Raw genomic sequence first — 57,671 nt, 5'->3', positions numbered from 1 at the left:
CCCCGTGTCGGGCATCCTGGCCTCCATCAAGGTCGCCGAGGACGAGACCGTCGAGGTCGGCGCCGAGCTGGCCGTCATCGACGACGGCTCCGGCGCTCCGGCCGCTGCTGCGGCTCCGGCCGCCGAGCCGGCCGCCGCCGAGGCCCCCGCGGCCGCTCCGGCTCCGGTTGCCGAGGCCCCCGCGGCCCCGGCTCCCGCCGCCGAGGCTCCCGCTGCCGCTCCGGCCGCCGCTGCTCCGGCTGCCGCCGGTACCGATGTCGTGCTCCCCGCCCTGGGCGAGTCCGTCACCGAGGGCACCGTCACCCGCTGGCTGAAGCAGGTCGGCGAGTCCATCGAGGCCGACGAGCCGCTGCTCGAGGTCTCCACGGACAAGGTCGACACCGAGATCCCCGCGCCGGTCTCCGGCACCCTGCTGGAGATCCTCGTCGGCGAGGACGAGACCGCCGAGGTCGGCGCCCGTCTGGCCGTCATCGGCGTTGCCGGTGCCGCTCCGGCCGCCCCGGCTCCGGCTGCCGCCCCGGCCCCCGAGGCCGCTCCGGCTGCCGCTCCGGCTCCGGTCGCCGCTCCGGCTCCGGCTGCCCCGGCTGCTCCGGCCGCCCCGGCTGCCCCGGCCGCCCCGGCTGCCCCGGCCGCTCCGGCTCCGGCCGCTCCGGTCGCCGCCCCGGCTCCGGTCCAGGCCGCCGCCCCGGTGGCCGCTCCGGCTCCGGTCACCCCCGCCGCCCCGGCTCCGGCCGCCGCTCCGGCGTCCGCCGGTGACGAGGCCGCGTACGTGACCCCGCTGGTGCGCAAGCTCGCCTCGGAGTCCGGCGTCAACCTGTCCACGGTCTCGGGCACCGGTGTCGGTGGCCGTATCCGCAAGCAGGACGTCCTGGCCGCCGCCGAGGCCGCCAAGGCCGCTGCCGCCGCCCCGGCCGCTGCCGCTCCCGCCGCGAAGGCCCCGGCCGCCGCGGTGTCCGAGCTGCGCGGTCAGACGGTCAAGATGACCCGCATGCGCAAGGTCATCGGCGACAACATGATGAAGGCCCTGCACTCGCAGGCTCAGCTCAGCTCCGTGGTCGAGGTGGACATCACCAAGATCATGAAGCTGCGCGAGAAGGCCAAGGGCGCGTTCCTGGCCCGTGAGGGCGTCAAGCTCTCGCCGATGCCGTTCTTCGTCAAGGCCGCCGCCCAGGCGCTGAAGGCCCACGCGGTCGTCAACGCCCGGATCAACGAGGACGAGGGCACCATCACCTACTTCGACTCGGAGAACATCGGCATCGCCGTGGACTCCGAGAAGGGCCTGATGACCCCGGTCATCAAGGGTGCCGGTGACCTCAACCTGGCGGGCATCTCCAAGGCGACCGCCGACCTCGCCTCCAAGGTCCGCGGCAACAAGATCACGCCGGACGAGCTGTCGGGCGCGACCTTCACCATCAGCAACACCGGCTCGCGCGGTGCGCTGTTCGACACGGTCATCGTGCCGCCGAACCAGGTCGCCATCCTGGGCATCGGTGCCACGGTGAAGCGCCCGGTGGTCATCGAGACCGCCGAGGGCACGAACATCGGCATCCGCGACATGACGTACCTGACCCTGTCCTACGACCACCGCCTGGTGGACGGCGCGGACGCGGCCCGGTACCTCTCGGCCGTCAAGGCGATCCTCGAGGCCGGCGAGTTCGAGGTCGAACTCGGCCTGTAAGGCTCACGCCCTGCGGCAGCCACTCGATACGGCGCCCCCTCCCGGAACACCCTCCGGGAGGGGGCGCCGTCGTCATACGCTGACTGGTCCAGCAACGAGTCGGCGGGGGCACGCATGTCACGCGCACGGGTGATCGATCTTGTGGTGGTACTGCCGGGCATCATGGGCAGCAGACTGGCGAACGCCGACGGCAAACCGGTCTGGGACCTGTCGGGCGGCGCACTGGGCAGGGGCTTGCGCACCTTCGGCGGCTCGGTGAAGAACCTGCGCCTCCCGAACGACATCGGCGACGACCATCCCGGCGACGGAGTGGTTCCCGTCGGCCTCATGCCCGACGTGCACGCCCTCCCCGGCATCTGGCAGCCGATCGACGGCTACACCGACCTGCTGGGCCGGCTGGAGCGCTCCTTCAGCCTGACCCTCGGGGAGAACCTCGTCCCCTTCCCGTACGACTGGCGGCTGTCCTGCCGCTACAACGCGGAGCGCCTGCGCAAGACCGTCGCCCGCTCGCTGGGCCGCTGGCAGGACTCGGCGCCCGAGCGCCGCGACGCCCGGGTGGTCTTCGTCTGCCACTCGATGGGCGGTCTGATCGCCCGCCACTACGTGGAGCTCCTCGGCGGCCACGAAATCACCCGCCGCGTGATCACCATGGGCACCCCGCACCGCGGATCCCTGGACGCCCTGGTCCACCTGGTCAACGGCCTCCGCAAGGGCTGGGGCCCGCTCGGCGTCGACCTGAGCGCCTTCGCCCGCAGCCTGCCCTCCCTGCACCAGCTGGCTCCCGACTACGCCTGCGTGACGGGTCCCGGGGGCCTCGCGCACGCCCGTGACCTGCCGGGCCTGCCCGGCGTCGACCCCACCCTGCTGGCGGACGCAGCCGCCTTCCACGCGGACCTGCGCGGGGCCGGGGCCGAGCGGCCCACGACGGTGCCACTGCACGCCATCACCGGCATCAGCCAGCCGACGCTCACCACCGCGGAGCTCTCGGGCGACACCCTGACCCCGCTCTGGCTGATCGACGGGAACGACGAACGGGGCGACGGTACGGTCCCGCGGCTGTCGGCCCGCCCCACGAACACCGACAACACCGACTACGCGGTACCGGAGTCCCACACCCCGTGCGAGCAGCACGGCTCCCTCCAGAACAACAAGGGAGTACGGGACGCCCTGTCCGGCCTGCTGGGCCACGAGCGGCCCTTCCGCCGGGGCGAGGACGACGACGTCCCGCTGAGCGTCCTGGCCCCCTCCCTCCCCGCCCCGGGCGACCCGTACGAGGTCGCGGTGACGATCCCCGCGGAGATCCCCGACCACGACTCGCTCCACCTCACGGCGGAACTCCGACCGACCGACGGGACGGAGCCGATCCCGCGGACGCTGCGCCCCCTCGGCGAGGGCCGCTACACCACGACCTTCCCGGCACCCGATCCCGGCGCGTACCGGCTGTCCGTACGGGTGACCGCGCGGCCGGAGACGACGGTGACGGCGCTGACGGTGGTGGGAGAAGCCGGTGAGTGAGACCTCCGGGGGAATCCGGGGCACCGCCCTCGGGATCGTGGTCGAGCAGTACGAGAAGTCCGGCCTCCGGCGGCTGACCGGGGCGACCGAGCAGATGCGGGAGCTGTGCGAGCTGCTGGAGGGGCACGGCTACACGGCGAGGATGCTGACCGACCCCGGTTGGAAGGCCGTCCGTGAGCCCGTGCGGGACTGGGCGGTGGACTGGGGGCGCGGCGGGCGCCACGGACCCGCCGTCGTGGTGTGGTCCGGGCACGGGAAGCTGGACGACGGGGAACTGCGGCTCATGCTGGGCGACACCGAGAACCCGGAGTACGAGGGTGAGACGTTCTCGGCCAACGAGCTGACGGCGACGGCCCTGCTGAGCAGGGCGGACCAGGTGTTACTGCTCATCGACACCTGCCATGCGGGCGCGGGGGTCGGCGAGTCCCTGAAGAAGGCACTGACCAAACTGTCCGCGAAGAACCTCCCCCCGGGCCGGTCGGCGTGGCTGGGCGTGCTGGCCGGCTGCCGCCCCCAGGAGGAGGCCGAGGCCGACGGCGTCCTCCTGGAGTCCTTCGGCCGGCTGCTGCGTGAAGGGCCGCAGCCGGACACGTACCGCCACGAGTGGAGCCGCCGCAACGAGCTGATCAGCGGGAGCACGGTCGTCAAGACGCTCCTCGCCCAGTGGCCCGAGGACCTCGGCCAGCGTCCACTCGAGGCCATGACCGGCCTGGACCTGCCGATGTTCGCCAATCCGCTCCGCCGGGCCGCTCCGGAGCCGGAGCTGGTGGAGCACCTGGTCCAGGCGGCCCGTGGGGCCTCCCCGACGGACGAGGGCTGGTTCTTCAGCGGCCGGCGCGGCGTGCTGGGGGCCATCGTGGAGTGGCTGGCGGCCCGGGAGCCCGGGCTGTTCCTGGTGACGGGGAGCGCGGGCAGCGGCAAATCGGCGGTGCTCGGGCGGATCGCGACGCTGTCGGACCGGGAGCACCGGGCGAGCATCATGGCGTACCGGCCGCTCGAGGAGGACGACCCCGACCCGGGTGTGGGATCGGTGCACGTCTCCCTGCACCTGCGGGGCTTCACCGTGCAGCAGCTGGCGGAGGCCATAGCCCGCAGGCTGAACCTGGACCCGCCGCAGACCCCGGCCGCACTGATCGCCGAGGTGGAACAGGGCTGGCCCGGCGCGCCCCCGCACCTGGTGCTGGTCCTGGACGGCCTGGACGAGGCGGCCCCGGACCAGGCCCACCCGATCGTCGAGCAGCTCCTGGCACCGCTGAGCCGACTGGCATCCGTCCTGCTCGGCTCCCGGGACCGCCCGTTCCGCCCGGAGGGGGAACTGCGGGAGCCACTGGACCGCGCGGTGAGCCGCCTGCTGGACGTCCGGGCCCGGGCGGTGGACCTGAACCAGGAGAACAACACCCGGAACGACATCCAGGAGTACGTCCAGCAGCGGCTGGTGTCCCGGGACCTGCCTGCGGAGGACGCCGCGACGGTCGCCCGGGGCATCGCGGGACGCGCGGCTCCCCACACCGGCGGATTCCTCTTCGCCAAGATGGCGACGGACTCCGTGATCAGGCGTCTCGCCGCCTCGCAGGGCGAGGATTGGGATTGGGTGGAGGTCGTTCCGTCGTCCATCAGCACCGCCTTCAGGGAGGACCTGCGGGACGGGCCGAAACGTGAGCGGGGCGGAGAGCTCCTGCCGCGTGCGGCCGAGGACCTGCTGACCGCACTCGCCTGGAGCCAGGGGAACGGCTTGCCGGCCCAGGGAGTGTGGGAGGCGGTGGCCTCGGCCCTCAGCACGGACGGGGTCACGTACGGCCCGGAGGACGTGGACTGGCTGCTCAACGAGTACGGCCGGTATGTGGTCGAGGACACCGACGGTGTACAGGCGGTCTACCGGCTGTACCACCGGGAGTTCATCGTTCACCTGGTGCGGCGGAGCGAACCGGCCGATCCGGCCTATCGCGTGGTCCGGGCGCTGATCGATCTCCTGCGTACTCAGACCGACGACGCCGCGGTGATCGAGAACGCGAACCCTTACGTCCGATGGGGTTTGTCCGCCCATGCGCCCATGGCCGGAGAGCAGGGGATCGACCTGATTCGTGAGCTCGTCAAGGCTCGGGCCGATGTGTTCCGGCCCGATCTCGCTGCGGCACTGAGCAGGATGGCGGTTGTGCTGCGCGCCGGCAGTCTGCGGGAGGCGGCACTCAGCTCGTCGCAGGAAGCCACGGAGCTGTACCGCACCCTCGCCGCCGACAAACCCGCCGCCTACCGGCCCAGCCTCGCGACGTCCCTCAACAACCTCGCCGACCGGCAAGCCGAAGCCGGAGACCTGAACAGCGCACTCACCACCATCACCGAAGCCACCGACCTCTACCGCACCCTCGCCGCCGACAACCCCGCCGCCCACAGGTCCAACCTCGCCGGTGTACTCAACAATCTCGCCATCCGCCAGGCCGAAACCGGAGACCTGAACAGCTCACTCACCACCATCACCGAAGCCGTCACCATTCGACGCACCCTCGCCGCCGACAACCCCGCCGCCTACCGGCCCAGCCTCGCGATGTCCCTCAACAACCTCGCCATCCGCCAGGCCGAAATCGGAGACCGGAACAGCGCACTCACCACCATCGAAGAAGCCGTCACCATCCACCGCACCCTCGCCGCCGACAACCCCGCCGCCCACCGGTCCAACCTCGCCGGTGCGCTCAACAACCTCGCCACCTGCCAGGCCAAAACAGGAGACCGGAGCGGCGCACTCACCACCATCACCGAAGCCACGGAGCTGTACCGCGCCCTCGCCGCCGACAACCCCAGCGCCCACCGGTCCAACCTCGCCACCTCCCTCAACAACCTCGCCAACTGCCAGGCCGAAGCCGGAGACCTGAACGGCGCACTCACCACCATCACCGAAGCCACCGACCTCTACCGCACCCTCGCAATGGACAACCCCACCGCCCACCGGTCCAACCTCGCCACCTCCCTCAACAACCTCGCCAACTGCCAGGCCGAAGCCGGAGACCTGAACGGCGCACTCACCACCATCACCGAAGCCACCGACCTCTACCGCACCCTCGCCGCCGACAACCCCGCCGCCTACCGGCCCAGCGTCGCGATGTCCCTCAACAACCTCGGCAACCGCCAGGCCGAGACCGGAGACCTGAACGGCGCACTCACCACCATCACCGAAGCCGTCACCATCCACCGCACCCTCGCCGCCGACAACCCCGCCGCCTACCGGCCCAGCCTCGCGATGTCCCTCAACAACCTCGGCAACCGCCAGGCCGAGACCGGAGACCTGAACAGCGCACTCACCACCATCACCGAAGGCGCCGACCTCTACCGCACCCTCGCAATGGACAACCCCGCCGCCTACCGGCCCGAGCTCGCCACCTCCCTCAACAACCTCGCCATTCGCCAGGCCCAGACCGGAGACCTGAACAGCGCACTCACCACCATCACCGAAGCCGTCACCATCCGACGCACCCTCGCCGCCGACAACCCCGCCGCCTACCGACCCGACCTCGCCACCTCCCTCAACAACCTCGCCAACTGCCAGGCCGAAAAGGGGGACCTGAGCAACGCGCTCAGCAACATCACCGAAGCCACAGACCTCTACCGCACCCTCGCCACGCAGCACCCGACCGCCCACCTGCCGAGACTCGCGATGTCCCTCAACAACCTCAGCCTCCGGCAGGGCGGCGCCGGGGACCTGAGCAGCGCGCTCAGCACCATCACCGAGGCCACCGACCTCTACCGCACCCTCGCCGCCGACAATCCCGCCGCCTACCGGCCCGACCTCGCCTCCTCCCTCAACAACCTCGCCAAGTACCAGGTCAAGAGCGGGGACCCGCGCAGCGCGCTCAGCAACATCACCGAAGCCACAGACCTCTATCTCAGCCTCGCCGGGCAGCATCCCGCCGCCTACCGGTCCAACCTGACGCTGACCCTCAACAACCTGGCCAGACTTGCCCCGCCCCATGAAGCCGTTGCTGCCTATTCCGCAGCGGAGGAACTGCTCCGCGCCTATCCGCAGGCATCCCGGAGCCTCGGCGTCCAGCGCGCACAGGTCGAGCTCACAGGCATCGATACGAACCTCGGCATTCGCAGCCTCATCGCTCTGTCCCATCCACAGCAGGTTCCCGGAACCCCCGACCCGGCGGCCTTCGAGGCCAGGCTGCGACTGCGGGCGTACCACCACCGGGCCGACACGGCGCACGCATCCCAGGTGGCAGCCCTCTGGCGCGAAGAGACCGGCACCGAGCCCCCGCCCTGGCTGGCCCTCACCCAGGCCGCGCTCGACCTCGCCACCCAGTGGATCAGCTGCCCCACCTGGGCCCACTCCCAGGACTTCTGGCACGCACACGCCGACACGTTGCGATCGGACATGACGGTGTCGGCCCTGAGGGAGCTCGCCCTCGCGACAGAGAGCGCCGAGGTACATCTGCAGATCCTCCGCGTGGCCGAGGAAGCCGATGCCTGCACGGCCTTCCGCCCGTACCTGACCGGAGAGCTGCTGCATGCCTGGATGGGCCTGCCGAACTGGGCGGAGTCCCAGTCCTACCTCACCGACCACCAGGCAGAACTCCTCCAGGAGCAGGCCCGCATCCTCCTCGGCTCCCAGTCGGAATCGCCTCGATCGCTGGTCCACGTGGCCCTGGTCAGCCTCGCCCGCGCGGACGGGATCCCCACTGCCTACGCGTACGTGGCCGACCGGTCCGACCTGCGCCGCCGGATCGAGGAGCTCCTGGCCGCTCCCGAAGTCGCGCCCGAGCTCCTCCAGGCGTCCGCCCTGCTGGAACTCTGCGTCCATCACGGCGAGTTCACCGGCACCGCCTACAACGCGCTGGCCGTCGCCCTGACCGACACCCCCACCGATCCCCCCACCACCTGGCCCCCCGCCGGGCCCGGGGAGCGCGACCGGGTCATGTCCGAGATCGCCGCTCTCATCGGCCGGCACCCCCGGCACGCCGCGGCCCTGGGCGCCCTCCTCCAGAGTCTGCTGGCCGGCTGACCGCCCCCGCCCGCAGCGCTTGTAACCAGCCTCACCCGGGGTCCCCGCCCCGGAACACCTCGCTCAGGGCTGCTCGGCCGTATTGTCTACGCATCGAAGCGATACATGCCCCTACAGGAGATGAAGCCCCGATGATCACCCCACCCGTCGTGCACTCGCTGCGCGAGCAGATCCGCGAGCACATCGTGGAGGGGATCGTCAGCGGGCGCTGGAAGCCCGGCGAGCGGATCGTCGAGCGGCGGATCGCGGTGGAGCTGGAGGTCAGCCAGACGCCCGTGCGGGAGGCCCTGCGCGAGCTGGAGACGCTGCGGCTGATCGAGTCGGCGCCGAACAAGGGCGTGCGCGTACGGAACCTGTCCGCGGCCGATCTGGAGGAGATCTACCCGGTCCGGGCCGGCCTGGAGCAGATCGCGGCCGAGCTGGCCGCCCCGCGGCTGGCAACGGACTGTTCGGCGCTGGAGCCGCACGTGGCGGCGCTGTGGGAGGCCGACCGGACCGAGGACGGGACCGCGCAGGTGCGGCACACCGTCGGGTTCCACCGGGAGATGGTGCGGGCCGCCGGGAACAGCGTGCTGCTGCACACCTGGGAGAGCCTGGGGATCGAGGTCTTCACGGCCCTGTCCATCCGCTGGCTGGGGACCGTCCAGAAGTCGTACGCGGAGGAGCACGCGGCTCTCGTCGAGGCGTTCCGGAGCCAGGATCCGGACATCGGCGTGCTCGTGAAGCGGCATGTTCTGGGGTGCGCCCCGCGCGCCTGACCGCGCCCGACCGCGTCCTGACCGCACCCGACCGCGCCGGACCCCGCCATCTTGTCCCGGTTTGACCGGCACCGCGTGCCTTTTTCGCTGGCACGCGGTGCCGACTTTCGCCGGATGGACGTTTCTTCGTCACTTTCATTTGATCGATCATCGATCAGCGATTTACAGTCGTCGCGGACCTCAACCAGGTCCACCACCCCTGTCCTGCCCGTCAGGGATTTTTTCACCACCTCTCCTTTGTCCGGAAGGCGGCGCACAGCAATGTCCGACCCCGTAGGAAAGCTTCCGAGCGAGCTCGACCAGCTCCCGGACCGCGACACCGAGGAGACCGCCGAATGGGCGGCCTCTCTCGACGCCGTCGCACAGGCCGCCGGTACGCGCCGCGCCGAATACCTGCTCCGCCGCACGCTCCAGCACGCCGAGGCCGCCGGCCTCGCCCTGCCCAAGCTGCTGGAGACGGACTACGTCAACACCATCCCGACCGCCGCGGAGCCCGAGTTCCCCGGTGACGAGGAGATGGAAGCCAGGATCACCGCATGGAACCGCTGGAACGCGGCCGCCATGGTGACCCGCGGCTCCAAGTACGGCGTCGGCGGCCACATCGCCACCTTCGCCTCCGCCGCGTGGCTCTACGAGACCGGCTTCCAGCACTTCTTCCGCGGGAAGGAGGCCGACGGATCGGGCGACCAGCTCTACATCCAGGGCCACGCCTCCCCCGGCATCTACGCCCGTGCCTTCCTCGACGGCCGGATCTCCGAGCAGCAGCTCGACAACTTCCGCCAGGAGTCCGGCGGCAACGGCCTGCCGTCCTACCCGCACCCGCGGCGCCTGCCGTGGCTGTGGGAGTTCCCGACGGTGTCCATGGGCCTCGGCCCGCTCTCCGCGATCTACCAGGCGCGCTTCAACCGCTACCTGCAGAACCGGAGCATCAAGGACACCGCGAACTCGCACGTCTGGGCCTTCCTGGGCGACGGCGAGATGGACGAGCCCGAGTCGACCGCCGCCCTCGCCCTCGCCTCCCGCGAGCAGCTCGACAACCTGACCTTCGTCATCAACTGCAACCTGCAGCGCCTCGACGGTCCGGTCCGCGCCAACTTCCGCGTGGTCCAGGAGCTGGAGGCCCAGTTCCGCGGCGCCGGCTGGAACGTCATCAAGTCGCTGTGGGGCTCCGCCTGGGACGAGCTCTTCCAGCTCGACACCACGGGCGCCCTCGTACGCCGCCTGCGCGAGGTACCGGACGCACAGTTCCAGACGTACGCGACCCGCGACGTGGCCTACATCCGCCAGCACTTCTTCGGCGCCAACGCCGACCTCGTGCAGCTGGGCGGCCTGCTCTCCGACGCGAAGATCGCCGAGTGCTTCCACAGCTCCCGCGGCGGCCACGAGCCCCGCAAGGTCTACGCCGCGTACAAGGCCGCCCTGGAGCACAAGGGCGCGCCGACGGTCATCCTCGCGCAGACCGTCAAGGGCTACACGCTGGGCGCCGGGTTCGAGTCGAAGAACGCGAACCACCAGATGAAGAAGCTGACGATCGACGAGTTCAAGAGCATGCGCGACAAGCTCGACCTCCCGATCCCGGACAGCGCCTTCGCCGACGGCCAGGTCCCGTACGGCCACCCGGGCGCGAACAGCCCCGAGGTCCGGTACCTGAACGAGCGCCGCGCGGCGCTCGGCGGCCCCGCCCCGGCCCGCAAGGTCAAGCAGGTCGCCCTGCCCGCCCCCGCGGACCGTTCCTTCGCCCCGCTGCTCAAGGGTTCCGGCAAGCAGGAGATGGCCACCACCATGGCCTTCGTCCGCCTCGTCAAGGACCTGATGCGGGACAAGGAGACCGGCAAGCGCTGGGTGCCGATCGTCCCCGACGAGGCCCGCACCTTCGGTATGGAGTCCCTCTTCCCGTCGGCCGGCATCTACTCGCCGCTGGGCCAGACGTACGAGCCGGTCGACCGCGACCAGCTGATGTACTACAAGGAAGCCAAGGACGGCCAGATCCTCAACGAGGGGATCACCGAGGCCGGCGCCATGGCCGACTTCATCGCCGCCTGCACGTCGTACGCGACGCACGGCGAGCCGATGATCCCGTTCTACATCTTCTACTCGATGTTCGGCTGGCAGCGCACCGCCGACCAGATGTGGCAGCTCGCCGACCAGCTCGGCAAGGGCTTCATCGTCGGCGCCACCGCCGGCCGCACCACGCTGACCGGTGAGGGCCTCCAGCACGCGGACGGCCACTCGCACCTGATCGCGTCCACGAACCCGGCGTCGCTCAACTACGACCCGGCCTTCGCGTACGAGATCGCGGTGATCGTCAAGGACGGTCTGCGCCGGATGTACGGCGAGACGCCGGAAGACGTCTTCTACTACCTGACGGTCTACAACGAGCCGAAGGTGCAGCCCGCGATGCCCGAGGGCGTCGAGGAAGGCATCCTCAAGGGTCTGTACCGCTTCAACACGGCGGCCGACCTGGCGGAGGCGGCCCCGGCGGCCGACGCCCCCAAGGTCCAGCTGATGGCCTCGGGTACCGCGATCCACTGGATCCTGGAGGCGCAGAAGCTGCTCGCCGCCGAGTGGAACGTGGCCGCCGACGTCTGGTCCGCCACCTCCTGGGGCGAGCTGCGGCGCGAGGCGCTGGAGTGCGACGAGGCGCTGCTGCGCGGCGAGGTCCGCACCCCGTACGTCACCCGCGCGCTGGAAGGCGCCCAGGGCCCGGTGCTGGCCGTCTCCGACTGGATGCGTCAGGTCCCGGACCAGATCAGCCAGTGGGTCGAGCAGGACTACACCTCGCTCGGTACGGACGGCTTCGGTCTGTCCGACACCCGTGAGGGCGCCCGCCGCCACTTCGGTGTCGACGCCCAGTCGATCGTGGTGGCCGCGCTGGCCCAGCTCGCCCGCCGCGGCGAGGTACCGGCGTCCGCCGTCAAGGAGGCAAGGGAGCGCTACGGCCTCTGAGCCGTCCGCGTCCTGCCGGGAGGCGGTCCACCCCTACGGGGGCGGGCCGCCTCCCGGCTTTTCCGCCGCCCTTGCCGCCCCGGCCGGGCCGGCGACGGCTCGGGCCCCGGGCCGACCGAGCCGCCTGAGCACGGTTTCCAGGTGCCGGCTCAGGTCGGCCCGCTCCGCGTCGAGCTGCCATGCGGTCTCCTCCCGCAGCCGTTCGGCGTCCGCGCGCGCCTCGGCCACCAGGCCGGCGGCCCACTTGCGGGCATCGGCGATGACGAAACGGGCCTGCTCGTCCGCGTCCTCCAGGGCCCGCTCCGCCTCCAGCCAGCACCCCTGTGCGTACTCCTCCGCCTGCGCGACGCGTTCTTCGGCCTCCGCCTCCCACTGCGCGAGGTCCCGCGCCGCCCTGTCCCGGCGTTCTCGGAGCTCCTCCGCCAGAGCGGTGGCGGCCCGGGTCGCCAGCACCCGGGCCTCCTCGTGGACGAAGTCGACCTCCCGGAGCCGGGCTGCCGCCTCCTCCTGGGTCCTGCGCGCGGCCCGGTCCGTCTCCAGGGCCCAGGCACGCAGGCCGGCGGCGGCCTCGGCGTCCCTCAGGGCCTCGGCCCGGGCCCGGTCCGCCTGTGCGCGGAGCTCGCAGGCCTCGGCCCGGGCCCGGTCCGCCTGTGCGCGGAGCTCGCAGGCCTCGGCCCGGGCCCGGTCCGCCTCGGTCAGCACCCGGACCGCGTTCTCCGTGGCCTGCCGTCCCAGGGCCCCTCCCGCCCCGCCGTGCCCTGCCGTCGAGTATGGGGCCGCGGCAGCGCGGCGCGCCCGGAACCCGGAAGGACGGAACCAGCCCTTCGACGCACACGCGGTGGCGGCGGCGGGGTGAACCCGTGATGCTGGAGCGGTGATGGACGAGACGGAGTTCTGGGAGATCGTGGACCGTTCCCGCGAGGCCGCCGACGGCGACCCCGAGGAACACGCCGAGCTGCTCGTCGAGCGGCTCGCACAGCTCGATCCGGACTCCGTCCTGGACTTCGCCCGGCACTTCGAGTCCCGGTACAACCGGGCGTACACCTGGGACCTGTGGGGCGCGGCCTGGGTGCTGCTCGACGGGGCGAGCGACGACGCCTTCGACTACTTCCGCTGCTGGCTCATCGGCCAGGGGCGGGAGGTGTTCGAGGGCGGGGTGCACGATCCCGACCAGCTGGCGGAGCTCCTGGGCGACTTCGACGAGGAGATCGACGGGGACGGCGAGGAGCTTGGGTACGCGGCCGACGAGGCGTACGAGCAGCTGACCGGGGCGGTGGCGCCCGATCTGGGTATCCCGCTGCAGGCGGCGGAGCCGGAGGGCGCCCCGCTGGACTTCGAGAACGAAGCCGTGCTCGCGGAGCGCTTCCCCCGGCTGTGGGACCGGTTCCGCGCCTGATCAGTACAGCGCGTGCCGTCGTCTGATCAGTAGTGCGTGCCGCCGTCGATGCGGATCTCCGTGCCGGTGATGAACGCACCGTCCTCGGAACCCAGCATGGCGACGACGCCGGCGACGGTCTGCGGGCCTGCGAAGCCCTGGCCGAGGGCCGGGGCGAGCTTGGTGAAGAGGGACCAGTCGGTGTCCTCCGGCAGGCCGGGGCCGTTGCCGGTGGTCATCCCGCTCTCGATGGAGCCGGGTGCGACGCTGACGAACCGCAGTCCCTGCTTGCTGTACTCGGCGGCCAGCGCGTGGGTCATGGACTGGATGCCGCCCTTGCTGGCCGCGTAGGCGGACATGTAGGGGTGGGCGAAGGACGCCGAGGTGGAGCTGAAGTTCACGACGGCCGGCCGGTCGCCGGCGAGCAGCGCCGGGAGGGACTCGCGGATCATCAGGAAGGTGCCGGTCAGGTTGACCCCGATGACCTGGTTCCACAGGTCGAGCGTGGTCAGGTGGGTGTGCGCGGAGCGCAGGATCCCGGCGGCGTTGACGAGTACGTCGATCCCGCCGAGGGCGTCGACCGCGGCGGCCACACCCTCCTTGACCGCGTTCTCGTCGGATATGTCGAGGAGCGCGGTGGTGAGCCGGTCCGCGTGGCCGTCGGCGGCTGCCCGGTCGGCGGTGGCCTTCAGGCCGGCCTCGTCGACGTCCACGGTGTGGACCCGGCCGCCCTCGGCGAGGATGCGGTGGACGGTGGCCCGGCCGATGCCGGAACCACCGCCGGTGATGAGGACGCGACGTCCTTCGTAACGGTTCATGGCGCGAGCGTACCGAAGGCATGACACGTTTTGCCATGATGACAAAGAACGTAATTTCCGAGGTGGACGGAAGGTACGCTTCAACCGTGAGATCCCCTCGTCCGTACTCTCCCCAGGCCGGCCCCGGAGCCCAGTCGCTGACCGAGCGCCGCAAGGCCGCCACCCAGCTCGACATCGCCCGCGCGGCCTGCGAACTGTTCGCCGAGCACGGCCCCGACGGCACCACCGCCGAGGACATCGCCCACCGCGCGGGGGTGGCTCTGCGCACCTTCTACCGCTACTTCCGCAACAAGCAGGAAGCCGTGGCCCCGCTGCTGGCGGGCGGCGGCGACGCCTGGCGCGCACTGCTCGCCGAGGAGGATCCCGGCACACCGCTGGGCGAGGCGCTGGAGCGCGCGGTGACCCGGTCGCTGAGCGGACAGCAGGCGGTCGAGGAGGGCCTGGAGGTGACCCGCGGCCTGCTGCGCGCGGCTGCGGACGACCAGGCCCTGCGCGCGGTCTGGTACCGCGTGAACCAGGACTCCGAGGAGAACCTGGTCCCGGTGATCACCCGCCTGGTGGGCCCGGAGGCCGACGCCCTGGAGGTACGGCTGCTCGCGGCGGCGGCCACGGACGCGATCCGCGTCTCGCTGGAGCTGTGGTCGACGACGGACGCCCCGGTCTCGGGTCCCGGCTCCCCCGCGGAACTCGCGGTCCGCTGCCTGCGGGACCTCACAGGGGCGATGCCCCTGCTCCTGGACTGAGGTCCGGAGCAGAGGCATCGTCGGTCGGGCCCGAGGCCCTGGGTTTCCCGTGGGGTTCAGCGGCCACCCCAGCCGCCGCCGCCGTCGCCGCCGTCGCCGCCACCCCCGCCGCCGCCTCCGCCATTCCAGTTGCCGCCGCCACCGTCGCCGCCACCGCCGCCCCAGTTGCCGCCGCCGTCGCCGCCGTTCCCGCCGCCGCCACCCCAGTTGCCGCCGCCGTTGCCGCCGTCACCGCCGCGACCGCCGCCCCAGTCACCGTTGCCGTTGCCCCAGTCACCGTTGCCGCCACGACCGTTGCCCCAGTCGTTGTGGTTGCCCCAGTCACCGTTGCCACCGCGGCCGGAGTCGTTCCAGTTCGACCAGTTCGAGTCACGCCAGCTGGCGTCGCGCCAGTAGTTGTTGTCGCGCCAGTTGTCGTTGTATCCGCCGACACCGCCCTGGTCCCAGCACCAGCTCGGACGGTCGCGCCAGTCGCGGTCGCAGCACCAGTTCCACCGGGCGTCGGAGCGGTTCGAGGGGTACCGGTAGCAGTCGTAGCCGCCGTTCCCGCCACCGCCGCCACTACCCGTGACGACCGAGGCCGAGGCGCCGGCGACGGGCAGCAGACCTATCGCGATTCCCGCGGCGCCCGTCATGGCTGCCGCAACGATCTTACGGCGCATTCTCATGCACCTCCGCACATGTCTCGCTTATGAGGCTTTTAGGTCATTTCCACCCTCACTCGCCCATGCGGCCCTGTCAAAGCGGAAAGGCCCCCTGCCGCTCTCCGTGGAGAGTGACAGGGGGCCTCCCATCAGGCATTTCTAGAGGTCGAAGTACAGCTCGAACTCGTGCGGGTGCGGGCGCAGCGCGATCGGGGCGATCTCGTGCGTGCGCTTGTAGTCGATCCAGGTCTCGATCAGGTCGGGGGTGAAGACACCGCCGGCCAGGAGGTACTCGTGGTCCTCCTCCAGGGCCTTGAGGACGTCCTCGAGGCTGGTCGGGACCTGCGGGACGCTCGCGTGCTCGTCGGGCGAGAGCTCGTAGAGGTCCTTGTCGATCGGCTCCATCGGCTCGATCTTGTTCTTGATGCCGTCGAGGCCCGCGAGCAGCAGCGCCGAGAAGGCGAGGTACGGGTTGGACGACGGGTCCGGGGCGCGGAACTCGACGCGCTTGGCCTTCGGGTTCGAGCCCGTGATCGGGATGCGCATGGCGGCGGAGCGGTTGCGCTGCGAGTACACCATGTTGACCGGCGCCTCGAAGCCCGGGACCAGGCGGTGGTAGGAGTTCACCGTCGGGTTGGTGAACGCCAGCAGCGACGGGGCGTGCTTGAGGATGCCGCCGATGTAGTAGCGCGCGGTGTCCGACAGGCCCGCGTAGCCGGCCTCGTCGTAGAACAGCGGGTCGCCGTTCGCCCACAGCGACTGGTGCACGTGCATGCCAGAGCCGTTGTCACCGAAGATCGGCTTCGGCATGAAGGTCGCGGTCTTGCCGTTGCGCCAGGCGACGTTCTTCACGATGTACTTGAAGAGCATCAGGTCGTCGGCCGCGGCGAGCAGCGTGTTGAACTTGTAGTTGATCTCGGCCTGGCCGCCGGTGCCGACCTCGTGGTGCTGGCGCTCGACCTGGAGGCCCTGGGCGTCGAGCTCCAGGGAGATCTCGGCGCGCAGGTCGGCGAAGTGGTCGACCGGGGCTACGGGGAAGTAACCACCCTTGTAGCGGACCTTGTAACCACGGTTGTTCTCCTCGGAGCCCGTGTTCCAGGCACCGGCCTCGGAGTCGATGTGGTAGAAGCTCTCGTTCGCGGAGGTCGCGAAGCGCACGCTGTCGAACACGTAGAACTCGGCCTCGGGGCCGAAGAACGCGGTGTCGGCGATGCCGGTGGAGGCGAGGTACGCCTCGGCCTTCTTCGCGATGTTGCGCGGGTCGCGGCTGTAGGCCTCGCCCGTGATCGGGTCGTGGATGAAGAAGTTGATGTTGAGCGTCTTGTCCTTGCGGAACGGGTCCAGACGCGCGGTGCTGATGTCGGCACGCAGCGCCATGTCGGACTCGTGGATCGCCTGGAAGCCGCGGATCGAGGAGCCGTCGAAGGCCAGCTCCTCGTTCGGGTCGAACGCGCGCCCCGGGATGGTGAAGTGCTGCATCACACCAGGCAGGTCGCAGAAGCGGACGTCAACGAACTTGACGTCGTTCTCCTTGATGTACTGCGTCACTTCGTCGGCGTTCTTGAACATCCAACTCCTCCTACTCCCGGCCCCGGGGCAGGGACGGGCTTTATAGCTCGTGGTGCGTCAGTGCGGTGCCGCACGCTGACCCGACCATAAGCAGACGGGATTTCCCAAGCATGACCCATTTGTTTCGCACAAGTTAACCAGGGTCCGGGCGGAGGGCCGTGCGGCGCCACGGGTACCGTGTTCGGGTGGACAACAGACAGGCAATCGGATCCTGGCTCTCCGGCCCCCGCGCGGCCGCCGAGGACATGGGCGTCGACTTCGGCTATCCGGGCCAGCAACTCGGCCTGCCCCAGCAGGGGCCCGGCTCGGTGGCGCGGTTCGGGCGCCGGCTCGGCGCCGTCGCGATCGACTGGATCGGCTGCCAGCTGATTGCCTACGGGCTGATCACCGGCGGCAACCTGGCCGCGGCGGGCAACTGGACCCTTGGGCTCTTCGTGGCCCTCACCATCCTGACGGTCGGCACCGTGGGCTTCACCCCCGGCAAGCGGATCCTCGGCCTCCGGGTGGTCTCGGAGGCCGGTGACCGCCTCGGCATCGTCCGGGTGGTCCTGCGCACGGTACTGCTGGCCCTGGTCGTCCCGGCGCTGATCTGGGACCGGGACGGCCGCGGCCTGCACGACCGGCTGGCCCGCGCGGTCCAGGTCCGCATCTAGGACGAAGACCCGGACATACGACACAGGGGTGCCCCCCGAGCCCGCGGGCTCGGGGGGCACCCCTGTGTCGTATACGAAAATCAGGTGACCGGGTCAGCGCATCTTTCCGCCGCGCGGCATCTTCATGCCCTTCGGCATGGGGCCCTTCGGCAGCGGCATGTTGCTCATGAGGTCACCCATGGCACGCAGCTTGTCGTTGACCTCGGTGATCTGCGGTCCGGCCAGCACGCGCGGCAGCTTGAGCAGGGTGGTGCGCACCTTCTTGAGCGGCACCTCGCCCTCGCCCGTGCCCACGATGAAGTCGTGGACCGGCACGTCCGGCATGATCCGGGCCAGCTTCTTCTTCTCGTTCGCGAGCAGCGGCTTCACGCGGTTCGGGTTGCCCTCGGCGATCAGCACGACGCCGGCCTTGCCGACGGCCCGGTGGACGATGTCCTGCTGTCGGGTCATCGCGACGGCCGGGGTGGTCGTCCAGCCCCGTCCCACGTTGTCCAGTACGGCCGCGGCCGCTCCCGGCTGTCCTTCCATCTGCCCGAAGGCGGCCCGCTCGGCCCGTCGTCCGAAGACGATCGCCATCGCGAGGAACGCCACCAGGAATCCCAGGATGCCCAGGTAGAGCTCGTGCCCGATCAGGAAGCCGATCGCGAGAAAGACACCGAAGGTGACGATTCCCACGCCCGCGACGATCAGACCGACCTTCGGGTCGGCCTTGCGCGTCATCTTGTACGTCAGGGCGATCTGCTTCAGTCGCCCGGGGTTCGCAGCAGTCTCTGCGTTTGACTTCCTCGCCATACAGCGAAGTTTACGTGGCCTGCGGGGTTCGGGTAGCCGCAGCCTCAAGTACATGTTCGGTTTCGACCCGATCCTTGGCCCGCTTGCGGTCCTCCAGGACCGCCGTCCAGGCGTTGCGGCGGGCCCCGCTCATCAGCAGGGACTCGATGCCCCGGAAGGCGTCGGAGAGCGTCGGGATGGCAATGGCGCGTACGGGCGCGGCCTGCATGATGTCGATCCCTTTCACGATGCTCGCCTCGGCGTGATGCGAGCGCTGTGTGCGGTGCGTGGACCAAGCGTCACTGACTGGTGTTACCAGGGCGTGACCGGTCGGTCAAATGTGATGTACACGTTGCAAACACTGACGCGGCCCGCCGGACTCTTCTTCGAAAAAGAGCCTAGGGGCCGCGTCGATGCGGTATTACTCGTTAGTAATGTTTTGTGCGCGACTTCACACGTTCGTCGCAAGCGAGTCAGACAGTCGCGCGCTTCTCCATCGCCTGCTGGTACAGGCGGCCCGCCCGGTACGAGGACCGGACCAGCGGGCCGGACATCACGCCGGAGTAGCCGATCTCCTCGGCCTCCTTCGCCAGCTCCACGAACTCGGCCGGCTTCACCCAGCGCTCGACGGGGTGGTGCCGCGGCGAGGGCCGCAGGTACTGGGTGATGGTGATGAGCTCGCAGCCGGCCTCGTGCAGGTCCTTCAGGGCCTGCGAGACCTCCTCGCGCTCCTCGCCCATGCCGAGGATCAGGTTCGACTTGGTCACCAGGCCGTAGGCGCGGGCCTTGGTGATCACCTCGAGCGAGCGCTCGTAGCGGAAGCCGGGGCGGATCCGCTTGAAGATCCGCGGCACCGTCTCGACGTTGTGCGCGAAGACCTCGGGGCGGGAGGCGAAGACCTCCTCCAGCAGCTCCGGGACCGCGTTGAAGTCGGGGGCCAGCAGCTCGACCTTGGTGTGGCCGGTCTCGCGGCCCGCCGTCTGCTGGTGGATCTGGCGCACGGTCTCCGCGTACAGCCAGGCGCCGCCGTCGGCCAGGTCGTCGCGCGCGACGCCCGTGATGGTGGCGTAGTTCAGGTCCATCGTGACCACGGACTCGCCGACGCGCCGCGGCTCGTCACGGTCCAGCGCCTCGGGCTTGCCCGTGTCGATCTGGCAGAAGTCACAACGCCGGGTGCACTGGTCACCACCGATGAGGAAGGTGGCCTCGCGGTCCTCCCAGCATTCGTAAATGTTCGGACAACCGGCTTCCTGGCACACCGTGTGCAGTCCTTCGCCCTTCACCAGGGCCTGCATCTTGGTGTACTCGGGACCCATCTTCGCCCGGGTCTTGATCCACTCGGGCTTGCGCTCGATGGGGGTCTGGGCGTTACGGACCTCCAGGCGCAGCATCTTGCGTCCGTCGGGTGCGACTGCGGACACGACCGGCTCCCTGTGACTTCGATTGTTCGGGCGCCCACCAGGGTACGCCCGTAATTTCGTACGCTCTTACGTCGGCCAACCTGCGAGCGACCGGCCGCATTCCCGACGGCTAGGCGCCTGCGACCGGCTCGATTTCGCGGGGGCGCAGCTCGGCGTGCTCCAGTACGGCCTTCAGGTGGCGCTCGGCCACCGGCAGCACCTCGGCGATGGTGATCTCGCGACCCAGCTCGTAGGAGAGCGAGGTCACACCGGCGTCCCGGATCCCGCACGGGATGATCCGGTCGAACCAGGTGCTGTCCGGGTTCACGTTGATCGCGAAGCCGTGCATCGTGACGCCCTTGGCGACCCGGATGCCGATGGCGGCGAGCTTGCGGTCCTCGCGGCGCTGGCCGGCGTTGGACGGGGCGTACTCGGGGCCGTTCAGCCGCGCGTCGAACTCCTCGTCGTGCAGCCGGGGGTCGAACTCCAGGGAGAGGCCGCCGATCGCGGGGCGCTCCTCGACCGGGTCGCCCAGGACCCAGACGCCGGAGCGGCCCTCGACCCGGGTGGTCTCCACGCCGAACTCGGCGGCGGTGCGGATCAGGGCCTCTTCGAGGCGGCGGACGTGTGCGACCACGTCGACCGGGCGGGGCAGCTTCATGATCGGGTAGCCGACCAGCTGGCCCGGGCCGTGCCAGGTGATCTTGCCGCCGCGGTCCACGTCGACGACGGGGGTGCCGTCGAGCGGGCGCTCGCTGGGGTCGGTGCGCCGGCCGGCCGTGTAGACCGGCAGGTGCTCCAGCAGCAGGCAGGTGTCCTCGATCTCGTCCGCGAAGCGGGCGGCGTGCACCCTGCGCTGCTCTTCCCAGGCCCGGGTGTACTCGACGGATTCCGGCCCGAAGCCCAGATGGACAAACCCAAGCTCAGCCACCGCAGCGCCTCCTCATTGAACCTGCTGTGTGCACGTACCTCACCGAGCCAAGGGTACGGCGGCCCGTCCGGGCCCCATCAGGCCCCCTTCGAACCGCCTCCGGGGGCCCTTCAGGGACCCGGCGCGGGCTCCACCGGGGGCCACGGCAGCTGCTTCGGCCGGCGCCGTCCCTTGGGCCGGTCCGGGTCCTCGTCGGCGCGCGGCAGGCGCCGGTGGCCCTCCGAGTGGTCGTTGACCCAGCCGCACACCCCGCACGCGTACCGGCCGTCGAGCCCCGCGATGTAGGTGCCGCAGCGCCGGCACTCCGCCTCGGTCAGTTCGGGCGGGGACAGGGGGGCTGTGGATTCGGTTCGCTCCTCGGGGAGGTGCGCCCCGTGGGGCCGAGGGGTCATGGGCCGCAGCGTACGCGGGCGGAGGGGTCCGGTCCGTAAAGGGCCCTACGCATTCTGCACACGATCGGATGAATGTAGGGCAGAGAGGGCGGCATCGGCGGAGTTCGCCGCTACATTCACGCCGTTCACAGGGCCGGGACCCCGGTCCGTCACGTCAGGAGACCGTGGAGCCGATGACGGAACGACCTGCCCAGCGCGTCCCCAACCGGCAGCTCGCGGCGCTGATCGCGGAAGCCGGGTTCTCCAACGCCGGGCTCGCCCGCCGTGTCGACCAGCTCGGCCTGGAACACGGTCTCGATCTGCGGTACGACAAAACCTCGGTGACCAGATGGCTGCGCGGGCAGCAGCCACGCGGCACCACCCCCGCGCTGATCGCCGAGGTGTTCACGCGCCGCCTCGGACGGCGGCTCTCCGCCCAGGACCTGGGCCTGGACGCCTGTGCGCCCGTCTACGCGGGCCTGGAGTTCGCGGCCACCCCCGAGGAGGCCGTCGACATCGCGAGCGGGCTGTGGCGCAAGGACTCCGGCTCGCACGCCGAGCTCCGGAAGATCGCCTTCACCCCGGCCGGGCTGGTCGTGCCCAGCCGCGACTGGCTCATCGGGCGGGCCGACGAGCGGGTCGGCCGGGGCACGGAGCCCTCGGCGGCCCGCGTCCCGCTGCAGGGGCGGGCCTCGGTGCCCCGGCAGCGGCAGATCGACCGCGGCCCCGGGCAGCGCGTGACCGGCGGGGACATCGCAGCGCTGAGATCGGTGAGCGAGCTGTTCCGGACCCTGGACCAGGCCTACGGCGGCGGGCACGCCCGGCAGGCCCTGGTGCGCTACCTGGAGCACGAGGCCGAGCCGATGCTCCGCGGGACCTACGGGGAGACCACCGGGCGGCGGCTGTTCTCGGCCGCCGCCGATCTGACCCGGCTCGCGGGCTGGACCTCGTACGACATCGCCGCGCACGGGCTGGCCCAGCGGTACTTCGTGCAGGCGCTGCGGCTCGCGCAGGCGGCCGCGGACCGCCCGTACGGCTCGTACGTGCTCGTCACCATGAGCCGCCAGGCGGTCTACCTCGGCCACGGACGCGAGGCCGTCCAGCTGGCCCGGGTGGCCCAGCAGGGCGTCGGCTCCGGGCCGCCGCCGGTGGTCCAGGCGCTGCTCCACTCGGCCGAGGCGCGCGGACACGCGGTCCTCGGCGAGGTCCGCGCGTCGACCGCCTCCCTGGTGCGGGCCGAGCGGGCGCTGGGCGCGGCCCGGCCGGGGGACGACGTACCGCACTGGGCCCGGTTCTACGACGAGGCACAGCTGGCGGACGAGTTCGGGCACTGCCACCGGGACCTCCAGCAGTACCGGGCCTCGGCGCAGCACGCGGAGCGGTCCCTGCAGCTGCGGGCGCCCGGGTACGCGCGGTCCCGGCTGTTCTGCCGGGTGGTGCTGGCCACGGCCCGGCTGGGGCTGGGCGAGCTGGACCAGGCGTGCGCGCTGGGCGCGGAAGCGGCGCAGCAGGCGATGGAGATGCGGTCGGTGCGCGCGGTGGAGTACGTACGGGACTTCGAGCGGCGGCTGGAGCCGTACCGGGACGCCTCGGCCGTGCGGACCTACCGGGACCGGGTGGCGGCCCTGTCCTGAGCGGGCGCGCAGCAGGGGCCCGGTCCCGTGGCGGGACCGGGCCCCTGGGGGCGTCTGTGGTTCTCAGGCCGCCACCGGAAGCGCGGGCTCCGGGACGACCGGGAGCGGGATGCCGAAGTCGCGCAGGACGGCGCCGGCGGCGCGGCGGGCCGAGTGCAGGGCCCCCTGGACGGTGTTGGTGTCGCGGTGGTCACCGCACACGTACAGCCCGGCCAGTACCCGTACCGGACGCCGCAGGTCGTAGGGCGGGGGCATCGCGGGGACCGCCTCCGGGGTGTGGTGGACGGCCAGCAGCTCCCACTCGCGGGTGGGGGTGTCGTAGAGCCGGGCCAGCCGGGAGGCGACCGAGCGCGCGGGCGGCGGCGGGCCGAGCACGGTGGTGGTGACCAGGCTCCGGCCGGCCGGGGCCCTGGTCGGGTCGACCGCGCTCATCACGGCCGTGTGGGCGACGGGCCACCTGGGGTCCCCGTCCAGGAGCAGCGAGCCGTCCCGGGACAGGGGTGCGTCGGTGGCGTGGTGCAGGACGGTGACCTCGTGGAAGGCGGGCACGCGCAGGCCGGGCAACAGCTCGGCGGCGGCCCGCGCTCCGGTGGCCAGGAGGACGGAGCGGCAGCGGAAGTCGCCGTGCTCCTCGGTGGTGACCAGGTTGGTCGCCACCGACCGGACCCGGACCCCGGTGCGTACGGTGCCGGGCGGCAGGGCGGCGGCGAGCAGGTCCGGCAGGGCCGCCGCGCCGCCCTCGGGCACGGCGAGCCGGCCGCGGGCGAAGGTGCGCAGGGCCAGGTCGGCGACCCGGCTGGAGGTGGTGAGTTCCGGGTCGCGCAGCAGGGTGGCCAGGAGCGGGCGGAGCGCCCCGTGCAGGGTGCGCGGCGGCAGCCCGCGGGAGCGCAGGGCGGCGTACGCCGTGCGTTCGGGCCGGGCGAGCAGCTTCTCCTCGGGCAGCGTGGCGAGCCGGCCGAGGGCGGCGCTGATCCGGGCCTGGTCGAGGGAGCCGCTGGCCAGGGCCCGGGCCGGGGTGAGGACCCCGACCCGCAGCTGTTTCCCGTCGGTGTGGACGAGGACTCCCGGTGTGAACGGTCGCAGGGTCAGGTCCTGCAGACCGGGGGTGCGTTCGAGCTCCGTGTACGAGGTGTTGAGCAACTGGCCGATCCGGTCCAGCCGGAACCCGTCGGCGGACTCCGTGGCCATCCGCCCGCCGGGGTCGTCCGCGGCCTCCAGGACGGTGACCGTGACTCCTGCTGCGATCAGGTGCTGCGCTGCCGCGAGTCCTGAGACTCCGGCTCCTACGATGACGACGTCCGCATGGTGTGCGGCATGGTGTGCGCTGCTGAGCACGTGCCCCTCCCCGAGGTCGGCGCGGCTGTGTGGGGATCCTCCTTCCCCCAACCGGTTAAAGGGGAACCCGAGTTCGGTGTGGTATTGCGGTCAACTCCGGTCGCACGACGGTCGCATACGGGTCACAAACGGTCGCACGGTGGTCGCACACGGATCTCGGGGTGCTCCCTGATAGCTCCGGGGAGCTATCAGGGAGCTCTCACGTGGAGGACAGCGCGGCGCGGAGCGCCTGCTCGATGCCCGGGTCGCGGAAGACGAAGCCGGACTCCAGCAGCCGCGCGGGCCGGGCCCGCTGACTGCCCAGCACGTCCTCGGCGAACTCCCCCAGCGCGACGCGCAGCGCCACGGCCGGTACGGGCAGCAGCGCGGGCCGGTGCAGCACCCGGGCCATGGCCTCGGTGACCTGGCGGTTGGTCAGCGGCTCCGGTGCGGTGAGGTTGACCGGGCCGGACAGCCGGGGGGTGTCGATGATGTGCCGCAGGGCCGCGACCTCGTCCCGGAGCGAGATGTACGACCAGTACTGGCGGCCGTTGCCGAGCCGGCCGCCGAGACCGGCCCGGAAGAGGGGGAACATCCGCCCCCAGGCCCCGCCCTCACGGGCGACGACCAGACCGGTACGGGCGAACGCCGTCCGGATCCCGGCCTCCTGGGCGGCGGCGGCCGCCGCCTCCCACTCCACGCAGACCGAGGGCAGGAAACCGTGCCCGGCCGGGGCGCCCTCGTCGACGGGCCGGTCGCCGGTGTCCCCGTAGTAGCCGACGGCGGAACCGCTGACCAGGACCGCGGGCGGCTCGTCGAGGGCGGCGAGGGCGTTCGCGAGCGCGGCGGTGCCGAGCACCCGGCTGTCGCGGATCTCCCTCTTGTACGCGGCCGTCCACCGGTGGTCCCCGACCCCGGCGCCGGCCAGGTGCACGACGGCTCCGCAGCCGGCGAGCCCGGCCGGGTCGACGTGGCCGCGCGCGGGATCCCACCGCACCTCGTCCGCCCCGACCGGCTCCCGCCGCACGAACCGCACCACCTCGTGCCCGTCCGCCCGCAGGGACCGCACGAGTGCACTTCCGATGAGCCCGGTCGCCCCGGTGACAGCAATCCGCATGCCCCCATCCTGCCGGGTCGCTGCGCTTGCTCGGCCGGGTTTGGGGGCGCGCCGTCCGCGGACGTCACCACACGGCGCTCCGCGCCCGCGCCTCAATCGCCGGCGGGGCTGAAAAACCGGCCCCCGGTCAGGCGGTCGTGCCGAGCCAGGTGCCCACCGTGTAGGTGACCGCCATCGCCAGGGCGCCGCCCAGGACATTGCGGGCGACCGCCCTCGGCACAGGCGCCCCACCCAGCCGCGCACTGATCACCCCGCACAGCGTGAGCGCCGCCAGCACCGCGACCACCGTCACCGGCACCCGCGCCGACGGCCCCGGCAGGATGATCGCCAGCAACGGGAGCAGCGCCCCCACCGTGAAGGCGACGAGGCTCGCGAAGGCCGCGTGCCACGGGTTGGCCAGCTCGTCCGGGTTGATCCCGAGCTCCACCCGGGCGTGGGCCCGCAGCGCGTCCCGTTCCGTCAGCTGCTCCGCGGCCTCCCGCGCCACGTCCCGGCTGAGCCCCCGCTCGGCCAGCAGGTCGGTCAGCTCGTCGAGCTCCGCCGCCGGCTCCTCGGCCAGTTCCCGGCGTTCCAGGTCGAGCGCGGCCCGCTCGGAGTCCCGCTGGGAGCTGACGGAGACGTACTCCCCCGCCGCCATCGACAGCGAGCCCGCCAGCAGCCCGGCGACACCCGCCGCCAGGATCGCCGAGCGCGAGGTGGTGGCCCCCGCCACGCCGACCACCAGGCCCGCGGTGGAGATGATCCCGTCGTTGGCACCGAGCACTCCCGCGCGCAGCCAGTTGAGCCGTGTGCTGATCTCCGCGCTCTGCGTCCCGCCGCCCGCGCCGTGCGCCTCGATGTGCGCCCGGGTCGGCCGTTTGCCCGTGCCTTCGCCCGCGCCTTCGCTCGCCGTCACGCCACCACTGTCGCGGCCCGGGGCACACGGGGCCACCCGGCGGACCGGTCCGGGGTGCGCGGGCCCCGCCCCCGTACCAGGGTGGAGTAGTGAGACGCCGACGTCAGGAGACGGGCTGGCTGCGCGGCGAGCCGCCGCCGCGCTGGGCCCGGATCGCGCCCGCGGTCGCCCTGGTCGTGCTGGTCCTGGCCCAGGCGATCACCCCGGGCGATGTGGAGCTCGGGTTCTTCCTGGCCGGCCTGCCCCCGGTGGCCGCCTTCGCGTACGGGGCGGCCGGGACCGCGGTCTTCGCCGCCATCGTCCTGCTGCTGCTGGGCGTGCACGAGCTCGGTGTCGCCCACGCCCGGGGAACGGACCTGGCCACGGTGGCCGTCGTCGGCGTGCTCAGCGTGGTGATCGCCTGGGTCCGCCAGCGCCGGGACGCGCAGCTGGTCAGCGTACGGACGGTGGCGGAGGCGGCCCAGCTCGCCGTCCTCCCACCAGTACCGGAGCGGGTGGGTCCGGTGCGCTGCTCGGGCCTCTACCGGGCGGCGCAGCACGGCACGCTGGTCGGCGGCGACCTGTACGACGTACGGGCCGGGCCGTACGGGGTGCGGGCGCTGGTCGGGGACGTGCAGGGGCACGGCCTGGCCGCGGTCGGCACGGTGGCGGCGCTGCTCGGGGCCTTCCGCGAGGCCGTGATCGACGACGCCGGGCTGGCGGCGGTCGCGGCGCGGCTGGACCGGCGCCTGGTGGCGGACGCGGCGGCCACCTCCGTCGAACATCCGGAGCTGTTCGCGACGGCGGTGCTGCTGGAGTTCCCGCCCGGGCTGGACCGCGTACGGATCGTGTCGTGCGGGCATCCGCCGGCTCTGCGGATGCGCGGCCGGGTGGTCGAGGAGGTGGCCGTGGATCCGGGACCACCGCTGGGCCTGGGCCTCGCCGGCCCGACCCCGCTGAGGGTGACGGAGCTGCCGGTGCGCCCCGGGGACCAGCTGCTGCTGCACACCGACGGCGTGACGGAGGCCCGGGACGCGACGGGGCACTTCTACCCGCTGGCCGACCGGGTGCCCGTACTGGCGCGGGACCCGGCGGGCCTGGTCGGGGCGGTGTGGCGGGACCTCGCGGCCTTCACGGACGGCGGTCCGCACGACGACGTGGCCCTGCTGCTGCTCTCGCTGGACGGAGAGGATCCGGCCGCCGCGTAGGGCGGCCGGCCCCTGTGCCTACGACTCCATGATGAACGCGCGCACCATCTTGCAGGTGACGTTCGACGGCCGGTGGATCCCCGTCCGGACGGCCATCGTCCGGATCTTCCGGTTGGTGGCGCGCCGGGCGTCGTACGTCCCCGAATCGAGCAGGGATATGGCCAGCCGCATCGCCTTCAGACGGCGGTTGTGGCTCTCGTACCACTCGCGGGGCAGGCCCGCCGGCAGCGGCTTCTTCTTGACGTGCCGGACGGTGGTGGCAGTGGCCATCTACAGCCTCCCAAACGGTAGTTGGCTTCCTGTCGTTCTCCCTCGATTTTACCGGGGACCACTGACAGAAGACCCTGGCCAGACCGGCTCTGGGTAGGGTTCGCGCCATGGAGATCTGGATCAATCCCGCATGTTCCAACTGCCGCAGCGCGCTGACCCTGCTGGACGCGGAGGGCGCCGACTACACGGTGCGCCGCTACCTGGAGGACGTGCCCTCCGAGGACGAGATCCGCGAGGTGCTCGGCCGCCTCGGGCTGGAGCCGTGGGACATCACGCGCACCTCGGACCCGCTCGCGAAGGAGACCGGCGTACGGGAGCTGCCGCGCGAGGAGACCGACGCGGCACGCGGGCTCTGGATCGCCCACCTGGCCGCCCACCCGAAGCTCATCCAGCGCCCGATCATCACGGCCGAGGACGGCACGGCCGTGGTCGCCCGCTCCGAGGAGGCCGTCCGCGAGGCCCTGTCCCGCAAGGCCTAGAAGACGCGTCGGGCGATCTCCGCCGCGGCCGTCAGCGGCAGCGCGTGGTGCGCGACCCCGGGCAGTACGTCGACGCGCGCGCCCGGCAGCGCCTCGCGCGCGGCGCGGGCCGCGCGGACGGAGTCGTGACAGCGGGACCGCTCGGCGAAGAGGACGTCGACCCGCGGGCCCGCGAGCCCGGCCAGGTCCGGACGCGGCCCGGTGACCGGCCGAACGCCCGGGAAGCGGGCGCTCTCCTCCTGCAGCCGCAGCCAGGCCGGTTCGAGCGCGGCCCCGCGGGTCTCCCAGGTGAGGAAGGAACGGATCCGCTCCGGGGTGGGCCGCACCAGCACGGGCAGCGCGCGCAGGACGTAGCCGGGGCGCAGCCCGGCGAAGACCTGGGTCGGGTCGAGCAGCACGAGGCGCCCGAGCCGGGCCGGACGCCGGGCGGCGTAGTGGGCCGCGATCCAGGCCCCGTACGAGTGCCCGCCGAGGGTCACCGGCTCCTGTGGTCCGGGCCCGTAGTGGAGATCGTCGACGACGGCGTCGAGGACCGCGTCGAGCCAGCCGACCAGGTCCCCGACGGCCCTGACCGCCCGCCCGGGCGCCGGGACACTGAGCCCGGGGTCCCCGACCAGGTCCACGGCGTGCACGCGGTGGGTGCGGGCCGCCCCGGCGGCGGCGCAGGCCCCCCACACGGTGGAGGTGGCCCCACCGCCGGGCAGCAGCACCAGCGGCGGGGCGCCGGCGGGGCCGCAGCGGTTGACGCGCGTGAGCCCGAAGGGGGTGGGCAGGTCGACGGCCTCGACGGGGCCGGGCCACTGGCCGAGCGCGGCGTCGTAGGCGGCACGGAAGGAAGCCGTGGAAGACGTGGAAGAAGACGTGGAAGACGTTCGGGGCATGTCCCGCTCCAATGCCTCGGCCAATATCTCGCTGAGCGATAATATCGCTCAGCAAGGCATTCTGGGCGGGGGCCGGACAGGAGTCGATGTGCACGACGAAGTGAACGACGCGGTGGACCGGGAGCCGGACAACCTCCGGCTGGTGCACCTGCTGAGGGCGGTGACCGTCGAGTTCGGCCTGCGCCAGGCGGACTTCGCCGCGCGCAACGGCATGCACCCCACCGACGTACGCGCCCTGATCTGCCTGCTGGACGCGGCCCGCGCGGGCGAAGCGGCCACCGCGGGCCTGCTCGGCACCCGGCTCGGCCTCAACTCCGCCGGCACCACCGCCGTGATCGACCGCCTCGAGCGGCTCGGCCACGTGGCACGGGTCCGCGACGACCACGACCGGCGCCGGATCCTGCTGCGCGTGGAGCCGGCGGCGATCCGCCTGGGCCGAGACTTCTTCGGGCCGCTGATCGACGGGGTGCTCCAGGTGCTCGACTCCTTCGATCCCGCCGAACGGGAGACCGTACGCCGCTTCCTGACGGCCACCCACGCCGTCTTCGCCACGGAGCCGCGCCCATGACCACCCCCGACCCGGGCGGCACAGACCTGCACCTCGACCTCCCCGCCGAGGGCGCCCGGCGGACCGCCCTCGCCCAGGCCCTGCGGGGCGCCGTACGCAGCGGGCGACTGGCCGGCGGCACCCGGCTGCCGCCGTACCGGACCCTGGCCGCGGACCTCGGACTGGCACGCAACGCCGTCGCCGACGCGTACGCCGAACTGGTCGCCGAGGGCTGGTTCACGGCCCGCCAGGGATCCGGCACCCGGGTCGCCGAGGGAGTCGCGGCCACCGGTGTCCCGGCCGCCGCGGCCGGACCCGCGCCGGCGCGGCTGCGCCACGACCTGCTCCAGGGCAAACCCGACCCCGCCTCCTTCCCCCGGAGCCCCTGGGCGGCCAGCGCCCGCCGGGCCCTGGCCCAGGCGCCCACCGAGGCCTTCGGCCCGGGCGACCCGCAGGGCCGCCCCGAACTGCGGCGGGCCCTCGCCGGCTACCTCGCACGGGCCCGGGGCGTGCGCTGCACCCCCGAGAACATCGTGATCTGCTCGGGCTTCGCCAACGGACTGCGTCTCCTGGCCTCCGTCCGGCCCCGCGACTGGGCCCTCGAGGCGTACGGGCTCCCCTTCCACCACGGCATCCTCCGGACCGCCGGCGTCCGCCCGCACCCCGTCGCGGTCGACGAGGACGGCGCCCGGCTGGGGGTATCTCCCGGCCGGAGGCCGGGGGAGGAACTCCCCGCCCGGGTCCGTACGTTGCTGCTCACGCCGGCGCACCAGTTCCCGACCGGCGCCCGCCTGCTGCCCGCGCGGCGCGCCGCCGCGGTGGAATGGGCCCGCGCGGCCGGTGGCGTGATCGTGGAGGACGACTACGACGGGGAGTTCCGCTACGACCGCAAACCCGTAGGCGCTTTGCAGGGACTGGCCCCCGAACACGTGGTGTACGCGGGCTCGCTGAGCAAGAGCCTCTCCCCCGCGCTGCGCCTGGGCTGGCTGGTCCTCCCGGACCACCTCCGCGACCAGGTCCTGGCCGCGAAGGGTCTGCGGGAGTCCTGGGCGAGCGCGCTGGACCAGCTGGCGCTGGCCGACTTCATCGAGTGCGGGGCGTACGACCGCCACGTCCGCCGGATGCGGCTGCGCTACCGGGACCGCCGCGACCAGCTGGTCACCGTACTGGCGGCACGCGCCCCGGAGGTCCGGGTGACCGGCATCTCGGCCGGGCTCCACGCCGTCCTGGAACTCCCGCCGGGCCACGAGGCCCGGGCCCTCGCGGCGGCCCACGCCGCGGGCCTGGCCCTGGACGGCCTCTCGTCCTACCGCCACCCGGCCGCCCCGACCCCACCCCTCGAGGGCCTGGTGGTCGGCTACGCGGCGCCCTCGGACACTGCGTTCACCCGTGCGCTGGGGGCACTGGCGGAGGTGGTGGTTCGGACGTCGGCGGGCCACGGGACAGTGGTCTCGGCCTCGACCCCGTAGTCGACGCCGGGAACGTCCCAGCCGTAGAGCCGGCCGACCTGTTCGCGGAACCAACGGGTGTCCGCGCCGGTGGCGATGGTGTCCGAGTCGACCTGGTCCCACGTGGCGCGGACGGCGGCCTGAACCCCGGGATCCATCTCCCAGTCGTCCAGCCGGATGCGGTCCTGGTCGTCCAGGCCGAGCCCGGCGTCACCGGAGAGCCGGCTCCACAGGTCCGCCGCCTGGTCGACGGTGCCCTGCCAGCGGTCACCGGTGACGCGGTGAAGGATGCCGGTGTAGAGCGCGATGCTCGGGATGGCGGTGGAGGCCTGGGTGACGGCCGCGCCCGCGACGACGGTGTGGGCGTGACCCGTGCCCTTGAGCCGGGTGTTGATGGCGCGCGCGGTGTCCTCCAGGTCCTGCTTGGCGGCGCCGATGGTTCCGGCCCGGTAGATGGGGGCGGTGATGTCGGAGCCGACGTACGAGAGGGCGACGGTCCGGAAGCCGTCGGCGAGCAGGTCCTTGGACTGCAGGGCGTCGATCCACATCTGCCAGTCGGCGCCGCCCATGACCTGCACGGTCGCGTCGCGCTCCGCCTCGTCCGCAGCCTGCAGGTGCAACTCGCCGACCTGCGGGACGCCTTCCTCGAACACGAGGGTCTTGGCCCGGTAGTCGGTGCCGAGCGGCTTGATGACCGAGTGGTGGACCTCGCCGGTCAGCGGGTCCGTGCGACGCGGGGCCGCGATGCTGTAGATGAGCAGGTCGACCTTGCCGAAGCGGGCGGCGAGCCGGCCTGCGGCCTCGTCCTTCACGGCGTCGGAGAAGGCGTCGCCGTTGAGGAAGGTGAAGTCGGCGCCGGCCCCGGCGGCGAGTTCGGCGGTCCGCGCGGTGCGGTACCAGCCCGCGCCGGCGGTGCGGCGCTCGGTCTCGGCGGCCTCGAAGGCGATGCCGAGCCCTCGCATCCGGTGGGCGCGCAGGCCGACCAGGGTCGCGGCCAGTCCGTAGCCGGCGCTCGAACCGATGACGAGGGCCACCGGACCGGGCCGGTCGCCGGCCGGCTCCGGCGCCTGCTCCCACATGCGGTCGACCACTGCTCGGCAGCCGGTCGGGTGGCTGTTGACGTACAGGTAGCCGCGGTTGCCGGGCTTGATCTCGCGGAGGCTCACTGGCGGGGTCCTTCGTGTGCGGGGATCGTGATCGACGGTTTCCTGCCGGCCGGTGGCTTCGCCGGAGACGAGGCCGAATCGCGCCCGGTCTCGCCCGGGACGGGCCCTGCCTCCATCCTCACCGAGCACGGCCCGACGAACCGATGTCGATCTTCGCCAGAAGCGCCCGCGCATTCTTGTCGGTGTCGCGGGCGGCTTGGGGGGCGGGGGCTTCGGGGGGGGCGGAGCCAGCACCCGGGGCGGCGGCTTCGGTATGCGGGATCCACCTGGGCGGTAGTCAGAGATGCGTATGGGGGTTTCCCGTCAGTCTCATCGTCTCTCCGTGTCGGGCCGGTCCCCCAAGGCCGCCCCGAGCAGGTCGCCCCGCCTCTTCATCTCGCCCCCACCCCCCGCCCCCGTAGGGTGGCCGGGGTATCAAAGAGGACGAATCGCACCAAAGGACACCTGTGAACGAGCAGCAGCCTCAGCCCGAGCCGCATCCGCATCCGCATCCGCAAGGCCAGTCGGCCCAGCCAGCCCAGTCGGCCTTCCCCGGCCGGTCGGGCTCCCGGCCCGGACGGCGGGGGGCCGACTGGATGTTCGGTGGGGTGTACGGGACCGTTCTGGCCAGTGCGTTGCTGGCCGCGCTCGGTCAGGAGGGGGAGGCATTCACCCCGTTCTACGACGCGAGCTGGGTGTTCGTGACGGGCGCCACCGCCGGGCTCGCGCACGGGTACTCGCACCACATGGCGGACCACCGGCAGGAGTCCGCCGGGCACCGGTGGCGGATGCTGGCCCTGGCCCTGTGGAACGAGTGGCCACTGATCGTGGCCACCCTCCCCACCGTCCTGCTGCTGCTCGGCGCCGGGCTCTTCCACTGGGACTCGTACGAGGTGACCGCCGTCGGGCTGGGGCTGAACACCGCCCTGCTGTTCGCGTGGGGCTCGCTCGTCGCGCTCCGCGTGGGCTACCGGATCGGCTCCGCCCTGTTGATCGGCATGGCCGACGCGACGATCGGCCTTGCCATCATCGTCGCGAACGCCGTGATCAAGTAGCGAGCTGCGCCTCGGCCTCCGCCAGGATCTCCGTGAGCCGGGCCCCGAACTCCACCCCGCGCGGATCCGGCACCCCCGTCCGGGCCGCGGTGAGCAGCGCGTCCAGGGCGCGTCCGTAGGCGCCCGGTACGTCGCTCCAGCCGGGCAGTTCGTGCACGCCCTCGGTGCCGCGCAGTTCCAGACCCACTCCGGCGGCCGCGCGCGGCGCGCCCAGGCTGAGCACAGCGGTGCTGGCCGCGCCCGAGGTGTGCCGGAGTGCCAGTTGGACGACGTCGGCGGGGCCCCGGGTGGCGCTGACCTCGGTGACCTCGCCGAGGACCGGGATCAGGACGGAGAGGGCGTGCGGGCCGACGTCCCACAGCCCGCCCTTGGCCTTGCGCCAGGGCGAGTCGGCGTAGGCGCTGGGCGTGCCGTCGGGCGGGAAGACGGCGCCGAGCCAGTGGGCGGCGGCCGTGAACCATCCGGAGCGCGCGGCCTGCTCCTCGACCCAGCCGGCGGTGGGCTCGGCGAAGCGCAGGGTGAGGAAGACGACGGAGGCGACCCGGTGGCGCGCGACGGCTTCGGCGAGGGCGCGGGCATCTTCCACGGTGGTGGCGACGGGCTTGTCGAGGAGCAGGTGGCATCCGGCGGCCGCGGCGCGGACGGCCATCGGGGCCTGGATGTCGGGCGGCAGGGCGAAGGCCACGGCGTCGCATTCGGCGAAGAGCTCGTCGGGGTCTTCGTACACCTTCACGCCGTACTCGTGGGCCAGTTCGGCGGCCGCTTCGGGCCGGCGGCCCCACACGCCGGCGAATTCGGAGCCGGGGTGGGCGGCGAGGGCGGGGGCGTGGGTGCGGTGCGCCCAGGGGCCGGTGCCCAGCAGCCCGACCCGGGGGCGGCGGCCTGCGGGGGCCTGATCGGCGGCACGGTCGGCGGTGCTCTCGACGGGGCCCTCGGCGGAGTTCAAATCAGACGAAATGCTCACGCGGCCAGTCTGCCCCACCTGGACGGGCGCGCCGCCACCAACCCGCACAACCCGCCCGACCTGCGGTGCAAACCTCGGTAACACGGGGTTCACACACGGGCAACGGAAGAGAAATCGCGGGCGGGCACGCTGCGGTCATCACCGCAGCGATGAAGCAGCGACCAGCAGCACCCGCAGAGTCTGAGGATGGGGCCCGTGAGCTACAAGGCTGAGTACATCTGGATCGACGGCACCGAGCCGACGGCGAAGCTTCGCTCCAAGACGAAGATCCTCGGGGACGGCGACGCGCTGCCGATCTGGGGCTTCGACGGATCGAGCACGAACCAGGCCGAGGGCCACGCCTCCGACCGCGTGCTCAACCCGGTGTTCTCGTGCCCGGACCCGATCCGCGGCGGCGACAACGTCCTCGTGATGTGCGAGGTCCTGAACATCGACATGACCCCGCACGAGTCGAACACGCGCGCGCTGCTGCGTCCGGTCGCCGAGAAGTTCGCCGGCCAGGAGCCGATCTTCGGCATCGAGCAGGAGTACACGTTCTTCGACGGCACCCGCCCGCTCGGCTTCCCCGTGAACGGCTTCCCGGCGGCGCAGGGCGGCTACTACTGCGGTGTCGGCTCGGACGAGATCTTCGGCCGCGACATCGTCGAGAAGCACCTGGACCACTGCCTCGCGGCGGGCCTGAGCATCTCCGGCATCAACGCCGAGGTCATGCCCGGGCAGTGGGAGTTCCAGGTCGGCCCCGTCGGCCCGCTGGAGGTCTCCGACCAGCTGTGGATCGCGCGCTGGCTGCTCTACCGCACCGCCGAGGACTTCAACGTCTCCGCGACGCTGAACCCGAAGCCGGTCAAGGGCGACTGGAACGGCGCGGGTGCGCACACCAACTTCTCGACGAAGGCGATGCGCGAGGACTACCGCGCGATCATCACCGCGTGCGAGGCCCTGGGCGAGGGCAGCAAGCCGCTCGACCACGTGAAGAACTACGGCGCCGGCATCGACGAGCGCCTGACGGGTCTGCACGAGACCGCCCCCTGGAACGAGTTCAGCTACGGCGTCTCGGACCGCGGCGCCTCGGTCCGTATCCCGTGGCAGGTGGAGAAGGACGGCAAGGGCTACATCGAGGACCGCCGTCCGAACGCGAACGTGGACCCGTACGTGGTGACCCGCCTCATCACGGACACCTGCTGCACCGGCCTGGAGAAGGAGGGCCTGGTCTAGGACCACGCCCGCCCCACCCGGCCCGCCCGCCCGACGCCCGCCCGACCTCATGGTCCGGCGGGCGTTGTCAGTGGCGTGTGGCACGGTGTGGCCATGTTGGCGATCAAGATCCAGACGGAGCGCGGCGAGTCCTACGAACGCCCCGCGCTCGGCGTGCTGTCCGAACTCGTGGAGCGCATCGGCGCGGACGGGGACCGCTTCGTCATCGTCGAGCGGATCGTCGAGGAGCCGGACGTCTACATACAGGTCTGGCACGACGAGGGCGACGACTACCAGTTGGAGCACCGGGACGGGTCGGCGGAGCGCCACTTCCAGGTGCATCTGCCCGCGGCGGCCGAGGTGGTGGAGGTCATGGCGCGCTGGGCCCGCCAGGAGAAGGGCTGGGACGTCGGCCCGGGTTGGCAGCGACTGCGTCTCCCCTGAGGCCGCCGGGGAGTTGGCTTTTGTCCCGGATTGACTGGGGGGTGGGCTCGAAATGTGAGATTTCGATCCACGGTGTGAGACGGAGCCTGCCCCGGAGAGGTGACATCTGCTTGAATGGGGCCATGGCCAGCCATTCGCACACCTCGTCAGGTCGCAGCGACCTCGAGCCTTTCTGGCCGTCCCGTCAGGATCACGATTACGACCGGGAGTGTTGCCGCGCGAAGAACGCGCCGGCCCTCTAAAGCCTCCGGGACCATCCACCCGACCTTCCCCGAGGCCTTCGGTCTGCGCGGTATCGACATCGACGACGTACGCACGTCTCCCTGCCGACCACTCGCGTGAAAGAGCTGACCACTCATGGCGAACACCCGCTCCCTCTCCTCCGCCGCCTCCGCTGCGACCGCTTCCCTGACCTATCCGCCCAGTCCGCGCCACCGGCTCCGTTCCGTTGACCGAGACGAAGTGGCCCGGGTCGTGGACCTCCTGCCGCCGGGCGCCACCTGGCTGCCCGCGCCCCAGCACACCCTCCCGACGCTGCCGGGCCAGCCGCCGATGATCGGCTACCTGGTCCTCGTACCGGCCGACCAGCAGCCGCCGGTCGCCTTCGCCCCGCAGGCCGTGGCCGCCGCCGTCCAGGCGGCTCCCGCCGGCCGGGTCGCGGACCGGGCTCCGGCCGCGGCCGGGCCGGGTGACGGCCTGGTCCGCATCGACTCCGCGCAGCGCACCGCCGAGGTCGACGGCCGGGTGCTCGACCTGACGTACCTCGAGTTCGAGCTGCTGGCCCACCTCGTGCAGCACCCGCACCGGGTGCACAGCCGGGACCAGCTGGTCACCACGGTCTGGGGCTACGGCCACGTCGGCGACGGCCGGACCGTGGACGTCCACATCGCCCGGCTGCGCCGCAAGCTGGGCGCGTCCCACCGCTCCGCCATCCAGACGGTGCGCCGCGTAGGTTACAAGTACGCCCCCTGAGCGGCCCGTTGACCCGGGACGACGGTGGGCCCGTACTCCCCTGGGGGAGTACGGGCCCACCGCGTTCGTGACGATCAGCGCCTACCGCCTACCGCCCAACGGCCAACGGCTACGCCGCCGCGGCCCGGCGGCGGCTCGCGACGAAGCCCAGCAGGACGTCGACCACGAGGAAGACGAGCAGGCTGATCCCGAGCAGCGGGATGAACCAGCCGATGACGGCGGTCACCGCGGCCAGCGGCAGCAGCACGGTCACCGGGAGCCTGCGCCAGGCGCCGCGCGGCTGCGCACGGCCGACGGACAGCCGGCGTTCCTTGGTCGGCCGGCGCAGCCACCACATCCGGTAGCCCCAGAAGACGAGGAACATCACGGCGAGGGCGAGCGCGGCCAGCGCGAGCTGGTTGACGAGCCCGAAGGTCGTGCCCATGTGCAGGTCGATGCCGAAGCGGGTCATCTTGGCGAGCAGCGGATAGTCCGCGAAGCGCAGTTCGTCCATCACCCGGGCGTCCGCGGGGTCGACGGAGACCGCGTCCAGGTGCACCGGCACCAGCTTGTCCTGCTCCTTGACGACGTACCCCTTGCCCTTGGCGGGCAGGGTCACGCGGAGCGCCTCGGTGACCCCGGCGGCGCGGGCGGCGTCCACGGCCCGGTCGATGCCGACGTCGGTGGTGGGTGCGGGCGGCGGGGCCATCGGCGTGCCGTCGGGCATGGTGTGCCCGGCGTGCTCGTCGGAGCCGGAGTCCGCGCCTGCGGCCAGGTTGGCGGAGACGGTGGGGGTGGCCCCGCCGAGGCTGTCCTGGAGCTGCCCGATGTTCTCGCCGGCGTACTTCGACCAGGTCAGGCCGGTGGCGGAGAGTACGACGAGTCCGGCGACGGCCCACAGGCCGACGGTTCCGTGCCAGGAGAGGGTGCGGCGGCGCCCGGTGGCCTTGCGGTCCGGGAGGATCAGCTGCGACCTGCGCTTACGGCGCCGGCCGAGCCACAGGGCGAGTCCGCCGAGCGCGACCACCCACATCCAGCTGGCGGCGAGCTCGCTGTAGTTCCGGCCGAACTCGCCGAGCTGGAGGCTGGAGTGGAACTCGCTCAGCCAGGCCCGCAGCGGCAGCGCGTCGCCGACGGTGGCGAGCTGTCCGCGCACCTCGGCCGTATACGGGTCGACGAAGACGGTGAGGGTCTCGCCCTCGGGGAGGCCCGGGCTCTCCATGATCACCCGGGTGGTGGCCTCGGCGTCGGGGGCGGGCCACACGGACACGACCTCGCCCTCGGGGGCGGCGCCCTTGGCGGCGTCGACCTGAGCGCTGAGCGGCAGGACGCTGTCGCCGACGCGGGCGACGGTCAGTTCGTCGGAGTAGATGATCGCCTCGGCCTGCCAGGAGGCGGCGTAGAGCAGCCCGGTGGCGGCGGCGAGGAAGAGCAGCGGGGCGATGAGCAGGCCGGCGTAGAAGTGCAGGCGCAGGAGCAGCGGCCGTACGGCGGCCCAGTTGCCGCCCCGGTTCGTGGCCTTCTCGGCCGGTTCGACGTCCTGGGTGTGGACGTCTTGAGCCTCGTCAAGAGACATGGGGATCCTCAGTGTTGGCGAAGACATGGGGAGTCGGCCCCAGGTCTCGCCGCGACGCCGGGATCAGGCGTGGGCGGGCCGGCCGGGGGCCGTGACGCGCGGGAGCGGAAGGCGTCCGGGTGGCCCGCGGCGCACCACGGCATGGGCGTGGACGGCTCCGCGCAGGCGGCGCGGCCGTTCGTACGGGGTGGGGTGGACGGGCGGGGCCGGTACGGCGGCCGCCCGGGTCCGGACCAGGGCGAGCGCGCGGGCGAGCGGCCGGGCCGCGTGCAGCGCGGCGGTGGCCAGGACGCGGGCCAGGCGGAAGACGGCGGCCTCGCCGCGCGCGAGCCAGGCGGCGCAGAGCAGCCCGGCGAGCACGTGTGCGGCGATCATGCCGGCGCCGCCGTGTGCGGCCATGCCTGCCAGGCCCGCCATGTCGGCCGTGCCGGGGGTCTCGGCGGCCATGGCGCCCGCCTCCGCGGCGGGCATCCGGTGGTGCCCGTACACCGGGCCGGGGACGGGAGCGGCGTGGTGCTTCGCGGCCGCCCCGCTCCCCGAGAAGACGAGGTGCAGCACGCCCTGGACGCCGAGCACTGCGGTGGTGATGCCGAGGGGGCCCCGGCGCCGTCCGGCGGCGAGCCAGGCGAGCCCGGAGGTCACCCCGAAGGCACCCAGAAGGCCGAAGAGGGGTATGTCCGTGCCGGACATGTACGCATGCCCGATCGCGCCCAGGGCAACACACATGGCCGCGAAGGTCGCGGCTCGCGTGGCGCGCATCGGCGCGAATGATTCGAACATGGCCGGGACATGTTCGCACGGGGCCCCTCGGGTTCCGCCAGAGGCTTATCCGATCATGAGTGGATGAACCCAATTCCATGGGGAGCGGTGTACGCCGGCGGGGTCCAGCTCGGGGCGTACGCACTGGAGCGCTCCGGACCGGCCGAGCGGGAGCGGCTGCTCCGCGACTGCTCCACGAATGTCGACAATCTCGCCGCCGGGCGCTGGGAGACGCTGCTGAGCAGTGCTCTCGTCGTCGAGGAACCGATGCCCCTGCCCTACGCCCTGCTGCTGGTCGCGGTGCTCGGCTACGCCGAATACGCGTACGGGGCCTGGTGGGCGGCCGCGGTGTTCCTGTTCGGGCACGCCACGGCGACCCTCATCGTGTACGGGGCCCTGCGCAGGACGGCCGATCCGGGGACCCGGCGTGCGCTGGACGTGGGGACGAGCTACGGGTTCAACGCCGTGCTCGGCGCCCTCACCTCGGCCCTGCCGCGCGGGCCGGTCCGCACGGCCGCCCGGGTGGGCCTGCTGGCCCTGGCGGCGGCGCCGGTGGTCCGGCGCGGCCGGACCTTCACGGACGTCGGACACCTGGCCGCGCTCGGGATGGGCGTCGGGGTCTCCCTGGCCCTCGATTGTCTTTCCGGGATGAAACATCCGAAAATTACATGAACCGACCATCACCGTATGACCTCGCTGGAGCCGCCACGATGACCGCCACCCCGTCCACCACCGTCGCCAACCTCCGCGACCTCGGCGGCACCCCGCTCCCCGGCGGCCGCACCGTCCGCCCCGGCCTGCTCCTGCGCTCCGGCCAGCTCGACCGGCTCGACCTCGACGCCGACCCGGTGGTGGCCGCGCTCGGCCTGCGTACCGTCATCGACTTCCGGACCGACACCGAGCGCGCCGACCACCCCGACCGGATACCCGCCGGGGCCCGGCTCCTGGTGGGCGATGTCCTCGCCGACAAGCTGAACTCCGCCAGGATGCCCGCCGCGGTGCAGCTCAAGGACCTGCTGTCCGACCCGGCCGTGGCCGAGGAGCACCTGGGCGGCGGCCGGGCGCAGGCGCTCTTCGCCGACACGTACCGGTCCTTCGTGAACACCGGCTCCGCGCAGGCCGCGTACCGGATGCTGCTCACCGAGGCCGCCGACGCCGACTCGGGCCCGCTGCTGTTCCACTGCACGGCCGGCAAGGACCGTACCGGCTGGGGCGCGACGGTCGTCCTGGCACTGCTGGGCGCGGACGACGCCACGCTGATGGCCGAGTACTTGTCCGTCAATCCGGCGGTCAAGCAGGCCTTCGCCCCGATGATCGAGGGTTTCACGGCGGCCGGCGGCGACCCGGACATCGCGCTCGCGCTGATCGGGGTCTTCCCCTCCTACCTGCAGGCGGCGCTGGACGAGGTCGAAACCCGGTACGGCTCCATGGAGAAGTACGTGCGCGAGGGGCTCGGCGTCGCCGACGAGACGGTCGAGGCGCTGCGCGCCCGTTTGGTGGCCTGAGCCCACAACGGGTCCGGTCCCGCCCCGGGTCCGGTCCCGCACCCGGTCCGGTCCGGCACCGGGAGGACCGGGGGGCCGGGGACCGGTGACCGGGGGACCGGTGACCGGTGACCATCCGACGATTCGCTCGTTCTGCTGAACGTGACTGCGCCGGATACCGCCACCCGCCCCATTCCCCCCGTGTCTCCCGTGCCGCCGGACGTCGAGCAGGCCGAAGCCGCCATCGTCGAGCACTACCCCCGGCTGGTGCGGCTCGCCTATCTGGTGCTGCCGCCCGCACTCGGCCGCAACCGGCGGGTGCTCACCGCCCACTCGCTGGTCCAGCGGGCGCTGCCGCGCGGGCGGCGGGACGCGGGGGCGGCCGCGGCCGCCGTGCAGGGCGGGGTTCCGGGGCAGCGGGGCGGCGCGGACGACTCCGGGTACACCTACGTCCGGCTGCGGGTGCTGCGTGCCGCCCTGGAGGCGGGGATCCCGCTGAGCTTCCGGGCACTGCCCCGGCGGGCGCAGCTCCCGCCGGTGCTCCCCCAGGTGTGGGGGCTGCGACTGTTCCCGCGCTCGGGCGGGGCCGAGGAGCTCGCCCTCGACCAGTGGCTGGCCACCCTCGACGGGCCGGGGCGGGCCGCCTGCGTACTGCGGGCGCTGGAGCGGCTGCCCGAACCGGAGGTGCTCCGGGTGCTCGACGAGGCCGGGGTCCCGGAGCCGGCCGCCGCAGTCGCGGAGTCCGGGGATCCGGCGAACGACGCCCTGTTCACCTCCCCCGAGTTCGACCCGTGCGTGCTCCAGGCCCGGCCCACCGACCTGCTGCGGCGGCGCCGCCTCGGGCGGGCCGCGCTGGCCGCCGGGGCCGCCCTCGCGATCTGCGGGGCGCTGCTCGCGCTGCCGGGCGGGGGCTGGGGCTCCGACGGGGCCGCCGCTCCGCTGTACGCGCGCAACGCCGTGGCCGAGCAGGCCCTGGATCCCGGGAAGCTGGTCCGGGCCGCGCCCACCCTCTGGCGCACGTCCTCCCGTACGGACTTCTCCACCTGGCCCGCCCGCGGTGACCGCGCCGCCGACACGGAGCTGCTGCGCCGGGCACTGGCCGTCTGGGCCCGGCCCGGCCCGTCGGTGGTCACCTCGGCGACCCCGGGCACGCCCGCCGGGCCGCCGATGGGACCGGCGCAGCTGCTGTTCGCGGGCGCCGTGGACCAGGCCGTCGTGGTCCTGATGTACGACGGCCTGCGCGTGGTCCGCTACGCCGAACCGCGGACCGGGGCCGTGGGCGCCGCCCTCGACTTCGCCCGCACCGACGGCGCCTCGGCGGACACCGCGACCGCGCTGGTGCTCAGCCGGGTCGACGGCAACGTCCGCTATCTCACCGCGCCCTGGGTGACCGGCGCCGCCCTGCGGGACCTGCTCAAGCCGGCCGTCCCGGCGGTGGTGCTGAAGTCGACCCCGGACGGGGTGACCCCGCCGGTGGCGGGCCCCGCTCCGGCGGGCAGCTGTACGGGCTGGAACGCGCTGGCCCTGACGGGCGACGGCGCCACCCGGCTGATCACCGACCTCGGTGAACTGACCCCGGCCCGGCTGACGTCGGGCGCGCCGGGTGCGGAGCGCGATGTGACGGAGGCCGCGGAGCTCGGGGACTGGTCGCGGATCGCCTGCCTGCTGCCCGCGGTCCGCTCGCACGGGGTCCGTACGGTCAACGCCTGGACGTACGCGAAGCAGCCGCTGCCGGAGGGCGACGGGACGGCGGCCTGGCTCTGCACGCGGGCCGAGACCTGGCAGGGCGCGGCGGACCGGGTGCAGGCGCAGTTCCTGGCCCCGGGCGCCCCGATGGCGGCGCAGGCGGCCCGGTCGGAGGGGTCCGCGGCGTGCGGACCGCGCGAGCCGCGGGTACTGGCGGGCGTGCTGTGGAAGTCGCGGGCCGGCCAGTGGTACGTACTGGCGGCGGGCAGCGCCCAGTTCGCCTCGCTGTCGGTGTCGGGCGGCGGGGTGAACGGCTCGGCGAACGGCAACCGGCTGGCGGTGAAGGCGCAGGCGGGCGCCCAGGTGGACCTGTCGGGCAAGCTGACGGACGGAACGAAGGCAGGCGTACTGCGCTGACAGCCCCGGGGCGCACCGGGGTGCACCCCGATCGCCACCCCCGGCCCCCGGGCGCTCAGCCGATGTCGGTGCGGGTGAATCGCCACAGGGCGGCCGCGGCGACGGGGAGCAGGTAGCAGGCCAGGGCCAGGAAGGCGTGGGTCGCGGGGGTCCCTTCGCGCATCGCGGCACAGGCGATCTCACCGACGCACTCGGTCTTGTCGTTGAGCATCAGGAGCCGTTCGTTGAGGACGGCGAAGGTGATGCCGGAGAAGTGGTACTCCGTCAGTGAGGGGACGTAGTCCCGGACGAGCCGTTCGGCGACGACGAGGTAGGCCAGGGCGATCCCGAACGCCACGGTCAGGCTGCGGGTCAGCATGGCCAGGCAGTAGCCGAGCAGGGCCACCAGGGCGACGAAGAGGGCGCCTCTGAGCACGATGGTGGTCAGTACGGTCCAGAAGTGCGCGTCGGCGTCGGCCGTGGTGCCCCGCAGGTGGGCGGTGACCAGGAGCAGCGGGACCAGGACGACCGAGGTGGCCAGGGCGGTCACCGCGGCGACGGCGGCGACGAGAACACCGCGGGTGACGAACAGCCGGGCCCGGCGGGGCTCGGCCGCGACCAGGTTGAGGATGACCCGGGAGGCCCAGTCCGTGCCTCCGCTGACGAGGCCGAAGGCCAGGGCGGCCACCGCGACCCCGGACAGTACGGTCCGCAGGTCCACGAACGACGCCTTGGTCAGCTGGTAGCGCGGATCGTCGAAGAAGTACTGCGCCGACAGGGGCCCGGCGGTGCCCGGCCGCCGGGCCGCCTCCGCGGTGTACTGCCGGTAGGCCGCCTCCGCCTCGCGCCACGCGGTGGCCATGTCGGTGTTGTGGCCGAGGTACGCGGCGAGCGCGAACGCGCCGAGGAGCAGCGGCAGGGCGTACAGGGCCCGGCGCACCGGCTTGGGGCTGAGGATCCTGCGCAGTTCGGAGCGGGCGAGCCGGCGCAGGGGCAGGGGGCTGGAGCGGTCCGCGCGGGGGCCGGGGGCCGCGGGACCGGCCGGGGGTGCGACTGCCGTCGTCATCAGGTGATGTCCGTTCGGGTGAAGCGCCACAGGGCCACCAGCAGCACGGGTACGAGATAGATCAGCACGCCGAGGAACCCGTCCGCGGCGGTGAGGTCGACGTGGACGGCCTCGCAGCCGGGGCCGGCGATGCACTCGGACTGGGCCATGGGGATGACGGGCTTCTCGTTGAGCACGGCGAAGACCAGCCCGTCCATGGCGTACTCGGCGCCCCGTGGCCCCCGGCCGGCGAAGATCCGGTCCGAACCGGCCAGGTAGAGGAACCCGATGGCGAGCGCCACGGACGCCCTGCGCGTCAGCATGGCCAGCCCGTAGCCGAGCAGGCAGAGCAGTCCCACCAGGAGCACGCCCCGCGCGTACTGGCTGGCGAGCGCGGCCCAGTAGACGCCGTCGAGGCCGGCCGCGCTCCCTCGGGTGAACGCCGCGAGCAGGAGCAGGGGAACGAGGAGCAGTCCGGCGGCCGCGGTCGCGGCCATCGACAGGGCGGCGACGAGCAGGGCCCGGGTGGCGAAGAGCCTGAACCGGCGTGGCTCGGCGGCCGCGAGGGTGAGCATGACGCGCGAGGACCAGTCGGCCCCGCCCGCGACCATGCCGAAGACCACGGCCGCGGCGGCCAGGGCGGTGACGACGGTGCGCAGGTCGCCGAAGGACAGGGTGTCCATGAGGTAGCGCGGGTCGCGGAAGTAGTTCCTCGCGCTGAGGCCGGAGCCGACGGGCAGCCCGTAGGTCTGGGCGTCGGCGAGGAAGGTGGCGTACCGGTCCTCGGCCGAACGCCAGGCGGCGGCGGTGTCACGGTCGTGGAGCAGCAGTTTGGAGAGGCCGAACGCGACGATCGCCAGGGGCAGGCCGATCCCGGCGTACCGCATGGCGCGCGGCGCCCTCAGGCGCAGCAGTTCGGCCCGGGCGAGCCGGCGCCAGGGAAGCGGCTCGCCGTCCGCGCGGGCCGGGGCCGGGGCCGGCGGCGGGGCGACGGCCCGGTCAGATGCCATGCCGCGGCTCCTGGCGCGCCGTGGCCGTGGCCGCGTCCGCCGCGCGGACGGCGGCGACGTAGATGTCCTCGAGCGACGCCGACTCGACGACCAGTTCGCGCGGGTAGACGTCCCGGTCGGTAAGCAGCCTGAGGACGTCCGAGCCGTCGGAAGGGGTCGGGCCGGTGGCGAGCGGCTCGACCTGGAGCTCGGCGCCGGCGGGACCAACGGCGGGGACGGCCGTGTACCCGTGGTCCGTCAGGACGGACCGGGCGGTCACCGCGTCGTGGACCCGTACGACCAGGCGTGACGTGCCCCGGGCGAGCAGTTCGGGAACGCTCGCGTCGCAGATGACCCGACCGTTTCGGACGATCGTGACCCAGTCGCTGACGAGTTCCACCTCGGAGAGGATGTGCGAGGAGACGACGACGGTCATGCCCCGCTCGTCCCGGAGCCGCTTCAGCAGCTCGCGCATGTGCCGGACGGCCTCGGGGTCCAGGCCGTTCATCGGTTCGTCCAGGACCAGGAGATCGGGGCGGGAGATCAGCGCGGCCGCGACGCCGAGCCGCTGCTTCATGCCGAGCGAGTATCCGGAGTACGAGCGGTGGGCGGCCCCGTCCAGGCCGACCAGTTCGAGCACGTCGGCGACCTCGCCGCGGCGGGCGCCGTGCAGTTCGCCGAGGAGGCGCAGGTTGTGTTCGCCGGTGAGCGAGCCGGTGAAGGCCGGTCCCTCGATGAGGGCTCCCATCCGGCGGGCGACGAACCGCTGGTCGGCCGGCAGTTCCCGGCCGAAGGCGGTGATCGTTCCCCGGTCGGGGCGGACGAGGCCGAGGAGCGCCTTGAGTGCCGTGGTCTTGCCCGATCCGTTGGGCCCCAGCAGTCCGACGACGGCGCCGCGCGGGACGGACATGGAGAATCCGTCGAGAGCGACCTGGCGCCGCCCGCGCGAGGTCCGGAACGACTTGAACACCTGGTCGAAGCGGACCAGGATTTCCGGCGCACCGCCCTCGGTCCCGGTCACGCTCACCCCTGGCCGCCGGACTGGGCGAGGGTGTCGGACCTGGGGGTGGCGTAGGCGATTCCGCAGTGTCCGAGCCGGTTGCCGGCTTCCCAGGACTTCTTGTTCATGGGGGCCAGGTAGAGGCTGATGAGCTCGCCCCGTTGGGAGCCGATCATCGGTGCGAGTTTCGGCTCGCAGGCGGTGCGCATGCGGTCCATCACGCCGCGGTCGCCGGGGAACTGGGCGGCCGCGTCGTCCGGCAGCGTCACCTGGGAGACGACCTCGAAGAAGTGCGGGGTCCCGCAGTCCACGGTGCCGACGGTCCGGTCGGACTCCACGTCGCCCCGATGGTTGGAACACATGCCGACCTTCAGGTCCTTGAAGGCGACCTGGGTGCCCTGGGGCAGGTCCTTGAAGGGGTCCGACGGCGGCGGCCCGGAGGGCTGCCCGGCGTCCGGGGTGGCCCCGGCGGGCTTGTCCGAGGTGGTGGCGCAGCCTGCCAGCGTCAGGACGCCGAGGACCGCCGTCGCCAGTAAGAGAGTGGGGGATCGACGCATGCTTGACTCGCCTTCGGTCGTGCGGGAACCCACCGCCCCTGTGCAGGGGATTGCTTCTGCACAGGGGACAGTGGGTCAGTCAACAAACGGAATCAGCAGGCACGCGTACCGTAGTACGAGTCCTTCGTGTCGCCATCATCCCCGCCGTTGTTGTCGGCGTACCAGTCCACCAGGCCGTTGGCGTAGGCGCCGACGTAGTGGTTTCCGGTGCGGTGGCTGTGGCCGGAGGCCCAACTGCCGGGCTCAGCACCGGGGTTGCCGTTGATGTAGACCGTGCTCCAGTCGCACCGGGTGTCGGCCTGAGCCACTGTTGCGCCTCCGCCGACCATCACCAGGCCGCCCAGCACCGCTGCTGCAGCCCCCATGGCACCGATGCGTCGAATGCTCTTCACAGTCCCGCCCCCTCATCGATTCGTGTTGCGTTGGCGATTTGCTTGATCAGCCTTCACGACCCCCTTCAGGAAGGTCAACTACGTTTGGCGGGCTGACCTGAAGTCAGCCATGCCGCACACCGGGAGACGCTTTGCGCACCGCAGGCACCCCGCGCTCGCCCTGCGTCACAGGCCCCTCATCCATGCAGATGGCACGTGCACGCACCCGCCTCCCGGGCGCCACGCTCAGTAAAGGGAGCGGAAAGGGACAACAAACATTCCGCTAAGCACCGACGCCAAGTTGGCGGGAACGCACCGCGGGGTCGCCCGACAGGCTGATGAAGATTCAACTTACTGCGCCTGTCGGCCAGTTGGCGGGATCCGGACATGACGGTCGCAGGGGACACATGGCATGATCGGGTTCCGGTTACCTGTTGGTAACCCCAACACCCCTCCCCCACCCGAAGGTCACCCCACGTGCGCACGCTCGCCCGACGAGTCCTCATACCCGGCCTGACCGCCCTCGCTCTCGCCGCCACCGGCTGCTCCTCGACCCCCCACGCCGGCGCCGCCGACCCGGCCGCCCCCGTCACCCTCGGCCCCTCCGCCGACGGCACCTCGCAGCAGCTCGACGTGGCCGCCGCCCCGCAGGGGACGCCGACCCCGGCGGCCGTGGCCCGCGCCGACGGCAAGGGCCGGACCGAGAAGTCCACCCTGAAGGTCGCCTCCTACGACAAGGCCAGCGGCCGGGCCGTGATCGCCAAGGCCCCGCAGGGATCCGGCAGTTCGCCCGCGCCCGGCAAGTCGCCCGGCAAGGCGCCGAGCGCGTCGCCCGAGGCCGACAAGCCCGTCGCGGTCGGCGACGTCATCGCCAGCGCACCGGCCCCCGGGGCCCCGGCCGGGCTGCTCGCCAAGGTCACCGAGGTCGTCGGCAAGACCGACAAGGGCACCGAGGTCAAGACCGCGTCCACCACGCTCGCCGCCGTCCTGGGTGACGACAAGGCCGACGGCAAGGTCCCCGTCGACCCGTCGGCGGTCACCGTCGAGCCCCTGATGAAGGGCGTCACCTTCTCCTGGGCCAAGGGCCAGGGCCTGACCTTCGGCCCCGAGGGTGCGAAGCTCCCCCTCGGCAACCTGCGGCTCGACGTGAACGCCGCCGTCGACACCGCCCCGGGCGCCCCCGCCTCGGCCGGCGCGTCGGTGTCCGGGTTCGTCCAGCTCGCCCCGCAGGTCGAGTTCGCGTACGACGGCAGCCCGGGCGGCGCCCCCGGCCCGCGCGGTGCCTTCCTCGGCATGAGCGGCGACTGGTCCTCGCAGTGGAAGCTCCAGGGCCGCGCCGCCGCGAGCACCGGGGCGCCCAAGCGGATCCCCTTCGCCAAGCTGCACAGCTCGCCGGTCATCCAGGTGGGCCCGGTCCCGGTCGTCGTCAACCTCGACCTGACCTGCTACATCCAGGTGGAGGCCGACGGCAGCGTGACGCTGGAGGTCCAGCAGGACGTCAAGGGCGACTTCAAGATCGGCGGCAGCTACGCCGCGGGCAAGGGCTGGACCCCCGTGAGCGCCTCGAACGTGCAGAGCACGCCGGTCAGGGCCGGCGTCACCGCCGCCGGCCGGGTCAAGGGCGCGCTCGGCGCCGAGGCCTCCGTCGGTCTCTACGGGGCCGTCGGCGTCACCGCGGACTTCGCCCCGTACCTGCGCGGCGAGGCCGACCTCAAGGCGGCCGCGTCCAGTGACGGCAAGGCCTCCGTGAGCGGCGCCTGGGCGCTCTACGGCGGCTTCGACCTGAGCGGGAACCTCCAGCTCCAGCTCTCGCTGTTCGGCACGCCCCTCTTCGAGCGCCGGATCCCGCTGGGCACCCTCAACCGCGAGTGGGCGCTCTCGACCGGCCACGTCGGGCGATAGGCGGCCACGTCGGGCGATAGCCCGCGCGATACAAGACAGCAGCCACTGCCCGGGCGCCGATGCGCCCGGGCAGTGGCATGTCGGAGAAGTCCGCGCAGGGGTCTTCTCCTCCCCCTTACCCGTCAGTACATTGACGCCATGTCTAATACGCCGCTCGCGCCCGCCCCCGTGGCGTCGGAACACGTGGACCTGAGGCCCCGGAACGTGTCCTTCGGCTGGGAGGACACCCCGCTCCACTGGCTGCCCGGCGACCCCTTCGCCGGACACATGATCAATGTGCTGCACCTGCTGCTCCCCGCCGGAGAGCGCTGGTTCGTGCACGTCTACAAGCAGGCGCTCCCGTACATCGAGGACGAGCGGCTGCGGGAGGACGTGGTCGGCTTCATCGGCCAGGAGGCCATGCACGCCACCGCGCACGACGACGTACTCCCCCACCTGAAGCGGCTGGGACTGGACCCCACCCCGTACACCGCGCAGGTCGACTGGCTGTTCGAGAAGCTGCTCGGCGACCGGACCCTGCCGCCCGGCCGGGCCCGCCACTGGTGGCTGATGGAACGGGTCGCGATGATCGCCGCGATCGAGCACTACACGGCCTTCCTCGGCGACTGGGTCCTCAACGCCGACGCACTCGACCGGCGCGGCGCCGACCCCACCATGCTGGACCTGCTGCGCTGGCACGGCGCGGAGGAGGTCGAGCACCGCTCGGTGGCCTTCGACCTCTTCATGCACGTGGACGGCAACTACCGCCGCCGGGCCCGGACCTGGGCGACCGCCTTCTCGGCACTGGTCTTCCTGTGGCAGCGCGGCGTCCGCTTCTTCATGGAGAACGACCCGCACCTGGTGGAGGGCAGGGCCTCCTTCGGGCAGTTCTTCCTGGCCGGGCAGCAGGGGGTGCTCCCGTCGACCGGGGCCATGCTGAAGTCCATCCCGAAGTACCTCTCCCGCACCTACCACCCCTCGCAGGAGGGCTCGACGGCCCAGGCGGTGGCCTACCTCGCCGCGTCCCCGGGTGCGAACGGCGGGGTGCGGGCATGAGGCGCGCCCTCGCGGTCACGGCCGTCGCGGGCGCGACCTGGGTGACCCGGCGGGCCCTGCGCCGCCGCATCGGGCGGTCCCCGCTCTGGCCGCTGCCGGCCCTGGAGACCCCGGTCTCGGGCCACTCCCCGCGCCGAGCGCTGCGCGCGCTGATCGTCTCCCGTACGGAGCCGGCGCAGGGCGTGCTGCAACTGACCCTGGAGTCACCGGACCTCCCGGCGTGGACCCCGGGCGCGCACGTGGACGTGACCCTGCCCTCGGGCCTGGTCCGCCAGTACTCGCTGTGCGGCGACCCGGCGGACGGCGGCCGGTACACCATCGCGATCCGGCTGATCGAGGACGGCCGGGGCGGCTCCCGCGAGGCGCACGCGCAGCTGGTCGAGGGCGCCGAGCTGGAGCTGCGCCCGCCGCGCAACCGCTTCGAGCTGGTCCCGGCGGCCTCGTACGTCTTCGTCGCGGGCGGCATCGGCATCACGCCGATCCTGCCGATGCTGCGGGCCGCGACGGCGGCGGACGCCGACTGGACCCTCCTCTACGGGGGACGCTCGCGCGCCGCGATGCCCTTCCTCGCCGACCTCGCGCCCTACGGCGACCGGGTGTCGGTCCTCGCCGAGGACGAGACGGGCCTGCCCGACCTGGCCCCGGTGGCCGCCGCCGGGCCCGGCACGCCGGTCTACTGCTGCGGCCCGGAGCCGCTGATGGCGGCCGTCACCGCGACCGCCGCGGATCCGGCGGCGGTGCACCTGGAGCGGTTCGCCCCGGCGGCGGAGCCCGGCCCCGGCAGGGCCTTCACGGTCGAACTGCGCCGCTCGGGACGGGCCGTCGAGGTGGCCGCGGACGAAAGCACGCTGGCCGCGGTGCGCCGGGAGCTGCCGGACACCCCGTACTCCTGCGAGCAGGGGTTCTGCGGGACCTGCCAACACCGGGTCCTGGCGGGCGCGGTGGACCACCGCGACGAGCTGCTCACCGACCAGGAGCGCGAGGACTCGATGCTGCTGTGCGTCTCGCGCGCGGAGGGGGACCGCCTCGTCCTGGACCTCTGAGTCCCGGACCTGTGAACGCGCCCCAGTAGGGTGTTCCGCATGACAACCGGGGTGCGACGCAGAATGGGTGTCGAGGAGCGGCGGCAGCAGCTGATCGGGGTTGCCCTGGAGCTGTTCAGCCACCGCTCGCCCGACGATGTGTCGATCGACGAGATCGCGGCGGCCGCGGGGATATCCCGGCCGCTCGTCTACCACTACTTTCCGGGCAAGCTGAGCCTGTACGAGGCCGCGCTGCGGCGGGCCGCCGACGAGCTGGCGCTGCGGTTCGTGGAGCCGCGGGAAGGGCCGCTCGGGGCGCGGCTGCTGCGGGTGATGGGGCGGTTCTTCGATTTCGTCGACGACCACGGGCCGGGCTTCTCGGCGCTGATGCGCGGCGGTCCGGCCGTCGGCAGCAGCCGGACGAACGCGATGATCGGCGAGGTCCGGCAGGCGGCGTACGAGCAGATCCTCACGCACCTGGGGCTGGGGCTGGAACACATTCCCGCCCGCATGGAGCTCGTGGTGCGGTCCTGGGTGTCGCTCGCCGAGTCCACCGCGCTGATCTGGCTGGAGGGGCGGCGGATCCCGCGGGGCGAGCTGGAGTTGCAGCTGGTGCACGACTTCGCGGCGCTGGCCGCGGTGAGCGCCGCGTACGACGTGGAGATGGCGGGGATCCTCGTACGGATCCTGGCCGACGAGCCCGCCGACGGGCCCTTCGGGGAGCTGGTCGGGCGGCTGGTGTCGCTGGTACCGGGCGAGGCGCCGACCGAGGCGCCGACCGAGGTGGCGGGCGAGGTGGCGGGCGAGGTGGCGGGCGAGGTGGCGGCCGGGATGGCGGTCGGGGCACCCGCCGAGGTGGCGCAGCAGCGTTGATCAGGTGTGTGACGGCCGCCCAAGATCATCGATAATGCCCGCGTGATCATTGACGACGAGATCCTGTTCCGGCCGGCCGTGGAGAAGGACGCCGGCACGCTGGTGCAGCTGTACGACCAGGCTGCCCGGTGGATGCGCAAGCACGGGATCGATCAGTGGAAGCCCGGCGACAAGGACGCCGCGCACTTCCGGTCGAAGATGCGCGAGGGCGAGGTGTGGCTCGCCGCCGACGCCGACGGGCGCGTGTGCGGGGCCTACGAGTTGTGGTGGTCCGACGAGGACGCCTGGGGGGTCCAGCCGCCCGTGGCGGGCTACGTGCACCGGCTGATGGTGGCGCGCGAGGTGGCCCCCGCCGGGGCCGGGCGGCGCCTGCTCGAACACGCCGAGCGGCGGACCGCCCGGACCGGTCGGGAACGGGCGCGGCTGGACTGCGTCTCCACCAACCCCCGGCTGCTCGCGTACTACCGGGGTGCGGGCTACCGGGTGGTCGGGGAGCTCCCCGACAAGCAGGGGAAGGACGGCAGGACCTACGGGGTGATCCTGCTGGAGAAGCGGCTGGACCGGCTCAACGCCGTGTGAAGACCGCCACGGTGCGGGCGGGGACGGTGAACTCTCCTGTCTTCGCGTCGTACGCGGACCGCTTGACGGTGGCGTCGGAGCCCGCGGCCTGCACGGGGTGCAGCCGGTGGGCGGCGCCGGCGAGGGCGGGGACGCGCTGGGTCTGTGCGGTGGGGGCCGCGTTGAAGACGACCACCAGGTCGCCCAGGGTCATGGTGATCACGCCCGGGGTCTCGTCCTTGCCCGAGAGGGGGAAGGCCAGCCGGGACTGGACGGCCTCGGTCGTGGTGAGGGCGAAGTCGGGCTCGGTGGCGCGGATCCTCAGCAGGTCGCGGTAGGCGGCCGAGGTGGCGTCGATGTCGGTGCAGGTGGGCGCCGGTCCCGTCAGGAGCGGCTTCGCGTAGAGCCACTTCGAGGCGTTGTCGGCGGCCGGGGGCAGGCCGCGGCCGAAGCCGTTGCCGTCCCGGCAGTCCCAGTGGACGGCGTTGAACCAGTCGCCGCTGTCGTAGGAGTTGCGGTCCAGGGACTTGGAGCGGAGCAGGTCGGTGCCCGCCTGGGAGAGGGCCGGGCCCTGGGAGAGGGTGGCCGTGGCCATGGCCAGGACCTGCATGCGGGCCTTGTCCGCGTTGCTCGTGGCCGGCGGGAGTTTGTAGGTCAGGGCGTCGGCGAGGGTCTCGTTGTCGTGGGCGTCGGCGTAGGCGAGGGCGTCGCCGGGGGCGGCCGCGTAGCCGGCCGGGGCGCCGTTGTAGTCCAGCTCGGAGCCCTTGATGCGGCGGCCGGTGGTGTCGGTGAAGGCGTACGAGGCGAGGTTCCCGGAGAGCCCGACCTTGATCAGGTCCTGGGCGTGCAGGAGGCGGGCCCTCTGCTGCTCGGGGGTGCCGTTGGCGGGCGAGGCGTTCGGGCTGGTGAACAGGCCGGACGCGAAGCCCTGCACGCGCGGGTCCTCGTCGAAGGGGCCGCCGCCGCGGACGGCGTCGCGGGCCCGGTCGGAGAAGGTGGCGATGCCGGTGCCGGCCATGTTCTTCTGCGTGGCCTGCACGAAGCGGGCGTCGTCGGCGATCTCGCCGAAGTTCCAGCCCTCGCCGTAGAGCACGATCTTCTTGCCGTCGACGCCGTCCTTGGCGACGGTCAGGGCGTCGAGCGCCGTGCGCACGGCCAGGATGTTGGCCTTCGGGTGGTGGCCCATCAGGTCGAAGCGGAAGCCGTCGACCTTGTACTCCTTCGCCCAGGTGACGATCGAGTCGACGACGAGGCGCCCCATCATGGCGTTCTCGGGGGCGGTGTTGGCGCAGCAGGTGGAGGTGGCGACGCTGCCGTCGGCCAGCAGGCGCTGGTAGTAGCCGGGGACGATGCGGTCCAGGACCGACTTGTCCGACTGGCCCGCGGCGACGGTGTGGTTGTAGACGACGTCCATCACCGTGCGCAGTCCGGACCCGTTGAGGGACTGGACCATCCTGCGGAACTCGACGGTGCGGGCGGTGCCGTTCGGGTCACTGGCGTAGCTGCCCTCGGGGACGGTGTAGTGCAGCGGGTCGTAGCCCCAGTTGTACGCGTCCTTCGCGGCCGCGGCGGCCACGCACGCCTGCTGCTCCTGCGAGTCGGGGGCGTACACCTTGAGGTCGCAGGCGGGCTCGGTGCGGTCGGCGGCCTTCTCCGGGACGGTGCCGATGTCGAAGGCCGGGAGCAGGTGGACGTACGAGGTCCCGGCGGCGGCCAGGTCGCGCAGGTGCCGCATGCCCGCCGAGGCGGTGTCGGTGAAGGCCAGGTACTGGCCGGGGTGCGTGCTGGTGCGGTCCAGGGCGGAGAAGTCGCGGATGTGCAGCTCCTGGATCTGCGCGGAGGTGAAGGGAACGGGGGCGGGCTTGCGCAGGGCCTTCCAGCCGGGCGGGGCGAGCTTCGGGTCGGCCAGGTCGACGGCCAGGCTGTGGACGGAGTCCGCGGTCAGCGCGGTGGAGTAGGGGTCGGTGACGAGGTTGCGGACCACCTGGCGGGTGCTGGGGGCCCAGACGGTGACGTCGTAGCGGTAGGGCTTGCCGGTCCAGGAGCGCTCGCCGCGCACCGACCAGACGCCGGTGGCGTCGTCGCGGCGCATGGCGACGGTGCGGCCGTCGAGTTCGAGGGAGACCTGCTGGGCGGTGGGGGCCCAGACGGAGAGGGTGGGGCGGCCGTCCTTGAAGACGGGGCCGAGGGAGGCGGTGGTCGCGTACAGGTCGTCGAGGACTCCGGCGAGCTGTACGCCGGTGGCGGCGAGGACCGCGCCGTTCGCGGCGCGGGCGCTCGCGACGAGCTGGCCGCGCAGGGCCTCGCGGACCCGGTCGCGGTCGCGCGGGTCGACGGGGTACGCGCCGTATGCGGCCAGGTGCGGGAACTTCTGCTTCTGGGCGGCGGTCAGCTCGGTCCGGGTTCCCAGGCGCAGCCACTGGGCGCGGCCGGTCAGGGTGCCGTTCTCGGCCTTGACGGCGCCGTCGCGGGAGGCGAGGAGCTGTACGGAGGCGGCTGCGGCGGGGGCGTTCCAGGCGAGGGTGTCGCGGTCGATCCAGACGGCCTGGGACTTGGTGGGGTCCAGGGCGGCGGCGGATCCGGCGGGCTGCGGCAGGAGGTACTTCTCCCGGCCGCCCAGCATCCACACCTCGTGGCCGGTGGCCTTCAGGTCCAGGGACTGGTCGGAGGGCAGGTCCTTCTCGTCGCCCTTGTGGAGGATGTAGCTGAGGGTGGTGGCGCCGGCCGCGAGCGGGACCTCGTAGACCGCGCCGTAGGAGTCGGTGCGGGTGGGGAGCAGCGGCTTGGACCAGTCGGTGGGGGTGGCGGCTCCGGTCCAGAGGTGCAGGCCCCAGCCGTCGTAGGCGCCGTCGGGGCGCTGGTAGTGCAGGACGGCCTTCGAGGTGTCCTGCGGCGGCTGGGCGGGGCGGTCGGTGCGGGCGGGTTCCTTGCCCTGCTCCAGCCAGATCTCGCCGGTCTTCGTCACGTCGATGGTGCGGTCGGCGGCGACGTCCTTGTTGCCGTCCTTGTCGATGACGAGGTAGCCCACGGAGGAGGCGCCGGGCTTGAGCCTGACGTACGCGAAGGCGCCGTAGGCGTCGCGGCCGGTGAAGTCGTGGCCGGCGGGCCAGGGGGTGGCTTCGCCGTCGGCTATGTCGCCCCAGGCGTACAGCCGCCAGTTCGTGTAGTCGCCGTCGGGGCGGTTGTAGTGGACGACCGCGTAGTCCCGCTGGGTGGCGGTGGGGATCTCGGTGGGCGGGGCCTGGCCGGCGGCGGACTCGGCGAGGGCGCTCGCGGTGCGGCCGGCGGAGTCGACGACGACGGCCTTGTAGCGCAGGGCGGTGCCGGCCGGGGTCTTGGCGTCGAGGTGCTGGGTGACCTTGTAGGGGGCGTGGTCGGCGGTGCCGAGGACCTCCCACTTGGCGTTGCCGGTCTGGGCGGCGAAGACGACCCGGTTCTGGCCGCCGCCGGTGATGTCGGCGGAGAGCTCGACGGTGCCGGTGGCACCGGGCGCGGGGGCCTTCAGGGTCAGGGCGGGCTTGGCGGTGGGCTTGGCGGCGGGGGCCACGGCCCGGAGGACGACGGAGCCGAGGGCGGGGACGGGGACGGTGAGCTTGCCGGCCGCCGAGGCGCGGATCAGCGCGGTGCCGCCGTAGAGGGTGCGGTACTGGGCGCCGGCCGGGGCGTCGATCTCGACGGTGCGGGGTGCGGCGCCGTTGTTGGCGGCGACCAGGTACTCGGTGCGGGTCTTGGTGTCGGTGCGGGCGAAGGCGTAGACGGAGCCGTCGGAGAAACGTTCGCTCTGAACGCCGTCCCGCAGGGCCGGGTGCGCCTTCGTCAGCTTGGAGAGAGCACTGATCTGCTCGTAGAGCGGGTGTCCCGGATCGTAAGCATCGCTCGCATGTGTGCGCACCGTTCCGAGCTGGTCGTCGTCCAGGTAGTCGGCGACCTGCGAGGCGAACAGCGGCTGCCGGGCGTCCTTGTCGCCGCCCGCACCCGTGAAGCCCTGCTCGTCACCGGAGTAGATCACCGGGTTGCCCCGGGAGAAGAACATCAGCTCGTTGGCGAGCCGATAGCGGTCCAGCAGCTCCTGCTCCCCCGCCCCCGGCCGGTCCTGCTTCAGGAAGGTCGCGAAGCGGCCCATGTCGTGGTTGCCGAGGAAGGTCACCTGCTCGTAGGCGTTGGCCTTCCCCGAGGTGTACCGGTAGTCGTCACCCAGTACGGAGGCCAGCCGGCCGGCTCCCGCGCCCTGGGAGGCGTACGCGCGGATCGCGTCCTGGAGCGGGAAGTCGAGGGTGGCGTCGAGCTTCCCGCGCGTCACGTACGGGGAGGTGACGGCGGTGTCGGCGGAGTAGACCTCGCCGAACATGAAGAAGTCGTCGCGGCCGCGCTTCGCCGCGTAGGTGTCGAGGGCCGTCGCCCACTGCGTCCAGAACTCGGTGTTGACGTGCTTGACCGTGTCGATCCGGAAGCCGTCGATCCGGAAGTCCCGGACCCACTTCTCGTAGATCTTCTCCATCCCGCCGACCACCTCGGGACGCTCGGTCCACAGGTCGTCGAGGCCGAAGAAGTCACCCTGGTCGGAGGACTCGCCCGCGAAGGTCGAGTCGCCGCGGTTGTGGTACATCGTCGGGTCGTTGAGCCAGCCCGGCACCTTGAGGTTCTTCTTCGCGTCGGGCACGAAGGGCGTCCTCGGGAAGGACTCGCCGTCCACCTTCGGGAACTTCGCCTTCCCGTCGGCATAGTCCTGGTCCTCGAACGGCACCCCGTCCTTCGTCAGATAGGGGAACGCCCCCTTCGACAGGTACGAGTACGACGCCTCGCGGTAGTCCACGACATCGGCGGTGTGGTTGGTGATGACGTCGAAGAAGACCTTCATCCCCTTCCCGTGCGCCTTGTCGATCAGCCGCTCCAGATCGGCGTTGGTACCGAAGTGCGGGTCGACCTGGGTGAAGTCGGTGATCCAGTAGCCGTGGTAGCCGGCGGAGACGTCGGCCCCCTTGCCCTGCACCGGCTGGTTCTTGAAGATCGGCGCCAGCCAGATGGCCGTGGTGCCGAGCCCGTGGATGTAGTCGAGCCGGTCGGTGAGCCCCTTGAGGTCGCCGCCCTGGTAGAAGCCCTTGTCCGTGGGGTCCAGGCCGGTCTCCAGACGCGAGCCGGTCAGCCCGCCCCGGTCGTTGCGCGGGTCACCGTTCGCGAACCGGTCCGGGAGCACGAAGTAGAACTGCTCCCGGGTCAGGTCGTGCCGGGCCGGTTCGGCGGCCAGTTTCGCGTCGGAGGGCGGGGCGGGCGGCCCGGTGGTGGCGGCCGCGGCGGGAAGGGCGGGCAGGAGCGTCACGGCCAGGGCGGCGGCGAGCACTCCTGCGGCAGGGCGTATCAAGGCAGGTCTCCTTGTGTACGTGTCGCATGGATGAGGGCCGCCCGGCCTGGCGGGGATGATGGTGCCGGGCGGCCCTGGTCGGTGGAGCGGCGGCTCAGCTGCGCCAGGTGTCGGTCAGCGTGACCCTGCCGCTCGCGGGCACGGTGGCGGTGCGGTTGGCTCCGCTCTCCCACGTGACGTTTCCGGCGGCGTCCTTGCGGAGGTACTTGTACGAGAACGCGGTGCCGGCCGGAAGCGTCACGTCGAGCTTCCAGACGGGATAGGCCGCCGGGTCGAGCTTCAGGGCGCCACCGGTGTTCCAGCCGCCGAGCTCGGCGCGGTCACCGGTGACGTAGATGTTCTGCCCGGGCACGGTGGTGGCGTTGACGC

General features: G+C 72.5%; 50 protein-coding genes (2 of these 50 running past the window's edge). 25 read left to right on the top strand and 25 right to left on the bottom strand.

Features of this window, described 5'->3' with window-relative positions; all coding sequences use genetic code 11:
* The 5 genes from sucB to aceE form a co-directional block, all read left to right on the top strand.
* A protein-coding gene (sucB, locus tag OG373_RS27655; RefSeq protein ID WP_405441014.1) for a 2-oxoglutarate dehydrogenase, E2 component, dihydrolipoamide succinyltransferase crosses the window boundary here: on the top strand, positions 1-1,678 show its 3' portion. The gene continues 149 nt to the left of window position 1, outside the view; the window shows 1,678 of its 1,827 coding nt (coding positions 150-1,827); the start codon falls outside the window, past its left edge; it ends in the stop codon at positions 1,676-1,678.
* A 114-nt stretch (positions 1,679-1,792) separates the two neighbouring features.
* Positions 1,793-3,193: a lipase/acyltransferase domain-containing protein gene (locus OG373_RS27650; RefSeq protein WP_405441013.1), complete on the top strand. Its 1,401-nt coding sequence runs from the start codon at positions 1,793-1,795 to the stop codon at positions 3,191-3,193.
* On the top strand, positions 3,186-8,186 hold the full coding sequence (locus OG373_RS27645) for an AAA family ATPase (RefSeq protein WP_405441012.1): 5,001 nt from the start codon (positions 3,186-3,188) through the stop codon (positions 8,184-8,186). Before OG373_RS27650 ends, OG373_RS27645 begins: the two co-directional genes overlap by 8 nt.
* A gap of 134 nt (positions 8,187-8,320) precedes the next feature.
* Positions 8,321-8,944: a GntR family transcriptional regulator gene (locus OG373_RS27640; protein ID WP_030389064.1), complete on the top strand. Its 624-nt coding sequence runs from the start codon at positions 8,321-8,323 to the stop codon at positions 8,942-8,944.
* Between the two features lie 261 nt (positions 8,945-9,205).
* Positions 9,206-11,890, top strand: coding sequence for a pyruvate dehydrogenase (acetyl-transferring), homodimeric type (gene aceE / locus OG373_RS27635; RefSeq protein WP_405441010.1), 2,685 nt, complete (start codon positions 9,206-9,208; stop codon positions 11,888-11,890).
* Positions 11,891-11,923: 33 nt separating this feature from the next.
* Here the strand turns inward: aceE and OG373_RS27630 are convergent, their stop codons facing one another.
* A complete protein-coding gene (locus OG373_RS27630; RefSeq protein ID WP_405441009.1) occupies positions 11,924-12,592 on the bottom strand; it encodes a hypothetical protein in 669 nt (222 codons plus the stop codon).
* 175 nt (positions 12,593-12,767) lie between these two features.
* Between OG373_RS27630 and OG373_RS27625 the strand changes: the two genes are divergently transcribed.
* On the top strand, positions 12,768-13,286 hold the full coding sequence (locus OG373_RS27625) for a DUF4240 domain-containing protein (RefSeq protein ID WP_052876275.1): 519 nt from the start codon (positions 12,768-12,770) through the stop codon (positions 13,284-13,286).
* A 26-nt stretch (positions 13,287-13,312) separates the two neighbouring features.
* On the opposite strand, the gene OG373_RS27620 is transcribed toward OG373_RS27625, so the two are convergent.
* The gene (locus OG373_RS27620; RefSeq protein WP_405441008.1) at positions 13,313-14,083 is read right to left on the bottom strand and encodes an SDR family NAD(P)-dependent oxidoreductase; all 771 of its coding nucleotides are present in this window, start codon (positions 14,081-14,083) and stop codon (positions 13,313-13,315) included.
* Between the two features lie 86 nt (positions 14,084-14,169).
* Here OG373_RS27620 and OG373_RS27615 point away from each other — a divergent pair, with 86 nt between their 5' ends.
* Complete coding sequence (locus OG373_RS27615) at positions 14,170-14,826, top strand: TetR/AcrR family transcriptional regulator (protein WP_398677465.1); 657 nt, start codon at positions 14,170-14,172, stop codon at positions 14,824-14,826.
* 56 nt (positions 14,827-14,882) lie between these two features.
* Here OG373_RS27615 and OG373_RS27610 read toward each other — a convergent pair whose 3' ends face one another.
* Together OG373_RS27610 and glnA are read right to left on the bottom strand one after the other, a co-directional pair.
* Positions 14,883-15,488 carry a hypothetical protein gene (locus OG373_RS27610; RefSeq protein ID WP_405441007.1) on the bottom strand — a complete coding sequence of 202 codons (606 nt, stop codon included), beginning with the start codon at positions 15,486-15,488 and terminating at the stop codon, positions 14,883-14,885.
* Between the two features lie 141 nt (positions 15,489-15,629).
* Entirely contained in the window at positions 15,630-17,039 is a 1,410-nt protein-coding gene (gene glnA, locus OG373_RS27605; protein WP_189963674.1) for a type I glutamate--ammonia ligase, read from the bottom strand.
* Positions 17,040-17,224: 185 nt separating this feature from the next.
* On the opposite strand from glnA, the gene OG373_RS27600 reads away from it, so the two are divergent.
* On the top strand, positions 17,225-17,692 hold the full coding sequence (locus tag OG373_RS27600; RefSeq protein ID WP_405441005.1) for an RDD family protein: 468 nt from the start codon (positions 17,225-17,227) through the stop codon (positions 17,690-17,692).
* 93 nt (positions 17,693-17,785) lie between these two features.
* Here the strand turns inward: OG373_RS27600 and OG373_RS27595 are convergent, their stop codons facing one another.
* The 5 genes from OG373_RS27595 to OG373_RS27575 all read right to left on the bottom strand — a co-directional run bounded on the left by OG373_RS27595 (position 17,786) and on the right by OG373_RS27575 (position 21,186).
* Positions 17,786-18,484 (bottom strand): DUF4191 domain-containing protein, encoded by a 699-nt coding sequence (locus tag OG373_RS27595; protein ID WP_397739759.1) that lies wholly within the window; start codon positions 18,482-18,484, stop codon positions 17,786-17,788.
* Between the two features lie 10 nt (positions 18,485-18,494).
* On the bottom strand, positions 18,495-18,692 hold the full coding sequence (locus tag OG373_RS27590; RefSeq protein WP_030010916.1) for a hypothetical protein: 198 nt from the start codon (positions 18,690-18,692) through the stop codon (positions 18,495-18,497).
* 244 nt (positions 18,693-18,936) lie between these two features.
* Positions 18,937-19,884, bottom strand: coding sequence for a lipoyl synthase (lipA, locus tag OG373_RS27585; protein WP_405441003.1), 948 nt, complete (start codon positions 19,882-19,884; stop codon positions 18,937-18,939).
* Between the two features lie 109 nt (positions 19,885-19,993).
* A complete protein-coding gene (gene lipB, locus OG373_RS27580; protein ID WP_405441001.1) occupies positions 19,994-20,794 on the bottom strand; it encodes a lipoyl(octanoyl) transferase LipB in 801 nt (266 codons plus the stop codon).
* A gap of 110 nt (positions 20,795-20,904) precedes the next feature.
* Positions 20,905-21,186, bottom strand: coding sequence for a hypothetical protein (locus tag OG373_RS27575; protein ID WP_397739754.1), 282 nt, complete (start codon positions 21,184-21,186; stop codon positions 20,905-20,907).
* Between the two features lie 173 nt (positions 21,187-21,359).
* Between OG373_RS27575 and OG373_RS27570 the strand changes: the two genes are divergently transcribed.
* Complete coding sequence (locus OG373_RS27570; protein WP_405441000.1) at positions 21,360-22,799, top strand: regulator; 1,440 nt, start codon at positions 21,360-21,362, stop codon at positions 22,797-22,799.
* Positions 22,800-22,862: 63 nt separating this feature from the next.
* On the opposite strand, the gene OG373_RS27565 is transcribed toward OG373_RS27570, so the two are convergent.
* The 3 genes from OG373_RS27565 to OG373_RS27555 all read right to left on the bottom strand — a co-directional run bounded on the left by OG373_RS27565 (position 22,863) and on the right by OG373_RS27555 (position 26,125).
* Positions 22,863-24,134 carry an NAD(P)/FAD-dependent oxidoreductase gene (locus tag OG373_RS27565; protein ID WP_405440999.1) on the bottom strand — a complete coding sequence of 424 codons (1,272 nt, stop codon included), beginning with the start codon at positions 24,132-24,134 and terminating at the stop codon, positions 22,863-22,865.
* Positions 24,135-24,333: 199 nt separating this feature from the next.
* Complete coding sequence (locus tag OG373_RS27560; RefSeq protein WP_405440997.1) at positions 24,334-25,230, bottom strand: TIGR01777 family oxidoreductase; 897 nt, start codon at positions 25,228-25,230, stop codon at positions 24,334-24,336.
* Between the two features lie 127 nt (positions 25,231-25,357).
* The gene (locus tag OG373_RS27555; protein WP_405440995.1) at positions 25,358-26,125 is read right to left on the bottom strand and encodes a VIT family protein; all 768 of its coding nucleotides are present in this window, start codon (positions 26,123-26,125) and stop codon (positions 25,358-25,360) included.
* A gap of 89 nt (positions 26,126-26,214) precedes the next feature.
* Here OG373_RS27555 and OG373_RS27550 point away from each other — a divergent pair, with 89 nt between their 5' ends.
* The gene (locus OG373_RS27550; protein ID WP_405440994.1) at positions 26,215-27,312 is read left to right on the top strand and encodes a PP2C family protein-serine/threonine phosphatase; all 1,098 of its coding nucleotides are present in this window, start codon (positions 26,215-26,217) and stop codon (positions 27,310-27,312) included.
* An 18-nt stretch (positions 27,313-27,330) separates the two neighbouring features.
* On the opposite strand, the gene OG373_RS27545 is transcribed toward OG373_RS27550, so the two are convergent.
* On the bottom strand, positions 27,331-27,582 hold the full coding sequence (locus tag OG373_RS27545) for a hypothetical protein (RefSeq protein ID WP_405440992.1): 252 nt from the start codon (positions 27,580-27,582) through the stop codon (positions 27,331-27,333).
* 107 nt (positions 27,583-27,689) lie between these two features.
* Between OG373_RS27545 and OG373_RS27540 the strand changes: the two genes are divergently transcribed.
* Positions 27,690-28,061: an ArsC/Spx/MgsR family protein gene (locus OG373_RS27540; RefSeq protein ID WP_405440990.1), complete on the top strand. Its 372-nt coding sequence runs from the start codon at positions 27,690-27,692 to the stop codon at positions 28,059-28,061.
* Here the strand turns inward: OG373_RS27540 and OG373_RS27535 are convergent.
* Entirely contained in the window at positions 28,058-28,942 is an 885-nt protein-coding gene (locus OG373_RS27535; RefSeq protein ID WP_405440988.1) for an alpha/beta fold hydrolase, read from the bottom strand. The two genes, OG373_RS27540 and OG373_RS27535, sit on opposite strands and share 4 nt — an antisense overlap.
* Positions 28,943-29,030: 88 nt before the next feature.
* On the opposite strand from OG373_RS27535, the gene OG373_RS27530 reads away from it, so the two are divergent.
* Together OG373_RS27530 and OG373_RS27525 are read left to right on the top strand one after the other, a co-directional pair.
* Positions 29,031-29,510 carry a MarR family transcriptional regulator gene (locus tag OG373_RS27530; RefSeq protein ID WP_405440987.1) on the top strand — a complete coding sequence of 160 codons (480 nt, stop codon included), beginning with the start codon at positions 29,031-29,033 and terminating at the stop codon, positions 29,508-29,510.
* Positions 29,507-30,958, top strand: coding sequence for a PLP-dependent aminotransferase family protein (locus OG373_RS27525; RefSeq protein WP_405440985.1), 1,452 nt, complete (start codon positions 29,507-29,509; stop codon positions 30,956-30,958). Before OG373_RS27530 ends, OG373_RS27525 begins: the two co-directional genes overlap by 4 nt.
* Here OG373_RS27525 and fabV read toward each other — a convergent pair.
* A complete protein-coding gene (gene fabV / locus OG373_RS27520; protein WP_405440984.1) occupies positions 30,847-32,103 on the bottom strand; it encodes an enoyl-[acyl-carrier-protein] reductase FabV in 1,257 nt (418 codons plus the stop codon). The genes OG373_RS27525 and fabV overlap by 112 nt on opposite strands.
* 587 nt (positions 32,104-32,690) lie before the next feature.
* Between fabV and OG373_RS27515 the strand changes: the two genes are divergently transcribed.
* Positions 32,691-33,137, top strand: coding sequence for a hypothetical protein (locus OG373_RS27515; protein ID WP_405440983.1), 447 nt, complete (start codon positions 32,691-32,693; stop codon positions 33,135-33,137).
* Here the strand turns inward: OG373_RS27515 and OG373_RS27510 are convergent.
* Positions 33,130-34,101 (bottom strand): Gfo/Idh/MocA family protein, encoded by a 972-nt coding sequence (locus OG373_RS27510; protein WP_405440981.1) that lies wholly within the window; start codon positions 34,099-34,101, stop codon positions 33,130-33,132. The two genes, OG373_RS27515 and OG373_RS27510, sit on opposite strands and share 8 nt — an antisense overlap.
* Before the next feature lie 195 nt (positions 34,102-34,296).
* On the opposite strand from OG373_RS27510, the gene glnII reads away from it, so the two are divergent.
* The 3 genes from glnII (at position 34,297) to OG373_RS27495 (ending at position 36,711) form a co-directional block, all read left to right on the top strand.
* A complete protein-coding gene (gene glnII / locus OG373_RS27505; protein ID WP_397728337.1) occupies positions 34,297-35,316 on the top strand; it encodes a glutamine synthetase in 1,020 nt (339 codons plus the stop codon).
* 93 nt (positions 35,317-35,409) lie between these two features.
* Entirely contained in the window at positions 35,410-35,739 is a 330-nt protein-coding gene (locus OG373_RS27500; RefSeq protein ID WP_397728338.1) for a hypothetical protein, read from the top strand.
* A gap of 357 nt (positions 35,740-36,096) precedes the next feature.
* Positions 36,097-36,711: a winged helix-turn-helix domain-containing protein gene (locus OG373_RS27495; protein ID WP_405440980.1), complete on the top strand. Its 615-nt coding sequence runs from the start codon at positions 36,097-36,099 to the stop codon at positions 36,709-36,711.
* A 109-nt stretch (positions 36,712-36,820) separates the two neighbouring features.
* Here the strand turns inward: OG373_RS27495 and OG373_RS27490 are convergent, their stop codons facing one another.
* Entirely contained in the window at positions 36,821-38,266 is a 1,446-nt protein-coding gene (locus OG373_RS27490) for a PepSY-associated TM helix domain-containing protein (RefSeq protein ID WP_405440978.1), read from the bottom strand.
* Positions 38,267-38,329: 63 nt separating this feature from the next.
* Positions 38,330-39,025, bottom strand: coding sequence for a hypothetical protein (locus tag OG373_RS27485; RefSeq protein WP_405440976.1), 696 nt, complete (start codon positions 39,023-39,025; stop codon positions 38,330-38,332).
* 84 nt (positions 39,026-39,109) lie between these two features.
* Between OG373_RS27485 and OG373_RS27480 the strand changes: the two genes are divergently transcribed.
* The 3 genes from OG373_RS27480 to OG373_RS27470 all read left to right on the top strand — a co-directional run bounded on the left by OG373_RS27480 (position 39,110) and on the right by OG373_RS27470 (position 42,612).
* Complete coding sequence (locus OG373_RS27480; RefSeq protein ID WP_405440974.1) at positions 39,110-39,697, top strand: rhomboid-like protein; 588 nt, start codon at positions 39,110-39,112, stop codon at positions 39,695-39,697.
* A 38-nt stretch (positions 39,698-39,735) separates the two neighbouring features.
* Complete coding sequence (locus OG373_RS27475; RefSeq protein ID WP_405440972.1) at positions 39,736-40,530, top strand: tyrosine-protein phosphatase; 795 nt, start codon at positions 39,736-39,738, stop codon at positions 40,528-40,530.
* A 141-nt stretch (positions 40,531-40,671) separates the two neighbouring features.
* On the top strand, positions 40,672-42,612 hold the full coding sequence (locus tag OG373_RS27470; RefSeq protein ID WP_405440970.1) for a hypothetical protein: 1,941 nt from the start codon (positions 40,672-40,674) through the stop codon (positions 42,610-42,612).
* A 55-nt stretch (positions 42,613-42,667) separates the two neighbouring features.
* Here OG373_RS27470 and OG373_RS27465 read toward each other — a convergent pair whose 3' ends face one another.
* The 5 genes from OG373_RS27465 to OG373_RS27445 form a co-directional block, all read right to left on the bottom strand.
* Positions 42,668-43,657, bottom strand: coding sequence for a hypothetical protein (locus tag OG373_RS27465; protein WP_405440969.1), 990 nt, complete (start codon positions 43,655-43,657; stop codon positions 42,668-42,670).
* Positions 43,657-44,646: a hypothetical protein gene (locus OG373_RS27460; protein WP_405440967.1), complete on the bottom strand. Its 990-nt coding sequence runs from the start codon at positions 44,644-44,646 to the stop codon at positions 43,657-43,659. Before OG373_RS27460 ends, OG373_RS27465 begins: the two co-directional genes overlap by 1 nt.
* Positions 44,636-45,646, bottom strand: a complete 1,011-nt coding sequence (locus OG373_RS27455; RefSeq protein ID WP_405440965.1) for an ABC transporter ATP-binding protein — start codon at positions 45,644-45,646, stop codon at positions 44,636-44,638. The genes OG373_RS27460 and OG373_RS27455 overlap by 11 nt, the downstream gene beginning before the upstream one ends.
* Before the next feature lie 2 nt (positions 45,647-45,648).
* Positions 45,649-46,182: a septum formation family protein gene (locus OG373_RS27450; RefSeq protein WP_405440963.1), complete on the bottom strand. Its 534-nt coding sequence runs from the start codon at positions 46,180-46,182 to the stop codon at positions 45,649-45,651.
* 92 nt (positions 46,183-46,274) lie between these two features.
* Positions 46,275-46,547: a hypothetical protein gene (locus tag OG373_RS27445; protein ID WP_405440961.1), complete on the bottom strand. Its 273-nt coding sequence runs from the start codon at positions 46,545-46,547 to the stop codon at positions 46,275-46,277.
* A 483-nt stretch (positions 46,548-47,030) separates the two neighbouring features.
* Here OG373_RS27445 and OG373_RS27440 point away from each other — a divergent pair, with 483 nt between their 5' ends.
* The 5 genes from OG373_RS27440 (at position 47,031) to OG373_RS27420 (ending at position 51,964) form a co-directional block, all read left to right on the top strand.
* Positions 47,031-48,455 (top strand): hypothetical protein, encoded by a 1,425-nt coding sequence (locus OG373_RS27440; protein ID WP_405440960.1) that lies wholly within the window; start codon positions 47,031-47,033, stop codon positions 48,453-48,455.
* Positions 48,456-48,593: 138 nt separating this feature from the next.
* Positions 48,594-49,490 (top strand): metal-dependent hydrolase, encoded by an 897-nt coding sequence (locus tag OG373_RS27435; RefSeq protein ID WP_405440958.1) that lies wholly within the window; start codon positions 48,594-48,596, stop codon positions 49,488-49,490.
* On the top strand, positions 49,487-50,533 hold the full coding sequence (locus tag OG373_RS27430) for a PDR/VanB family oxidoreductase (protein ID WP_405440956.1): 1,047 nt from the start codon (positions 49,487-49,489) through the stop codon (positions 50,531-50,533). The genes OG373_RS27435 and OG373_RS27430 overlap by 4 nt, the downstream gene beginning before the upstream one ends.
* 39 nt (positions 50,534-50,572) lie before the next feature.
* Positions 50,573-51,385 (top strand): TetR/AcrR family transcriptional regulator, encoded by an 813-nt coding sequence (locus OG373_RS27425; RefSeq protein WP_405440955.1) that lies wholly within the window; start codon positions 50,573-50,575, stop codon positions 51,383-51,385.
* A gap of 42 nt (positions 51,386-51,427) precedes the next feature.
* Complete coding sequence (locus tag OG373_RS27420) at positions 51,428-51,964, top strand: GNAT family N-acetyltransferase (RefSeq protein ID WP_405440953.1); 537 nt, start codon at positions 51,428-51,430, stop codon at positions 51,962-51,964.
* On the opposite strand, the gene pulA is transcribed toward OG373_RS27420, so the two are convergent.
* On the bottom strand, positions 51,951-57,302 hold the full coding sequence (pulA, locus tag OG373_RS27415) for a pullulanase-type alpha-1,6-glucosidase (RefSeq protein ID WP_405440951.1): 5,352 nt from the start codon (positions 57,300-57,302) through the stop codon (positions 51,951-51,953). The genes OG373_RS27420 and pulA overlap by 14 nt on opposite strands.
* Positions 57,303-57,396: 94 nt before the next feature.
* Positions 57,397-57,671, bottom strand: the end of a protein-coding gene (locus tag OG373_RS27410) for a carbohydrate-binding module family 20 domain-containing protein (RefSeq protein ID WP_405440950.1). The gene runs 1,438 nt beyond the window's last position; 275 of the gene's 1,713 nt are visible here — the last part of the coding sequence; its start codon lies off the right edge, out of view; its stop codon occupies positions 57,397-57,399.

This window comes from Streptomyces avidinii (assembly GCF_045161815.1).
Taxonomy (GTDB): domain Bacteria; phylum Actinomycetota; class Actinomycetes; order Streptomycetales; family Streptomycetaceae; genus Streptomyces; species Streptomyces avidinii.
The sequence above is the reverse complement of the archived record's forward strand: the minus strand, read 5'-3'. Positions and strand labels throughout refer to the sequence as shown.

Coding starts and splice junctions, on each gene's coding strand:
- OG373_RS27650 (WP_405441013.1), top strand. CDS start 1,793: ATGTCACGCGCACGGGTGATCGATCTTGTGGTGGTACTGCCGGGCATC.
- aceE (WP_405441010.1), top strand. CDS start 9,206: ATGTCCGACCCCGTAGGAAAGCTTCCGAGCGAGCTCGACCAGCTCCCG.
- OG373_RS27625 (WP_052876275.1), top strand. CDS start 12,768: ATGGACGAGACGGAGTTCTGGGAGATCGTGGACCGTTCCCGCGAGGCC.
- OG373_RS27620 (WP_405441008.1), bottom strand. CDS start 14,083: ATGAACCGTTACGAAGGACGTCGCGTCCTCATCACCGGCGGTGGTTCC.
- OG373_RS27610 (WP_405441007.1), bottom strand. CDS start 15,488: ATGCGCCGTAAGATCGTTGCGGCAGCCATGACGGGCGCCGCGGGAATC.
- glnA (WP_189963674.1), bottom strand. CDS start 17,039: ATGTTCAAGAACGCCGACGAAGTGACGCAGTACATCAAGGAGAACGAC.
- OG373_RS27595 (WP_397739759.1), bottom strand. CDS start 18,484: ATGGCGAGGAAGTCAAACGCAGAGACTGCTGCGAACCCCGGGCGACTG.
- OG373_RS27590 (WP_030010916.1), bottom strand. CDS start 18,692: ATGCAGGCCGCGCCCGTACGCGCCATTGCCATCCCGACGCTCTCCGAC.
- OG373_RS27575 (WP_397739754.1), bottom strand. CDS start 21,186: ATGACCCCTCGGCCCCACGGGGCGCACCTCCCCGAGGAGCGAACCGAA.
- OG373_RS27570 (WP_405441000.1), top strand. CDS start 21,360: ATGACGGAACGACCTGCCCAGCGCGTCCCCAACCGGCAGCTCGCGGCG.
- OG373_RS27560 (WP_405440997.1), bottom strand. CDS start 25,230: ATGCGGATTGCTGTCACCGGGGCGACCGGGCTCATCGGAAGTGCACTC.
- OG373_RS27545 (WP_405440992.1), bottom strand. CDS start 27,582: ATGGCCACTGCCACCACCGTCCGGCACGTCAAGAAGAAGCCGCTGCCG.
- OG373_RS27540 (WP_405440990.1), top strand. CDS start 27,690: ATGGAGATCTGGATCAATCCCGCATGTTCCAACTGCCGCAGCGCGCTG.
- OG373_RS27535 (WP_405440988.1), bottom strand. CDS start 28,942: ATGCCCCGAACGTCTTCCACGTCTTCTTCCACGTCTTCCACGGCTTCC.
- OG373_RS27525 (WP_405440985.1), top strand. CDS start 29,507: ATGACCACCCCCGACCCGGGCGGCACAGACCTGCACCTCGACCTCCCC.
- OG373_RS27500 (WP_397728338.1), top strand. CDS start 35,410: ATGTTGGCGATCAAGATCCAGACGGAGCGCGGCGAGTCCTACGAACGC.
- OG373_RS27495 (WP_405440980.1), top strand. CDS start 36,097: ATGGCGAACACCCGCTCCCTCTCCTCCGCCGCCTCCGCTGCGACCGCT.
- OG373_RS27490 (WP_405440978.1), bottom strand. CDS start 38,266: ATGTCTCTTGACGAGGCTCAAGACGTCCACACCCAGGACGTCGAACCG.
- OG373_RS27485 (WP_405440976.1), bottom strand. CDS start 39,025: ATGCGCGCCACGCGAGCCGCGACCTTCGCGGCCATGTGTGTTGCCCTG.
- OG373_RS27480 (WP_405440974.1), top strand. CDS start 39,110: ATGAACCCAATTCCATGGGGAGCGGTGTACGCCGGCGGGGTCCAGCTC.
- OG373_RS27475 (WP_405440972.1), top strand. CDS start 39,736: ATGACCGCCACCCCGTCCACCACCGTCGCCAACCTCCGCGACCTCGGC.
- OG373_RS27465 (WP_405440969.1), bottom strand. CDS start 43,657: ATGACGACGGCAGTCGCACCCCCGGCCGGTCCCGCGGCCCCCGGCCCC.
- OG373_RS27460 (WP_405440967.1), bottom strand. CDS start 44,646: ATGGCATCTGACCGGGCCGTCGCCCCGCCGCCGGCCCCGGCCCCGGCC.
- OG373_RS27450 (WP_405440963.1), bottom strand. CDS start 46,182: ATGCGTCGATCCCCCACTCTCTTACTGGCGACGGCGGTCCTCGGCGTC.
- OG373_RS27445 (WP_405440961.1), bottom strand. CDS start 46,547: ATGGGGGCTGCAGCAGCGGTGCTGGGCGGCCTGGTGATGGTCGGCGGA.
- OG373_RS27435 (WP_405440958.1), top strand. CDS start 48,594: ATGTCTAATACGCCGCTCGCGCCCGCCCCCGTGGCGTCGGAACACGTG.
- OG373_RS27430 (WP_405440956.1), top strand. CDS start 49,487: ATGAGGCGCGCCCTCGCGGTCACGGCCGTCGCGGGCGCGACCTGGGTG.
- OG373_RS27425 (WP_405440955.1), top strand. CDS start 50,573: ATGACAACCGGGGTGCGACGCAGAATGGGTGTCGAGGAGCGGCGGCAG.